Origin of the sequence: Pseudalkalibacillus sp. NRS-1564, from assembly GCF_050467905.1 — a bacterium.
GTDB classification, from domain to species: domain Bacteria; phylum Bacillota; class Bacilli; order Bacillales; family Guptibacillaceae; genus Guptibacillus; species Guptibacillus hwajinpoensis_B.
In genome coordinates this window covers 170,039-217,708 of the sequence record NZ_JBITPM010000018.1, presented here as the reverse complement: position 1 = coordinate 217,708, position 47,670 = coordinate 170,039, and the positions used below count along the sequence as shown (strand labels likewise).

50 protein-coding genes and 2 pseudogenes (1 of these 52 running past the window's edge) are annotated in these 47,670 nt (G+C 39.5%); 36 read left to right on the top strand and 16 right to left on the bottom strand.

Going from position 1 to position 47,670, the window contains the following annotated elements; translation table 11 throughout:
- Positions 1-519 precede the first annotated feature (519 nt).
- From ACIFPW_RS09970 to ACIFPW_RS09940, 7 genes are all read left to right on the top strand, one after another.
- Entirely contained in the window at positions 520-1,938 is a 1,419-nt protein-coding gene (locus ACIFPW_RS09970) for a cryptochrome/photolyase family protein (RefSeq protein ID WP_430243884.1), read from the top strand.
- 107 nt (positions 1,939-2,045) lie between these two features.
- Positions 2,046-3,536: a spore germination protein gene (locus ACIFPW_RS09965; protein WP_242057329.1), complete on the top strand. Its 1,491-nt coding sequence runs from the start codon at positions 2,046-2,048 to the stop codon at positions 3,534-3,536.
- Positions 3,537-3,548: 12 nt separating this feature from the next.
- Positions 3,549-4,640 (top strand): GerAB/ArcD/ProY family transporter, encoded by a 1,092-nt coding sequence (locus ACIFPW_RS09960; RefSeq protein WP_430243882.1) that lies wholly within the window; start codon positions 3,549-3,551, stop codon positions 4,638-4,640.
- Complete coding sequence (locus tag ACIFPW_RS09955; protein ID WP_430243881.1) at positions 4,637-5,698, top strand: Ger(x)C family spore germination protein; 1,062 nt, start codon at positions 4,637-4,639, stop codon at positions 5,696-5,698. The genes ACIFPW_RS09960 and ACIFPW_RS09955 overlap by 4 nt, the downstream gene beginning before the upstream one ends.
- 117 nt (positions 5,699-5,815) lie before the next feature.
- On the top strand, positions 5,816-7,324 hold the full coding sequence (gene hutH / locus ACIFPW_RS09950; protein WP_430243879.1) for a histidine ammonia-lyase: 1,509 nt from the start codon (positions 5,816-5,818) through the stop codon (positions 7,322-7,324).
- A gap of 88 nt (positions 7,325-7,412) precedes the next feature.
- Positions 7,413-7,907 carry an Lrp/AsnC family transcriptional regulator gene (locus ACIFPW_RS09945; protein ID WP_430243877.1) on the top strand — a complete coding sequence of 165 codons (495 nt, stop codon included), beginning with the start codon at positions 7,413-7,415 and terminating at the stop codon, positions 7,905-7,907.
- Positions 7,904-9,085, top strand: coding sequence for an aminotransferase (locus ACIFPW_RS09940; protein WP_430243875.1), 1,182 nt, complete (start codon positions 7,904-7,906; stop codon positions 9,083-9,085). Before ACIFPW_RS09945 ends, ACIFPW_RS09940 begins: the two co-directional genes overlap by 4 nt.
- 37 nt (positions 9,086-9,122) lie before the next feature.
- Here the strand turns inward: ACIFPW_RS09940 and ACIFPW_RS09935 are convergent, their stop codons facing one another.
- Positions 9,123-9,365: a hypothetical protein gene (locus tag ACIFPW_RS09935; RefSeq protein WP_430243874.1), complete on the bottom strand. Its 243-nt coding sequence runs from the start codon at positions 9,363-9,365 to the stop codon at positions 9,123-9,125.
- A gap of 263 nt (positions 9,366-9,628) precedes the next feature.
- On the opposite strand from ACIFPW_RS09935, the gene queD reads away from it, so the two are divergent.
- The 3 genes from queD to queC are packed head-to-tail and all read left to right on the top strand — an operon-like array spanning position 9,629 to position 11,502.
- Positions 9,629-10,105, top strand: a complete 477-nt coding sequence (gene queD / locus ACIFPW_RS09930) for a 6-carboxytetrahydropterin synthase QueD (RefSeq protein WP_430243872.1) — start codon at positions 9,629-9,631, stop codon at positions 10,103-10,105.
- Positions 10,098-10,826, top strand: coding sequence for a 7-carboxy-7-deazaguanine synthase QueE (locus tag ACIFPW_RS09925; RefSeq protein ID WP_430243870.1), 729 nt, complete (start codon positions 10,098-10,100; stop codon positions 10,824-10,826). Before queD ends, ACIFPW_RS09925 begins: the two co-directional genes overlap by 8 nt.
- A 1-nt stretch (position 10,827) precedes the next feature.
- The gene (queC, locus tag ACIFPW_RS09920) at positions 10,828-11,502 is read left to right on the top strand and encodes a 7-cyano-7-deazaguanine synthase QueC (RefSeq protein ID WP_194220329.1); all 675 of its coding nucleotides are present in this window, start codon (positions 10,828-10,830) and stop codon (positions 11,500-11,502) included.
- Positions 11,503-11,710: 208 nt separating this feature from the next.
- Here queC and ACIFPW_RS09915 read toward each other — a convergent pair.
- A pseudogene (locus tag ACIFPW_RS09915) lies at positions 11,711-12,795 on the bottom strand (citrate synthase).
- A 115-nt stretch (positions 12,796-12,910) separates the two neighbouring features.
- Between ACIFPW_RS09915 and ACIFPW_RS09910 the strand changes: the two are divergent.
- Complete coding sequence (locus ACIFPW_RS09910) at positions 12,911-13,789, top strand: LysR family transcriptional regulator (RefSeq protein WP_430243868.1); 879 nt, start codon at positions 12,911-12,913, stop codon at positions 13,787-13,789.
- A 140-nt stretch (positions 13,790-13,929) separates the two neighbouring features.
- On the opposite strand, the gene ACIFPW_RS09905 is transcribed toward ACIFPW_RS09910, so the two are convergent.
- Positions 13,930-14,331, bottom strand: coding sequence for a hypothetical protein (locus ACIFPW_RS09905; protein ID WP_430243867.1), 402 nt, complete (start codon positions 14,329-14,331; stop codon positions 13,930-13,932).
- 111 nt (positions 14,332-14,442) lie between these two features.
- Between ACIFPW_RS09905 and ACIFPW_RS09900 the strand changes: the two genes are divergently transcribed.
- Entirely contained in the window at positions 14,443-15,279 is an 837-nt protein-coding gene (locus ACIFPW_RS09900) for an SPL family radical SAM protein (protein WP_430243865.1), read from the top strand.
- Between the two features lie 54 nt (positions 15,280-15,333).
- On the opposite strand, the gene ACIFPW_RS09895 is transcribed toward ACIFPW_RS09900, so the two are convergent.
- Both ACIFPW_RS09895 and ACIFPW_RS09890 read right to left on the bottom strand, forming a co-directional pair.
- A complete protein-coding gene (locus tag ACIFPW_RS09895) occupies positions 15,334-16,497 on the bottom strand; it encodes a S1C family serine protease (protein ID WP_430243863.1) in 1,164 nt (387 codons plus the stop codon).
- Between the two features lie 22 nt (positions 16,498-16,519).
- Positions 16,520-17,677, bottom strand: a complete 1,158-nt coding sequence (locus ACIFPW_RS09890) for a zinc-ribbon domain-containing protein (RefSeq protein WP_430243861.1) — start codon at positions 17,675-17,677, stop codon at positions 16,520-16,522.
- A gap of 699 nt (positions 17,678-18,376) precedes the next feature.
- On the opposite strand from ACIFPW_RS09890, the gene ACIFPW_RS09885 reads away from it, so the two are divergent.
- The 8 genes from ACIFPW_RS09885 to coaW all read left to right on the top strand — a co-directional run bounded on the left by ACIFPW_RS09885 (position 18,377) and on the right by coaW (position 25,604).
- Positions 18,377-18,961, top strand: a complete 585-nt coding sequence (locus tag ACIFPW_RS09885; RefSeq protein ID WP_430243859.1) for a TetR/AcrR family transcriptional regulator — start codon at positions 18,377-18,379, stop codon at positions 18,959-18,961.
- 1 nt (position 18,962) lies between these two features.
- Positions 18,963-19,286 (top strand): DMT family transporter, encoded by a 324-nt coding sequence (locus ACIFPW_RS09880; RefSeq protein WP_194220337.1) that lies wholly within the window; start codon positions 18,963-18,965, stop codon positions 19,284-19,286.
- A 12-nt stretch (positions 19,287-19,298) separates the two neighbouring features.
- Entirely contained in the window at positions 19,299-19,616 is a 318-nt protein-coding gene (locus tag ACIFPW_RS09875) for a DMT family transporter (RefSeq protein WP_194220338.1), read from the top strand.
- 56 nt (positions 19,617-19,672) lie between these two features.
- Positions 19,673-19,801, top strand: coding sequence for an RAxF-45 family protein (locus tag ACIFPW_RS09870; RefSeq protein ID WP_430243857.1), 129 nt, complete (start codon positions 19,673-19,675; stop codon positions 19,799-19,801).
- Positions 19,802-19,998: 197 nt separating this feature from the next.
- The gene (abc-f, locus tag ACIFPW_RS09865) at positions 19,999-21,858 is read left to right on the top strand and encodes a ribosomal protection-like ABC-F family protein (RefSeq protein ID WP_430243906.1); all 1,860 of its coding nucleotides are present in this window, start codon (positions 19,999-20,001) and stop codon (positions 21,856-21,858) included.
- Positions 21,855-22,661, top strand: a complete 807-nt coding sequence (locus ACIFPW_RS09860) for an aminoglycoside N(3)-acetyltransferase (RefSeq protein ID WP_430243856.1) — start codon at positions 21,855-21,857, stop codon at positions 22,659-22,661. The genes abc-f (ACIFPW_RS09865) and ACIFPW_RS09860 overlap by 4 nt, the downstream gene beginning before the upstream one ends.
- 152 nt (positions 22,662-22,813) lie before the next feature.
- A complete protein-coding gene (locus tag ACIFPW_RS09855) occupies positions 22,814-24,655 on the top strand; it encodes a PAS domain S-box protein (RefSeq protein WP_430243854.1) in 1,842 nt (613 codons plus the stop codon).
- A gap of 142 nt (positions 24,656-24,797) precedes the next feature.
- Positions 24,798-25,604 (top strand): type II pantothenate kinase, encoded by an 807-nt coding sequence (gene coaW, locus ACIFPW_RS09850; RefSeq protein WP_430243852.1) that lies wholly within the window; start codon positions 24,798-24,800, stop codon positions 25,602-25,604.
- Between the two features lie 59 nt (positions 25,605-25,663).
- Here coaW and ACIFPW_RS09845 read toward each other — a convergent pair whose 3' ends face one another.
- Entirely contained in the window at positions 25,664-26,743 is a 1,080-nt protein-coding gene (locus tag ACIFPW_RS09845) for a GGDEF domain-containing protein (protein WP_430243903.1), read from the bottom strand.
- Positions 26,744-27,013: 270 nt separating this feature from the next.
- Between ACIFPW_RS09845 and ACIFPW_RS09840 the strand changes: the two genes are divergently transcribed.
- Entirely contained in the window at positions 27,014-27,514 is a 501-nt protein-coding gene (locus tag ACIFPW_RS09840; RefSeq protein ID WP_430243851.1) for a carboxymuconolactone decarboxylase family protein, read from the top strand.
- 111 nt (positions 27,515-27,625) lie between these two features.
- Here ACIFPW_RS09840 and ACIFPW_RS09835 read toward each other — a convergent pair whose 3' ends face one another.
- The gene (locus tag ACIFPW_RS09835; protein ID WP_430243849.1) at positions 27,626-29,377 is read right to left on the bottom strand and encodes an N-acetylmuramoyl-L-alanine amidase; all 1,752 of its coding nucleotides are present in this window, start codon (positions 29,375-29,377) and stop codon (positions 27,626-27,628) included.
- Between the two features lie 553 nt (positions 29,378-29,930).
- Between ACIFPW_RS09835 and abc-f (ACIFPW_RS09830) the strand changes: the two genes are divergently transcribed.
- A complete protein-coding gene (gene abc-f, locus ACIFPW_RS09830) occupies positions 29,931-31,613 on the top strand; it encodes a ribosomal protection-like ABC-F family protein (protein WP_430243848.1) in 1,683 nt (560 codons plus the stop codon).
- Here the strand turns inward: abc-f (ACIFPW_RS09830) and ACIFPW_RS09825 are convergent.
- Positions 31,610-31,792 (bottom strand): hypothetical protein, encoded by a 183-nt coding sequence (locus ACIFPW_RS09825; protein WP_098442379.1) that lies wholly within the window; start codon positions 31,790-31,792, stop codon positions 31,610-31,612. The two genes, abc-f (ACIFPW_RS09830) and ACIFPW_RS09825, sit on opposite strands and share 4 nt — an antisense overlap.
- 132 nt (positions 31,793-31,924) lie before the next feature.
- Here ACIFPW_RS09825 and ACIFPW_RS09820 point away from each other — a divergent pair, with 132 nt between their 5' ends.
- Both ACIFPW_RS09820 and ACIFPW_RS09815 read left to right on the top strand, forming a co-directional pair.
- Positions 31,925-32,656, top strand: coding sequence for an MOSC domain-containing protein (locus ACIFPW_RS09820; RefSeq protein ID WP_430243901.1), 732 nt, complete (start codon positions 31,925-31,927; stop codon positions 32,654-32,656).
- A gap of 262 nt (positions 32,657-32,918) precedes the next feature.
- Positions 32,919-34,611 (top strand): annotated as a pseudogene (locus ACIFPW_RS09815) (M3 family oligoendopeptidase).
- A 69-nt stretch (positions 34,612-34,680) separates the two neighbouring features.
- Here the strand turns inward: ACIFPW_RS09815 and ACIFPW_RS09810 are convergent.
- The gene (locus tag ACIFPW_RS09810; RefSeq protein WP_194220351.1) at positions 34,681-34,962 is read right to left on the bottom strand and encodes a hypothetical protein; all 282 of its coding nucleotides are present in this window, start codon (positions 34,960-34,962) and stop codon (positions 34,681-34,683) included.
- A gap of 170 nt (positions 34,963-35,132) precedes the next feature.
- On the opposite strand from ACIFPW_RS09810, the gene ACIFPW_RS09805 reads away from it, so the two are divergent.
- A complete protein-coding gene (locus tag ACIFPW_RS09805) occupies positions 35,133-35,621 on the top strand; it encodes an NUDIX domain-containing protein (protein WP_430243846.1) in 489 nt (162 codons plus the stop codon).
- A gap of 11 nt (positions 35,622-35,632) precedes the next feature.
- Positions 35,633-36,082, top strand: a complete 450-nt coding sequence (locus tag ACIFPW_RS09800) for a GNAT family N-acetyltransferase (protein ID WP_430243844.1) — start codon at positions 35,633-35,635, stop codon at positions 36,080-36,082.
- A gap of 65 nt (positions 36,083-36,147) precedes the next feature.
- Here the strand turns inward: ACIFPW_RS09800 and ACIFPW_RS09795 are convergent, their stop codons facing one another.
- A complete protein-coding gene (locus ACIFPW_RS09795; protein WP_430243898.1) occupies positions 36,148-36,744 on the bottom strand; it encodes a DedA family protein in 597 nt (198 codons plus the stop codon).
- A 214-nt stretch (positions 36,745-36,958) separates the two neighbouring features.
- On the opposite strand from ACIFPW_RS09795, the gene ACIFPW_RS09790 reads away from it, so the two are divergent.
- The 3 genes from ACIFPW_RS09790 to ACIFPW_RS09780 all read left to right on the top strand — a co-directional run bounded on the left by ACIFPW_RS09790 (position 36,959) and on the right by ACIFPW_RS09780 (position 38,544).
- Entirely contained in the window at positions 36,959-37,738 is a 780-nt protein-coding gene (locus ACIFPW_RS09790) for a hypothetical protein (protein ID WP_430243842.1), read from the top strand.
- A gap of 86 nt (positions 37,739-37,824) precedes the next feature.
- Positions 37,825-38,322 carry an N-acetyltransferase family protein gene (locus tag ACIFPW_RS09785; RefSeq protein WP_430243841.1) on the top strand — a complete coding sequence of 166 codons (498 nt, stop codon included), beginning with the start codon at positions 37,825-37,827 and terminating at the stop codon, positions 38,320-38,322.
- 66 nt (positions 38,323-38,388) lie between these two features.
- Positions 38,389-38,544 (top strand): hypothetical protein, encoded by a 156-nt coding sequence (locus ACIFPW_RS09780; RefSeq protein ID WP_430243839.1) that lies wholly within the window; start codon positions 38,389-38,391, stop codon positions 38,542-38,544.
- A gap of 70 nt (positions 38,545-38,614) precedes the next feature.
- On the opposite strand, the gene ACIFPW_RS09775 is transcribed toward ACIFPW_RS09780, so the two are convergent.
- Positions 38,615-39,250, bottom strand: coding sequence for an FMN-dependent NADH-azoreductase (locus ACIFPW_RS09775; protein WP_283152915.1), 636 nt, complete (start codon positions 39,248-39,250; stop codon positions 38,615-38,617).
- A gap of 112 nt (positions 39,251-39,362) precedes the next feature.
- Here ACIFPW_RS09775 and ACIFPW_RS09770 point away from each other — a divergent pair, with 112 nt between their 5' ends.
- From ACIFPW_RS09770 to ACIFPW_RS09755, 4 genes are all read left to right on the top strand, one after another.
- Positions 39,363-39,938 (top strand): DNA-3-methyladenine glycosylase I, encoded by a 576-nt coding sequence (locus ACIFPW_RS09770; protein ID WP_430243837.1) that lies wholly within the window; start codon positions 39,363-39,365, stop codon positions 39,936-39,938.
- Complete coding sequence (locus tag ACIFPW_RS09765; protein ID WP_430243836.1) at positions 39,938-40,315, top strand: DUF4937 domain-containing protein; 378 nt, start codon at positions 39,938-39,940, stop codon at positions 40,313-40,315. Before ACIFPW_RS09770 ends, ACIFPW_RS09765 begins: the two co-directional genes overlap by 1 nt.
- On the top strand, positions 40,312-40,914 hold the full coding sequence (locus ACIFPW_RS09760; protein ID WP_430243834.1) for an SGNH/GDSL hydrolase family protein: 603 nt from the start codon (positions 40,312-40,314) through the stop codon (positions 40,912-40,914). Before ACIFPW_RS09765 ends, ACIFPW_RS09760 begins: the two co-directional genes overlap by 4 nt.
- 65 nt (positions 40,915-40,979) lie before the next feature.
- Positions 40,980-42,209, top strand: a complete 1,230-nt coding sequence (locus ACIFPW_RS09755) for an MFS transporter (RefSeq protein WP_430243832.1) — start codon at positions 40,980-40,982, stop codon at positions 42,207-42,209.
- Here ACIFPW_RS09755 and ACIFPW_RS09750 read toward each other — a convergent pair.
- From ACIFPW_RS09750 to ACIFPW_RS09740, 3 genes are all read right to left on the bottom strand, one after another.
- A complete protein-coding gene (locus tag ACIFPW_RS09750) occupies positions 42,126-42,950 on the bottom strand; it encodes an AraC family transcriptional regulator (RefSeq protein ID WP_430243830.1) in 825 nt (274 codons plus the stop codon). The genes ACIFPW_RS09755 and ACIFPW_RS09750 overlap by 84 nt on opposite strands.
- A gap of 21 nt (positions 42,951-42,971) precedes the next feature.
- Complete coding sequence (locus ACIFPW_RS09745; protein WP_430243828.1) at positions 42,972-43,589, bottom strand: NUDIX hydrolase; 618 nt, start codon at positions 43,587-43,589, stop codon at positions 42,972-42,974.
- Positions 43,590-43,666: 77 nt separating this feature from the next.
- Entirely contained in the window at positions 43,667-44,044 is a 378-nt protein-coding gene (locus ACIFPW_RS09740) for a thiol-disulfide oxidoreductase DCC family protein (RefSeq protein ID WP_430243826.1), read from the bottom strand.
- Positions 44,045-44,192: 148 nt separating this feature from the next.
- Here ACIFPW_RS09740 and fabG point away from each other — a divergent pair, with 148 nt between their 5' ends.
- From fabG to ACIFPW_RS09725, 3 genes are all read left to right on the top strand, one after another.
- Positions 44,193-44,954 carry a 3-oxoacyl-ACP reductase FabG gene (gene fabG / locus ACIFPW_RS09735; protein WP_430243824.1) on the top strand — a complete coding sequence of 254 codons (762 nt, stop codon included), beginning with the start codon at positions 44,193-44,195 and terminating at the stop codon, positions 44,952-44,954.
- Between the two features lie 111 nt (positions 44,955-45,065).
- Positions 45,066-46,787, top strand: a complete 1,722-nt coding sequence (locus ACIFPW_RS09730) for a pyruvate oxidase (protein ID WP_430243822.1) — start codon at positions 45,066-45,068, stop codon at positions 46,785-46,787.
- 71 nt (positions 46,788-46,858) lie between these two features.
- Positions 46,859-47,245, top strand: a complete 387-nt coding sequence (locus ACIFPW_RS09725) for a gamma-glutamylcyclotransferase family protein (RefSeq protein ID WP_226616336.1) — start codon at positions 46,859-46,861, stop codon at positions 47,243-47,245.
- Positions 47,246-47,311: 66 nt separating this feature from the next.
- On the opposite strand, the gene ACIFPW_RS09720 is transcribed toward ACIFPW_RS09725, so the two are convergent.
- Positions 47,312-47,482: a hypothetical protein gene (locus ACIFPW_RS09720; RefSeq protein WP_430243820.1), complete on the bottom strand. Its 171-nt coding sequence runs from the start codon at positions 47,480-47,482 to the stop codon at positions 47,312-47,314.
- Positions 47,457-47,670: the 3' end of a hypothetical protein gene (locus tag ACIFPW_RS09715; RefSeq protein ID WP_430243818.1), read on the bottom strand. Its footprint extends 236 nt past the window's final position; the window shows 214 of its 450 coding nt (coding positions 237-450); the start codon falls outside the window, past its right edge; its stop codon occupies positions 47,457-47,459. Before ACIFPW_RS09715 ends, ACIFPW_RS09720 begins: the two co-directional genes overlap by 26 nt.

Here is a 47,670-nt window from a genome sequence, read left to right as displayed (position 1 = left end):
TGCAAGAGTAGGACGTCGCTGGGCAATGAAGAGAAGCGAGAGACCTGAGGGTTTCTCGCTTTTTTATATGTTTTTTTACGTTCGCGGAATTAATCTCAAATGCGCGGAATTATTACGGAAAAGCGCGGGAAAAATCCGGATTTCGCGGAATTATATAAAATATCGCGGAATTAATGGGTAATGATAAGCTTCTTGGTATTATAAAATTGATAGAGATTTCTTAAAAGATCAGGTGAATTGTATAAAATAATGCTTTAAAATCGAGGGGAAGAACTAGAATCTACTATTAATGGAGTGAACCCTTTTGGAACAGCTTCTTTTCAATCTTAATCATTGTAATAACAATTTGGTTAATGATTAAAGTGTTACATATCGCGTTTAAGAGATTCGAATAAATTATTCATTTGTCTTATAGGTAGACCACTTATTTAGCTACAATATCGTTAGTTGGCATCTATAGCACATTCAAACTGTATGCCTCCCTTTCTTCGAACTAAAATGATAGTAGAGGTGAATGTGATGAGTGAAATCGTTATCGTTTGGTTTAGACGGGATTTTCGTTTAAACGACCAAACTGCTCTTGAAAAGGCTATCGCCTATTGTGAAGAAAATGATGCTAACTGGGTAGGGATTTTCCAGCTTGATCCCCATTTTACGAATACAATCGATCTCCACCATGATTATTTCTTTCGGACGGTGGCTGAATTTCAAGAACGCTGTAAAAATGAGAAACTTCCCTTTCAAATTAGCTACGGAACTCCAAAAGACGTATTTGATAAGGTAACGGCTCGTTTAAATGTAACGGCCATTTTCTTTAATGAAGATGAAGCAGGTTACGGAGCGAGGCGCGATCATGAAGTGAGTAACTTGCTGAAAGAGAAGGGCATTAAAGTATTTTCTTATAAAGATTACTACCTTCATGGTTCTAAAGAAGTTAGGAAACATGATGATACGATGTATAAGGTATTTACGCCCTATTATAAGCAATGGCGGACGCTAAGAAAGCCACCAGTCATTCAAAATGATTTTAAGAAGGTTAAGAAGTATGCTCATTCGTTAGATCATACACTTGATCCCGAATCTGAAGCCGAATTTGAAATCATTTTAAATAAGTGTGAAGCAAATTGGCAAGCGATTGGTGAAAAGAGTGCAAATCAACGGGCGAAGCGTTTTGTGAAAGAAAGAATCAAGGATTATGATAATCATCGAGATGTTCCTTCATTTGTGGGGACGAGTAAGTTATCACCGTATTTAAAGACAGGTAATCTCTCTGTCCGAACCCTTTTTCATATGGTAGCGGAATATGATCATAAAGGGGCAGAAACGTTTATTCAGGAACTTTCTTGGCGTGATTTTTATGGAATGGTTCATTCAGAGTTTCCTGAATTTCGAGATCGTGAATTTCAGTCCAAATATCGAAGCATTCCGTGGAATGACAATGAAGAAAAATTCCAGAAGTGGAAAGAGGGTAAAACAGGCTTTCCAATCGTTGATGCTGGAATGAGGCAACTAAATCAGGAAGGATGGATGCATAATCGACTTCGTATGATTACGGCTTCATTTCTTACAAAAGATTACCTTATCGATTGGAGACTTGGTGAGCGTTACTTTGAGGAAAAGCTGATTGATTATGATGAGTCTTCCAATACTGGAGGATGGCAGTGGGCTTCTTCGACTGGTACAGATGCTGTCCCTTATTTTCGCATCTTCAATCCGACGACTCAGGCAGAACGATTTGATCCGGATGGTGTTTATATTAAGAAATACGTTGAAGAGTTAAAAGGTGTGCCTAAGAAGTATATCCATCAACCATCAAAAATGACTGAAGAAGAGCAAAAGGAAAATAACTGTGTCATTGGGGAAGATTACCCACTTCCAACTGTGGATCATAAAGTACAGCGCCAAAAGGTGCTAAGTGTTTATAAAGAAAGAACGTGATAAAAAGGTCAGGTGCTATATACGCGCCTGATCTTTTTTTGATGGATAAGAGGACAAGAAATGCGCATGCTAATTGGAAGAGAATGCTAAGTGCGGAGCTGATTCATGTGAAATGGTTTAAGAAAGGCGCTTCTGAAAAGCCATCTACGTTAGAGGAAATGATAAAAGACCTTAAACAATCGATCGATTTTGTTGCATATGAAAATAAAGCGAGCGATCAGCCTTATCGGTTAATCTATTTTGCATCGCTTGTTGATTCTGAACAGCTCCACCGTGACATATTGCCAGTAATTAAAGAATGTAAGTCAAAATCACTTGAAGACTTAAAAGGTATTCTTCCAATCGAAAATATTGAGATTTCATCAGAGCTATCAGTCATCCAAGAACGGTTGTTAGAAGGTTATCTTGCCATCCAACTTTCACGAGGTCAAAAGGTTCTCCTTGTAAACATTAGTCTTCGCAAATCAAGAGATTTATCTGCTCCTGAAATTGAATTTAGTGTGATGGGACCGAAAGAAGGTCTAGTCGAAGATCTTCATACAAATATGAATTTAATTCGTAGAAGAATCCCGCATCCCAGGTTGAGAATGAAAGAGATTACCGTTGGAACGATAAGTAAAACGAAGGTTGTCGTTGCCTTTATTGAGGGTGTGGCTAGTGAACAGAATATTAATACCGTTATGCAGCGTCTCGAAGATCTCGATTTTGATATTATTTCTGACTCTTCCTTTATTGGTCAGATGTTAGAAGACAATTCTCTGTCTGTTTTTCCGCAAATGATTGATACGGAACGAACGGATCGTATTACAGGACATATGAATTTTGGTGCATTTGCGATCTTAACAGAAGGCTCTTCTAATGCTCTAATTGGTCCAATTAATTTTGGGCAATTGTTAGTTTCCTTTGAAGATTACTATCTTGGATGGAATATTGCTTCCTTTTTTCGTGTCGTCCGCATGATTGCCATTCTAGCGTCGATTATCGCTACTCCTTTGTACGTTGCAGTTTTAACGTATCATTATGAATTATTTCCTTCTAAGTTATTAGCAACGTTAATTTCATCAAGAAGTGACATCCCTTTCTCTCCTGTTATTGAAGTGTTTTTTCTTGAAGTGACAATCGATTTGTTACGAGAGGCGGGGGCAAGGATGCCGACGAAGGTTGGGCAAACACTCGGTATTGTAGGAGGTATTGTTATTGGAACGGCTGCTGTTGAGGCTTCTTTAACTAGTAATATTCTGTTGATTTTGGTTGCCTTATCAGCTCTTGCTTCTTTTACAACACCAGTTTATCGCATGACTAATACGATTCGTTTTTTACGCTATCCTTTAATTGTGTTCGCACAATTTCTTGGCTTAATCGGAGTAGCGCTGTTTGGACTATTTATTCTAACGCATATGATCAGGTTAACATCATTTGGAAACCCATATCTCGCGCCGCTTTATCCTCCGAGGGTAAAAGATTGGTACGATTCTTTCTTTCGTTTACCTTATGTCATGCAAAAAAACAGATTTCAATTTTTTCGAGGGAAACAGACGAAGCGATTTGAGGATAAGAAAAAACGCCAAAAGCATCATTTGGATTTCGATGAGCAGTAGAGGGTGAGTTGCATGGAACAGAGCAAGCGAAATGATCTTCTTATATCTCCCTTCCTGATCATGTTTATTATTCACAGTAATCAGGTGGGAGTTGGAATACTAGGCTTTCCTCGCTATATCGCGGCCTATGCAGGAAATGATGCCTGGATTGTCGTTATAATTACAGGTGTTATTTTTCACGTGTTTATATGGATGATGTATCGTGTTCTTAGTGATGGTTCTTATGACATTATTGATCTTCATCATAAGTGGTTCGGAAAGTGGATAGGAGCGTTTTTTAACATTGCACTAATGATGTATTTATTGCTAGGGACGATTGTTATTCTTCGTACGTTTATAGAAGTCATTCAGGCCTGGATGTTTCCTGAATTAGCCACTTGGATACCTGTCGGAATGTATTTGTTGTTAACGTATTATGTGCTTGCTGGAGGTTTTCGAACTGTAGCAGGCATCTGTTTCTTTGGAGTGGTTATTCCAGTGTGGCTAGTATTTACGGCAACGGCTCCATTGAAATTTTCTACATTTAGCAACATATTCCCTATCTTGGATCATTCGTTGCAGGAATTTGCTCTTGGAACAAGGCAGATGACGCTAAGCTATGTTGGCATAGACATCTTATTACTTGCTTATCCATTCTTAAAAAATCCGAAGAGCTCTCGTATATGGGCACACATGGGCGTTTTATTAACGACATTGATTTACACGATGGTTATGGTAATTTCTCTTGCATTTTATAGCGAGGGGCAACTTCAGCAGTCTATTTGGTCTACACTAATTGCATGGAAGGTTGTCGAGTTGCCATTTGTAGAGCGATTTGAGTATCTTGGGATAACATTCTGGTGCTTCGTTGTTTTTCCTAATATTTGCTTAACGATGTGGGGGGCAAGTCGAGTTGGAAAAAAGGTGTTTCATATAAAACAAAAGTACTTTGTTCTGGTTTTGATTGCATTTGTTTTTACAGCATGTGTGATGGTTACGAATCGTGATCAGGTGGACTATCTGAATACGATAACTTCTATTATAGGAACCTACGTTTATTACTTTTATATTCCATTTATTTTCTTATACAGCATGATTTGGAGGAGAGTGAAGAGGCGAACATGAAATATTTCAGCTTAATAGTTCTTTGTATGCTTCTGACAGGTTGTGTAGCAGAGGAAATAATTGATGAAGTGCCTATCCTATTTATCGTTGGCTATGACAAGGGAGAAGAAGGAAAAATCAAAGGAACGATATCTCTCCAAACGTTTGATCCAAATCAAGAAGTTGAGACAAGATCATTTGAAGCGGAGGCATATACGAGTAAAGGACTTCGCAATCAATTAAGCGGTTTACCTAAGCCCATTTCGATAGGGAAGATGGCGGTATTGTTATTTAGTGAAGATATGGCTGAAGAGGGAATTATAGATGTGCTAGATAGTTTTCTAAGAGACCCAGCAGCTGGTCGTCTCATTTACGTTGGTGTAGTAGAAGGAAGTGCAGGCGAACTCATAAAAAATGAATTTCAATATTTACAGGGAATCGGCCCATTTCTACAGAATCTAATTAAACAATCGATTGAGTATGGAAATATGCCCCAAAATAATATTCACTTGTTTGATTACAAATATTATGGCGATGGGATGGATCCAGTTGTTCCTATACTTAAGAAAGAAGAGACTGAAGTGAAAATAACTGGTCTCGCTTTGTTTGAAGATGAAAAGATGGTTGGGAAACTGAACTTGGATGAAATGTTTATGTTCGCATTAATTAATAAAAGTTACAGCGCTGGTTTATATGAGTTGGAGCTTCCAGATGGAGAATATGCAAACCTACAAAAGATCAAATCAAAAGTGAAATATAAGGTGAAAAATGGGAATACCAATCCTTCAGTAAACATAACAATTAAGTTAAATGGAAATGTTGTAGAGTACACAGGGGATAAGTTGAGTAAAGAGACAAAAGAAGAAATTGCAGAGACGCTTGAACGTAACGTGCAAGCTCAAGGTAATGAGATGGTTAAGAAATTTCAAGAATTAGGAATAGATCCTTTCTCAATCGGTGATCATGCTCGTAGTCAGACTAGAGATTTTGATTTTAAAAAATGGTATGACCGTTATCCTGATGTTCCTGTAACGATTGATGTTAAAGTGAATATTGGAGAATCAGGAATCATTGATTGAGGAAAGGTGTGAAGGGCTCATGAGCAATTACACACAATATAGGAATAAAAAAACTCGTTTTAAAACGAGTTTTTTATGTACCTTTACTTAGATAATATGGTAGAGGAGTGGTAGTAAATGATTTTACTCGATGGTTATCAGTTATCATTAAATGATCTTAGAAAACTTTTATATAACGGTGCGCGTGCTAGTTGTTCGAAAGAGAGTCTAAAGCGTGTTGATCAAAACAGAAAAGCAGTGGAAACGATTGTTGCAAACGGGGAGACAGTGTACGGTATTACAACAGGATTTGGCAAGTTAAGTGATGTTCATATTCAAATTTCAGATGTTGATCAGCTTCAGTTGAACCTTATTTATTCCCATGCATGTGGTATCGGTGAACCCTTTCCCCCCCTTGTATCAAAAGCTATGCTTTTGCTGCGAGCGAATGCTTTACTGAAAGGATTTTCAGGGATTAGGCGTGAAGTGATTGAAAGACTATTGCTATATGCCAACGAAGAAATTCTACCCGTTGTACCGCAGCAAGGATCACTTGGAGCAAGCGGTGACCTGGCCCCTTTAGCTCATCTTGTTCTTCCGTTATTAGGTGAAGGAGAGGTATTCTACCGGGGAAAGCGAGAGAACGCGACTGTTCCAATGAAAGAGAAAGGAATCGAACCGATTAAATTAACCGCTAAGGAAGGTCTTGCGCTTATTAATGGAACACAGGCGATGACGGCGATGGGCGCTGTCACTTATCTTGAAGCAGAAAAACTCGCCTACGAAGCGGATGGGATCTCATCTCTTACATTAGAAGCCTTGAGAGCTATTACAGACGCCTTCGATGAGGACATTCATTTGGTCAGAGGTTACCCTGAACAAGTGGATGTGGCTAGAAGGTTAAGAAAGCTATTAAAAGGGAGTCAGTTAACAACGAGGCAAGGAGAGATAAGGGTTCAGGATGCTTATTCCCTCAGATGTATTCCTCAAGTACATGGTGCCTCCTGGCAAGCCCTTGCTTATGTAAAAGAAAAACTTGAAATTGAAATGAACGCCGCCACGGACAACCCACTTATTTTTGATGGGGGAGCGAAAGTACTATCTGGAGGAAATTTTCATGGACAGCCCATTGCCCTTGCAATGGATTTTCTTTCGATTGCGATGGCTGAATTTGGGAGTATTGCAGAACGTCGTATTGAACGTCTCGTGAACCCGCAATTGAATGATCTTCCTGCATTCTTAAGTCCCAAACCAGGGTTACAATCAGGGGCAATGATTATGCAATACGCAGCAGCATCACTTGTCTCAGAAAACAAAACCCTTGCCCATCCGGCTTCAGTTGATTCCATTCCATCCTCAGCCAATCAGGAGGATCATGTTAGTATGGGAACGATTGGCTCTCGACACGCTGCCCAAATTACAACAAATGTGAGAAGAATTCTAGCGATTGAAGCGATTTGTGCAATGCAAGGAATTACCTATCGAGATTCCACGAAGCTTGCACCAGAAACGAAAAAAATATATGAGGCAGGAAGAGGCATTGTTCGAGAAATAGACTGCGATCGCATTTTTTCATATGATATCGAACGATTGACCGATTGGTTAAAGGAAAATGGGGATATCGAGAAAATTGTGGTAGGTGTGTAGGAACATCCTTCCGTGCAAATAACAAAATGAAATAAAAGTAGAAGAATGATATAGTAGATGAAATAGATGGAAAGCAGGGGGCAATACAGTGAATGAAAAAGAAATCGAAATCCTAGAAATTTTAGAGGATAATGCACGCGTACCAATGGATGTTTTAGCTGATATGGTTGAATTATCAGTTGAAGAAGTAGAGAAAATCATTAAGAAACTTGAAGAACAGGATATTATTTTAAGCTATTCATCCGTCATTAATTGGGATAAAACTTCTGGCAAAGACGGTGTTGCAGCCATGATTGATGTGAAGGTAACCCCAAAAAGAGATGTTGGCTTTGATGAGATTGCTGAGCGTATTTATCGTTTTCCGGAAGTGAAAGCGGTGTACTTAATGTCAGGAGCGTTTGATTTGTCTGTTCAGATCGAAGGGAAAACGATGAAGGAAGTTGCTTTCTTTGTTTCTAACAAGCTTTCAACACTTGATTCAGTTTTATCGACAACAACGCATTTCTTACTTAAAAAATATAAACACGACGGTGTGATTTTTGAACCGGAACAGAAGGATAAGCGGATTGTGGTGTCACCATGAAGGAAGTTCAACAGCAGTATATTTCTAAAACAGCTTCTCAATTAAAACCTTCAGGTATCCGAAAATTCTTTGATCTTGCTTCCCAAATGGATAATGTTATTTCACTTGGTGTTAGTGAGCCAGATTTTGTTACACCGTGGAATGTATGTGAAGCGGGCTACGCTTCACTTGAAAGCGGCTATACAGCTTATACGGCAAATGCAGGTCTGCTAGAGTTAAGGGAAGAAATTTCGTCTTACTTAGATGAACAATTTTCACTGAGCTATTCAGCTGAATCACAAATCATATTAACTGTTGGAGCAAGTCAGGCGATTGATCTGGCTTTTCGAGCAGTGATTGATCCGGGTGATGAGGTTATTATTGTCGAGCCAGGTTTTGTTGCATATTCACCAGCTGTAACGCTCGCAGGTGGGACACCTGTCTCTTTGGAAACAAAGGCAGAGGACGAGTTTAAAATAACGCGTGAGTCGCTTGAAAAAGTGATTACGAAGCGAACAAAAGCGATCCTTCTGTGTTTCCCGAGTAATCCTACTGGTGCCACAATGTCTGAAGCAGAATTGAAGAACGTAACGGACACCATTGAAGAACATGACCTACTCGTACTTTCGGATGAGATCTATGCGGAATTAACGTATGATGAAACGCATTATAGCATTGCCCGAGCTGATGGCATGAAAGAGCGTACAATTCTTATTTCAGGTTTCTCGAAGGCATTTGCTATGACAGGCTGGAGACTTGGTTACGTGACTGGTCCTGAAGAAATCATTGCGGCGATGTTGAAAATTCATCAGTATACAATGATGTGTGCGCCGACAATCGCTCAGCACGGGGCACTCGAAGCTTTGAAAAGTGGAAGAGACGATCTTGAGAGAATGAAGAAAAGCTATCGTCAGCGAAGAAACTTTCTTGTTAAAGCATTTAACAACATCGGACTTTCCTGTCATATGCCAGGTGGTGCATTCTACGCATTTCCATCCGTACAGGCAACTGGTATGACATCAGATGAATTTGCTGAAAAGTTATTAGAAGAAGAGCAAGTCGCTGTTGTGCCAGGGCATGTTTTTGGTGCTGGTGGAGAAGGCTATGTTCGCTGTTCTTACGCAACGTCAATCGATTCTTTGCAGGAAGCTGTTAAGCGAATCGAACGGTTTGTTAACCGTCACAACTCAAAAGGATAATTAGGAACGCCGTCCTCAGTGAGGACGGCGTTATGTATTAATAGGAAGTTGGATCCTCTTTGCTTGTTGAAATACTTGAAGACGTTTGTTTGGAAAGTAACTGTCTGAGCAATTCATTCTGCTCTTGATCAGCAGCGTTCTTTCTTTTCATATAGCTCATCGCTTTAAATAGGAATACGATCGTTAATACCACGATAAATAAAATAATGACCATATATAGAAAACCAAATAATTCAAAAAGCATGCCAAATCCATCCATGCCACCACTATTAGACATCATCAAAACAACTCCTCATCTGAAGTTGATTTTACCACTATTTTCTAAACTTTAAACGCGGTATTTTCCTTCAATAGAAGAGCTTTAGCATACGTCTCCTTTTCTAATATGACGTGTTATGATATTATTATAAAGTTGGAGAGTTCGTAATTCCCTCCTCTCGTAAAACAAAACTAGGGACCGTGAAAAGTGTAGCCCAGTTCTCTGAATGGAGATGGGGTTTTTCATGCGTCTCCCTTACTGAATAAAGAAGGGGGCTTTTTTTTATGTCTTTTATGATTCTAAAGAAAGTTGAAGTACTTGGAGAAGATATTCAGAAAAGCGAATTAAAGTATCATCATAAACGAGTAGCGGTAACAAAAGAATTTACATTTGATGCTGCGCATCATTTGCACTGCTACGAAGGTAAGTGCAAAAGCATGCATGGCCATACGTATAAAGTCGTCATCACAATCAGTGGATTTGTAAATGAGATTGGCATTTCAGTTGATTTTGGTGAGATCAAAACCCTATTTAAAGAAGTGATTGATTCGAAGTTGGATCATCATTATTTAAATGAAGTGCTTCCGAACATGAACACGACCGCTGAAAATATGATTGTTTGGATGTGGGAGCAGTTAGATCAAGCTCTGACTGAGCGCAATATGAAAGATCTTGGTCAGCGCATTGAAGAACTAGTTCTCTATGAAACACCAACAAGCTACGCAACGCTAAAGCGGGAATGGATGGAAGAAAATGAGTAAATGGGTGCTACCGGAACAATCCGAATATATGAAGTGGGAACTACCGATGGTGGAGGTATTTGAGACAGTAGAAGGAGAGGGAACGCGCGCTGGTTTTCCAACAGTATTTGTACGCGTCTTTCACTGTAACTTGCGCTGTAGCTGGTGTGACACGCCTTATAGCTATGCACCGGATAAAGCAGAATACACAGGTTCAATTGCCTCGATTATCGATCAAATCAAACAATATAATAGCCGTCACATCTGTTTTACAGGAGGGGAGCCGTTAATTCATCGTGAGAAATCAATGGCGCTTATTCAAGCGATGGTAGATCTTCCGCATATTGAAGACATTCATATCGAAACGAACGGAGCGATTGATCTTACGCCATATGAAGCGGTTCGAAAAGACGATGAAGCCTGGCAGGAGAAAGTTCGTTTTGTGATGGACTATAAGCTGCCTGATTCTGGTGAACAGCATCGCATGCTTCATGAGAACTTTGATCTTCTTGATACACAAGATGAAATTAAGTTCGTGATCGGCTCTGATGAAGATTTCACAGTAGCGACTGAAGTTGTCTCACAAAATCATCATAAAGGTCAGGTATTGTATAGTCCAGTGTGGGAAACGATGCCTCCACACAAACTTGTTGAAAAAATTCTAGAAGCAGGACTAAGCAAAGTGAAGCTAAGTATGCAGCTTCATAAGATTATTTGGGATCCTAATAGAAGAGGTGTGTAACGTGAATAAAAAAGCAGTGATTGTATTGAGCGGTGGTTTAGATAGTACAACATGCATGGGAATCGCGAAGGAAAAAGGCTATGAGCTTTATCCGATTACATTCCACTACGGCCAAAAGCATAACCGAGAAGTAGAGCAGGCGAAGAAAGTAGCGGAATATTACAATGCGCCCGATCATCGCATTGTGAACATTAGTTTTCTAAATCAAATTGGGGGCAGTGCCCTTACAGATGATTCCATTGATGTACCAACAGATATGGATGAAGATGAAATTCCAGTTACTTACGTACCAGCTCGTAATATGATCTTTCTTTCTCTTGCCTCTGCTTACGCAGAAGTGATTGGAGCTGAAGCGATCTACATCGGTGTATCTGCCGTTGACTATAGTGGATACCCGGATTGCCGACCAGAGTTTATTGAAAGTATGAATGAAACGGTTAATCTAGCTACAAAAGCTGGAGCAACAGGTAGTGAAATGAAGATTGATACGCCGTTAATTAACTTGACGAAAGCAGATACGGTTAGTGAAGGCTTACGTTTAAGCGTTCCTTATGAACTAACGACATCTTGCTACAATGGTGAAGAAGAAGCATGTGGCGAGTGTGATAGCTGTCGTCTGCGTCTGAAAGGCTTTGAAGAAGCTGGAGCGGTAGATCCGATACCTTATAAAGTGTAATAAAAAGCTGCCGGAGGATACTCCGACAGCTTTTTTTGTTTTGGACAATAAAAATGAGAATTGGCCAATAAAATGGGATTTTGGCTCATATATTTCAGTTTTGGCCAATATACTCAGAATTTGGCCAATAAACTTCCAACGGAGGAGTGGTTCGACATATAGCGGGGGTGACAGGCACCCGCGCCGACCGCCGAATCCGCACCCCTGCTTACTCAGGAATTTCCCCGCTATAAACAGAAGATGGGCGGATGATTCGGTTATTGTCATTTTGCTCGTACACGTGTGCGATCCAACCTGCCGTTCTGGCTGCTGTAAATGTTGGGGTAAACAGTTCTGTTGGTAGCTCGATCGCTCTTAAGATGGCTGCTGCATAGTACTCCACATTCGCATAAAGTTTTCGGTCAGGTTTGTACTCCTGGAGAAGGCGTACGGCCGTGTCTTCTACTTCGTGTGCAAGTTTAAACTCAGCATCGTCATAGAAGTCTGAAGTAATCTCGCTTAAAGCGGCGGCACGGGGGTCACGCGTTTTATAAACCCGATGTCCAAAGCCCATTAGCTTCTCACGATTTTCAAGTTTACGTCGCAATACTTTCTCAGCATCGCCGTCGCGCTTAATTTCTTCTAATAAATCAATAACCCCAGTTGGCGCTCCGCCATGAAGAGGTCCTTTCATAGCGCCAATAGCCCCTGTAATAGCTGATGCGAGATCACTTTCAGTTGATGAAATCACCCTAGCAGTAAAGGTAGAGGCGTTTAATCCATGCTCCATCGTTAAAATGAAGTAGGCAGTTAACGCTTTAATGTGATTTTCCTGAGGACGTTCTCCTGTCAACATATATAAATAGTTCCCAACGTGAGACAACGTTACGTCTGGATCGATTTGGGATAATCCATTTTGAGTGCGGTAGCGATAGGCAATAATAGTGGGAACGATACTCAGTAGGTGAATTCCCTGTTCCTGTGTCGCTGGGAACTGATATGAGTGATCTCCCATGGAAGATAAGACCGTTCGAATAACGCTCATCATCTCCATTTTTTAGGTAAACGATTTATGATTTCCTTCTGGTTTGGTGATAAGTGTCTTGCTTCACCAAGTGCGGAGGTGAAAGCAGTTAGCTGTTGTTCAGTAGGAAATGAACCATTCCATAGGAAGTAGGCAGCTTCTTCGAATGATTTTTCTTTCGCAATTTCTTTTGCCCAGTGTCCTCGATAGACAAGCAAACCGTTCTCTCCGTCTACAAGGCTGATATTGGAATCAGCCGCAATGATTCCTTCTAATCCGGCATGAATCATAAACTCAACTCCATTTCATTCGTCTTGTATCTAGTGTATCGATTCGATATGATTATGACTAATAAATAATTACTGAATAATTAATAGAGAAACGCTATCAATAAGGGGGGTAAGAATGAATCTAAACTGGTTGAAAACATTTGTCACAGCTGCTTCGTATGAAAATTTCAGGGAAACATCTGAAAAACTCTATCTTGCTCAACCTACTGTTACGGTTCACATTCAACAACTCGAAAAGCAGATTGGCAGTAAGCTATTTATGAAGAGCGGTAGAAGAGTGGTGCTCTCCGAAGCAGGAAGACAATTTCTTCCGCATGCCAAAGAGTTAGTTGAACAGTATGAGACTAGCTTACGTCATATGAACGGGTGGAGGCAGGGGTGCCATCGAAAGTTGACGATTGCTGTATCTCCTTTAATTGCTGCTACGGTTCTACCTAATGTCCTTCAGCAATTTATGAAAGCTTATCCATCGATTGAGGTAGTTGTAAAAGTAAGTGAGTCTAATGAAATTGGAGAGATGATCACCAAGAATGATGCAGATTTCGGTCTTTCAAGAATGAAATCTTTGCAGGCATATGTGAAAAATGAACAAATTGGAGCCGATCCAATTGTTTTAGTTGTGCCACACGATGGGGGAGATGCGGAAACAAGTCTGCCTTTAACTTTAAGTGAGTTTTGTTTGAGATCAACGTTACTCACACACAATCATCCTGATTATTGGGAAGATCTTTTAGTTGAACTACGTTCTAAATATGACGGTGTTCGAACGATGGTTGTATCCCAAGTACACATTACAAAGCGATTTATTGAGGAAGGGCTTGGGTTCTCTTTTTTACCATGGTCATCTGTTCGGCGTGAGGTATTTGAAGGGAGAATTCTTCAAGTCGATACTGAGGAAATCAAACTGTCTGAGGTTCACACATACATGGTCTATCAACATCTTTCGGAGGAAACAGAAATATTTAAACAATTTATTGAGAAAAGCATGAATTAAGCCCGATCAGCGTCCTGATCGGGCTATCCTCTTATTTTCCGAGTGTGAAATAAGAGTGTGGGATGGTTGCGTGTCATAGATCCTAACGGCTAGCTTACACGCATGAGTAGTATGTGCGAAGTAAAATAAAGTATACACATTTAGTAAGTAGTTAGTCCCCAAACTTTCCACCCCTTTTCTTCTTTAGAAGCAAAGAGGTGCATGCGCACGGGGAGTTGAGAAGATTTCTTTGTGACGAGTACATCAATAAGGTAAGTGTGATTTGCGACTTTTTTTTCGCAGGTTTTAACGGCTGGCGCGTAATAGGGTGACTTCTTTTTTAAAGGGGACATGCTAATGATTTGCCATGAATTTGTATCGGGAGTATTGGCCATTAAGCCTGAAAGAATCGTTGTAGCTTTCGTTGTAAGTCCTTTTGTTGATGCTGATTGATCTAGTGATGTTGGACACTTTCCTTGAATGAGCTGAATCGGACCAGCTGCATGTGCATGAATTGGTAAAAGAAGAAGTAAGAAAAGGAGACAGCTTACTGAACGTTTCATCAATGTATACCACCTTTCACCTTTACCGTGCCCGATTAAGGAAAAATTATTCGTAATAATCGAATGTACGTTCGGTTTGTGGTACACTAATCGAAGAAGGAGGGATCGCCATTGCAACCTTCAATTCAGAAGCGAACATCTCGGTCTATTTTAACAAAAGGTAGTGGATTTCTTAATGGATATAGTCACACTCTGAACCCTTACGCTGGATGTGCCTTCGGATGTTCGTATTGCTATGTAAGAAGAATGCCGATTGCCCTTTTTAGGGAAGAGGATTGGGGAGAATGGGTAGATATTAAAGAAAACGCTGTGGATCTTGTGAAAAAAGAGATTCCGAAAGCTCGGAAAAAAGGAGAAGTATCGATTTTTATGTCTTCTTCGACAGATCCTTATCAGCCTATTGAATTTAAGACTAATTTAACAAGAAGATTACTTGAAGCTATGGTAGAAGAAATGCCTGATTTTCTATTTCTTCAAACCCGCTCACCACTCGTCACTAGAGATATTGATTTGTTAAAAAAATTCGGCAAAAAGGTTCTGGTCAGTATGACAGTAGAAACAGACCTTGATTCAGTGCGCAAAATTTTTGCGCCATCAGCTCCGCCAATTGCTGCAAGATTAAAGGCGCTACAAACGTTACGAGCAAACGGTATTCCTGTACAAGCGGCAGTCGCACCACTTCTCCCGTGTTCTGAACATTTCCCTAAGAAGTTAGCTGAAGTAACGGATCGCCTCACGCTTGATGACTTTTTCATGGGTGATGGGAGCGGTGGTAAAAGAACAGAGCAGCTTGGCATTCGCAAGCTCTTTGAAGATGCGGGTCTAGAAGATTGGTATCAACGTAAAGCCTATTTGAAAATAAAGAAGCGATTACAGGCCTTTTTTCCTGATAGCGCCATTTATATTTCTCAAGAAGGTTTTTCACCTCCGGAAGAGGGATCGTATTAATATAAAACAACAAATAGGCTAGAGAATGTATCTCTAGCCTATTTGTTGTCTAACTTATTTTAATTTTTCAGCCTTACCACTTAAAATTTTCAATTGGTCATTTTCATAACCAACCTGGTAAGTGACGTTATAAAGAGAAGTAGTTGTCTTCTTATCCTCGGTTCGTTCTTGTGCTTTAATAGTAGCTGTTACCTTTACTTGATCATTCGTTTGATTTAAACTTCCGGTCATATTTGAAACTTCCACGTCAAGGGTATGGATATAGCCACTTCGAAAATCTTCATACAGCATTTCACTCTGCCAGCGACTGCCAAGTAAGGAGTAGCCAGTGACATAGTCTTGAGTAGATAAGCTTTCATAGAAATATCCAATAAGATAGGTAGCATTATTTTTAAAATCTTCTCCTGTGAGTCCTTGTGGTGTTGATACTTCTTCCTTACTTTTATCATCTACCGTTATTTCCACTGGGTCTTCAGACCAATTTTTAATTTGCTCAATAACGTTGGGAAGTGGAATGCTAAAGCCAATTGCCCCTGAGTCTGTTCCTGCAGAATTAATGGCGATAGCCTCTCCTGTATTTGCATCAATAAGGGGACCTCCGCTGTTCCCTTTTGTAATGGGGGCAGAGATTTGATAGATATGCTCATAGCGATAGGGCTCTAAGATGAATTCTCGATCGAGACCACTGACAATCCCTGTTGTAACGGTGTTCTGAAGTCCGAGTGGGCTACCAAGAGCAATGATATCGTCCCCAACTTCCGCCATGCGCTTTTCTGCAACAGGTAGTGGATCATTTCCCTCTAGTCCTGGAACGCGAATCACCGCAACATCTATCGTATCACCCATACCAATGATTTGAGCTTCGAATTGTTTAGCATCAGAGGTTTTAACGATAATCTTTTGAGCGCCTTCGACAACATGAGCGTTCGTAATGACGTCTCCGTTCGCATTGTAGAGGAAGCCTGATCCAGAAGAAGTGCCATCTTTTAAGGCGACTTCAATTTGCACAACGCTTTTTTGTGTCTCATGAATGACGGATTTTAAGTCTGAAGCATTCTTTTGGTTCTCTGGAGCATTTGTTTTCTCTCCTAGAGAAGATGTTGCTTCAACGGTTGTATTCGAATAGTAATCATGTAAAAAATAAAAACCTGCGCCGCCCCCAATCAGAATAAAGAGGGAGCTTGCAAGGGATAGTAGCAAAGCCAATTTCTTAGACATCCGTCTTGAATACTCCTTTCTGCTAATCCAAGTACCATGTGAAATGATCAATCTCGACTGTGAATTGATCAAGATCCTTCACGTCTTCACCTACATCGTAGATCATAAAGTCAAATTTACCTGTATCGTCAGGATAAAGTTTGTCGGGGTTAATATAAACCTCCCCTTTATCAAACTCTTTTCCATCTCCGTCCAATACTTTATAAGAAGCCCCGATCGAATTGACGGGAACAGTGGCTTTGCTTGTGACCGTACCTGTTACTTTTAATTCATTGTAATCTGTCACCTTTGTTTCTAATTCATTGAGCTCAATCGCGCTTGTACGATTCATTTCTTCTTCTTTTGCTGCAGCAACCATAGCATGTTCAATTCGCTTTTGTTGCTCCTCCTCAAACGAATTTCGTCTCTTTTCAATTACGGTTTGGAGGTTTGATAGCTTTTCGTTACCTTTATTGATTTCTAAGCCTTGTTCTACTGAGTTTAATGCTTCCGTAAAGTGGTTCTCTTCCAAATAACCATTTGCTTCATTAATTGAAAAGTCGACAATTTGATTTCGAATTTGTCCGGCTATGTCTTGGGCTTCATCCACTTGTAAACTTTCAGCCCTTGTTAACACAGGTTTCAATTCATCAATGGATTCTTTCCCTTTCATATCATACTTTAATTCGGCAACCATCACAGTTGTCCGAACCGTTCCGATGTCTTCTTGTAAAGTAGAGAAAAGATCACCTTTATAGGATGCTGAGGTTTGCTCAGCTTCTTTAATCAAATCTAAGGCTTTACTGTAGTTATCTTTTTTTCTTGCGGTTTCCGCCTGTTTTAAAGTCTCTTCAACGTTTAATGCGATCGTTACAATATTTTCGTTTTTTTTGGCAGCGGGGAAACGAGGTCGGTTTTGTTGAGCCTCGTTAAATTCTTTTTGTGCTGCTTCGAGCTTGCCGTTTTTAGCTAATTCCTCTCCCTTTTCAAAAGAGCGAATCGCTGCCTTTGACGTTGATTCTTCATAAAAATAATATCCGGCAAGTGTGCTAGAAAGAAGAAAAAACACCATCACTGGTAACCAACGCCACAGAATGGATAGGCTATGCTTAGATTTATTTTGAGTGACTAGTTCTTTTCCACAAGAGAAGCAAAATTGCTCATCATCGCCTCTTTTTTTTCCACAATGTGGACAGTACATCCTTATTCCACCTGCTTTCAATCTCAATTGCTAGTTATATTTTGACACATTTCCCTTGTAAGGGAAATATTTTTCAGTAGGTTGTTGGGGAATTGAAATATAAAGCAATTTTCGCTCAAATCGAGTAAGAGCTTACTTATAAAATAGCCTATAAAGAGGGGGAGGGATTGATTCAAAAGACATATTTCTTCTTGTTATGATTAAAAGTGAATAGATTGTACTAGTTCAAAGGACATCAAATCATGAAAAAGAAGTTACTTCGTTCGATTGTACCGGTATTGAAGGACCTGTTCACACCTATACCCCTTTGATAAGATGATCCTAAGACCCCCTTTCAAATATTCCGTTACCAGGAAGACCGGCATTTGCCGGTCCTTTTTTTTTGCCCCGATAAATGTGTAGCATTCATTTTCACTATAATCGATCAATGACAAATCACTCTCTTGTTTGTAGATAATCCTAGAATAAGCATGAAATGAAATAAATCTTCTTTTTTTGAAACCTCATGAGGTAGTTGCTCGTCTAATTAGTTGAAAACCCTTATTCCCTTAGATGTAGCCACTACGATATTTACCTAGTGGCTGCTTTTTTTGTGATCGTTGCATAAGATAGGAATTGTTGATATAATAACTAACGAGTGGTAGGCAAATGCCTGCGTTTTTTATTTGTTAACAACTAACGATCGGTAGGTAATGTTATATGAAAAAAGAATCGACTCAGGATCGAATTAAAGAGGTGGCCCTCATTCTATTTGCACGTAATGGATTTGAAGGGACTTCCCTTTCGGATATTGCTAAAGGAGTAGGCGTAAAAAAACCCTCCTTATATGCGCATTATAAAAGTAAAGAAGATTTATTTTTAGGTGTGATTCATAAAGTATCAGTTGATTACAATGCGTTTTTTGTAAAGACGGCTGAACGATTAAGCAATCAATCACCTGAGAAACAATTATATGACCTTCTTCGTGAAAATACAGAGTATTTACGGAATGATGAAATGGGACTTATTTTCAAAAGAATGATGCTATTTCCACCAGAGTCGTTACGGAAGGAAATCGCTCAAATGTTTGAAAAAACGGAGAATGTGATGAAGAGAGTGATTAAGTCTATTCTCGAGCAGATGCTCCCAAATGAGGAATGGGAACGAGTTTTTGATGCTTATTTATGTTTACTTGACGGTATGTTTGAACAAATTTTCTACTATTCACCTGAGGAACATAATAAACGGTTAGAAAATTCTTGGACTCTATTTATTAAAGGCGTTCATAGTAGGGAGGAGAAATAAGATGGCATGGATCTATCTTGTGATCGGTGGTCTGATGGAAGTATTATGGGCTATTGGATTAAAATATTCAGATGGCTTTACGAAACCACTTATAAGCTTGTTAACGATCGTTGGTATTGCAACAAGCTTTTACTTTTTCGCTAGAGCATTAAAATATTTACCTGTAGGTACAGCATACGCCATATTTACAGGATTAGGCGCAGCAGGGACAGCTGTGATTGGAATGATGTTCTTAAATGAATCGATTAGTTTCATAAAACTATTTTTTATCTTATTGCTTATTTCTTCTATTATCGGTTTGAAGTTAAATGCAAAGGAAGCTTAGGAGGGAAGCAAAATGGCATGGATTGCATTGTTAATCGCTGGTCTAGGTGAAGTTGGCGGTGTTATTAGCTTGAAGTTATCAGAAGGATTTACAAAATTAAAGCCTTCTATTTTTACAATTCTTTTCGGAAGCATGAGCTTTTTTATGTTGTCTTTATCATTAAAAGCTCTACCGGTAGGCACAGCCTATGCGATATGGACTGGCATAGGATCAGCGGGCAGTGTATTGATCGGTATGTATTGGTTTAAAGAACCCAAAAATAGAATGCAATTAGTGTTAATATCTTGTGTTGTCATTTCTGTCATTGGTCTTCGCGTAGCAGAAGGTTGATTTTGTCAGAGCATTCAGATAGAATGAAAGTATTAATTTAAGGAGGTGAGGAAGGGATGTCTAACGCTTTTGTACGTACGGAATTTATGGATTATGTATCAATTTGCCGTGCGATTTTTCATGAAGTAGCTGCCGAGGGGACAGGTGTGTCCAAAAACAGCAACTTCATAAGAAACAAAGCGTAAGGCTCTCTTACCCTGCTTCAGGCGGAATGTATAAAATTACTGGAAAGAGAGCGGCAAATTTGTCGCTCTTTTTTATTTGCTTTAAGTATCTTAAGGTTTTAGTAGACTTAAAGTGAAATGATGCCAGATTCAACCACAGGTGAGGTGTATCCTTATCTGTGGTTTTTTGTATGCTTATCTGAATGAAAGGACTGATTATAATGATCGTTACAGCACAATCAATTAGTAAGATGCTTGGTGGAACTCTTATTTTTGAAGATATATCTTTTGAGATAAATGCGAAGGAACGTGTAGGTATTGTTGGAAGGAATGGTTGTGGAAAGACGACTCTTTTTCAATTGTTAGCAGGTGTTGAGCAGGTAGATGATGGAATGATTTATTATAAAAAAGGGGCAGAGATCGGATACTTAGCCCAAATTCCAAATTATCCAGGGGTACTGGTAGAAGATGTCTTAAGAAAAGCTTTTAGTGATCTTGTAGAAATGCAAGAACGAATGAATGTACTTGAATCTCAAATGGCGAATGGGCAAGAAACCGAACGTGAACTTAAAGAATATGGGCAATTACTTGAGAGTTTTACTCGTAGGGGAGGATATGAAATAGATTCATCTATTCAAAGTGTCGCGAATGGACTTGGTATTCAGCATTTGTTGAATGCATCATTCGATCGTTTGAGTGGAGGAGAAAAGACAAAAATAAGTCTGGGGTTACTGTTATTAAAAGAACCAGATTTCCTCTTACTTGATGAACCAACAAATCACCTTGATGTGGAAGCGGTTGAGTGGCTTGAAAGCTTTTTAAAGCAATATAGTGGAACGGTCTTAATGATCTCACACGATCGGTATTTTCTTGATGAAGTGGTTACGAAAATAATGGATCTTGAAGATGGTGAGTTAACCGTCTATCACGGATCTTATAGTGAGTTTGTAAAGAAAAAAGAAGAGTTGTTGCTCACAGAGTTTGCTGCCTATCAGGAACAGCAAAAGAAGATCAAAAAAATGAGAGAAGCGATCAAACGTTTAAGAGAATGGGCTAATCAAGCTAATCCTCCGAATGCCGCCCTTCATAAGCGTGCAAGAAATATGGAACGTGCTCTAGAGCGTATGGACAAATTGAGACGTCCGGTTTTAGATCGGAAGAAAATTAGCCTGGACTTTGACGTGAAGCAGCGCAGTGGAGAAGATGTTCTCACTTTCGAAAATGTTACAGCGGGTTATAAACAAAACGTATTATTTACTGAAGTTGATTTGCACGTAAGGTACGGTGAGCGGGTCGCTATTGTTGGGAGAAACGGAAGTGGAAAGACAACACTTCTAAATGTTCTGCTCGGAAATGTAGATCCTTCAATTGGACAAGTAAAGGTAGGCGGAAGTGTGAAAATCGGTTACCTTTCTCAACATGTCCTAGAAGATCGTGTAGAAGAACGTGTCATTGATGTCTACCGTGAATCAGCCAAAGTATCAGAAGGAGACGCTAGACATGAATTAGCTCGATTTTTATTTTACGGATATGACGTTTTTGCTAAGATTTCTTCCTTGAGTGGTGGCGAGAAGATGCGTTTACGTCTTGCTGAATTGATGAGTAAGGATCTAAATTTATTAGTTCTTGATGAGCCAACAAATCATCTTGATATTGACTCCAGAGAGGTATTAGAGGATGCGATTGAGCGCTTCCCTGGGACGATCGTTTGTGTCTCGCATGATCGTTATTTTCTGAATAAGTGTTTTCCAGTGACATATTGGATTGAAAATCGACACCTTTACCAGCATTTGTATAGTTATTCAGAAGCTAAGATAAAGCACGAGGAAATGATTGATAGTTGGAGGTCAAGGAAGAGTATAGTCCCGTCACCTCCCATTCAGAAGGTGGAAAATAAAACGAAATCGAATTCAATAGAATGTGAGCTTGAGGAAATTGAGTCCCTGATTGATCAAATCGATCAGAAGCTTAATGAAATGAAGGAACTTACAGAGCTTCAAGCCTTATTTGATGAAAAAGAGAAGCTGAGCATCAAACGAGAATCATACTATGACATCTTACTGGAGGAAGAATCATGACAGAGAGAAATGTAATGAATAAGGTATATTTCCCCCTTACAATCGATAGTCTTGAAAAAGATTTGAGAGAGCTTGGGGTAAAGGACGGAATGACATTAATCGTTCATACATCTTTAAGCTCTTTAGGATGGGTATGCGGGGGTGCAGAAGCTCTTATATTAGCATTGATAAGAGCTGTTGGAGAAGAAGGAACGATTGTCATGCTAGCGCAGTCAGCGAGTAATTCAGAGCCAGCAGACTGGATGAATCCGCCAGTTCCAGAAGAGTGGTGGCCTATTATTCGAGAGAATATGCCAGCATTTTGCTGTGCTACCACTCCTACGCGTGGCATGGGAGTGGTAGCGGAGTTGTTTAGAACATTCCCAGGTGTCGTGCGCAGTTATCATCCGATGTACTCGTTTGCTGCCTGGGGCAAACATAAATATTTCATTACAAATGACCATTCAATCAAGAGTGGCTTTGGAGAGGAATCACCTCTTGGAAAGATATATAAGCTTGATGGAAAAATTCTTTTGCTTGGAGTAGGTCATGATAGTAACACTTCATTTCACCTTTCTGAACACGCTTCAACCAAGAAGGAACGCTCAGAAAAGTCTGCATCATTAATCGAAAATGGTGAGCGAGTATGGAAAACATATACAGAGATTGATTATGATTCAGATTGCTTTGATCAAATTGGGTTTCAATTTGAAAAGAAAGAACACTTTAGAAGAATGAAGATAGGTGCTGCCATATGCAAACTTTTTAATCAACGAGATCTCGTTGATTTTGGACGTAGGTGGTACGAAGAACGTTCTAATTGAACAAAGGAGGAGAAGATAACGTCATTTGTTATCTTCTTTTTTTGAATTAAAGAATAGTTGCAGGAAAACGGCTATTTTTAAAGAAGATATGTAAGTATTCATATCCCTCAAAAGACCCGCTGCACGAATATCATATTTTAGAAGGAGAAGCTATGAATCATAACGAGAATACAGCTATCTATAGACGTTTGGGCCCTCCTCCTGAGAATGCAACTAAGGAACAGAGGGATGATAAATTAGCAGGATTAGTTAAGTACTACGAAAGTTCTACTACAGCACTAGTGGTTCAAAAAGAAGAAAAGTGGCTTTATTTAAATGATGCGGCCGTTCATCTTCTCGGGTTTGATCACTTTAGTGAACTCGAAGGTAAGTCAATTTGGGAGACGGTTCATCCAGAAAATAGAGAGGTTGTTTCAAAGCGGATCGAAGCTTCTATTAATGGTGTTAACCCTGGAGTTCTCGTTCAAAGATGGTTGAAAAAGGACGGGTCCTATATCTCTGTTGAAGTTACTGGGATTCCTGTGGAGAATTTTCTTGGGCAAACGACAGCGATTATTAAAAAGGTTGATTATGATCGTGCCAATGTACAAAATACTCTTGAAAACTATCAACTCATTACAGAGAATATGAATGAAATTATAAGCTTACTTGATCCGAAAGGAAATCTACTATACGTTTCACCTTCATATAGAGCATACGCAAGAGAAGGAATTGAAGATGAAATTGGACGTAGTTCAATTCGATATGTGCATGAAGAAGACAAGGAACGTGTAAGAAAAGAATTTTTTAAATTAGTCAAATATCGACAGCCCCTTATCATTCAATACCGCATGCAGCGTAAGGATGGAATATATCGTTACATTGAATCACAGGGGACATGTATTTCTAATGAAAATGAGCGATCTTATGTTGTCGTTTCAAGAGATGTTACGGAGAGGCATGAGGCCGAAATGCTGCTTCATTGGAATGAAAAAAAGCATCGTATGATTCTAGAACATAGCAATGATTTAATTTGTATGATGAATAATGAAGGAACATCTGTTTATGCATCACCTTCTTATAAGGAAGTATTAGGATATGAACAGAATGAAGTTGTAGGAAAAGATATTTTGACATTTATCCATCCTGATGATTTTGAAAAGTGTCAGAGAGCCATTCAGAAATTAACTGAAACCAAACAGCCTATTACGACTATTTATCGTAAACTGCATGCTTCTGGACATGATATTATACTTGAAGCAAAAGGAATGGCCGTTATTGATGAAGAGGGAAACGTCAATCATTTCGTGTTTATTTCAAGAGATATCACTGAAAAGATTCAACTTCAACAATATCGCGAAAATATTGAGAAGCTTGCATTGATAGGAGATGTAGCAGCAGGATTTGCCCATGAAATTCGGAATCCTCTTACTTCCATAAAGGGGTTTGTAAAGCTTCTAGCAAGGCAGGAGGAAAGTGATCGTACGTATCACCAAATCATTGAAGATGAGCTTACCAATATCGAAGAAGTTGTGAATGGCTTTATTTCTCTTGGTAAGCCTGAGGCTTCTGAGGTAGCTGAAGTAAGTTTGCTGAAGCTAATAAAAAACGCGATTACAGTCCTTACGCCACAAGCTTCATCAAAAAACATAAGAATTAATATAAGTAGTCAGCTCAAGTCAATTGTTATTCGATGTCAGAGAAACCAAATGAAACAGGTATTTATCAATATTCTTAAAAATTCGGTTGAAGCCATTGAGCAAGATGGACAAATTGATGTGATTCTTGAAGAAAATCAGAATGGGGTCATCATTGAGATTCATGATAATGGCATGGGAATTGACGAAGAACGTCTCGAGCGGATCGGGGTCCCTTTCTATACCAATAAAGAAAAAGGAATTGGGCTTGGGATGACCGTTAGTAATAAAATCATAACCGAGCATAGAGGACGACTTAAAATTGAGAGTAAGCCAGGACAGGGTACAAAGGTATTAATTCAACTACCGAAAGAGTGATCCATTCATTCGTGCAAAGCCCCTCTATTCTTTCAAAGGATAGAGGGGCTTATTTTGACTCTGTCTGACTATATTTTACTTGTTTAAACGAACTGGGATAGAATAAAACTATCTCATTAAGATAGGGAAAGAAGGGGTGAGTATGGCAAACAAAATAGGCATCGATGCTGGTGGGACATTAATTAAAACTGTGCATCTTGAGAACGAAAAATACTGCTATCAGACTTTTTCAACGAGTGATATAAGTGATGTTGTGTCATGGGTGAAAAACCATAAGGAAGCAAAGTTAATGATTACTGGTGGGAAGCAAATGGCTCTTGCTAAGCTTGTGGATAATGAAGTCGAAATGGTTCCGGAATTTGAAGCGACTACATCAGGCATCCGAGCGCTAGTGGATCAAGCAAAGCTTCATTTACCTGATAACTATTTAGTAGTGAACGTTGGCACTGGTACATCAATTCATTCTGTTAATGGCCAGAGTGCTGAAAGACTTGGAGGAACTGGAGTAGGCGGTGGAATGCTCATGGGACTTGCTTACTTATTGACAGGGCGAACAGATTTTCAAGAGATTACTCGACTAGCAGAAAAAGGCGATCGAAATGGTATCGATTTAAAGGTGAAGGATATTTATGGAGATGCCTCCCCCATTGGCGGTGATTTAACTGCCAGTAATTTTGGTTTCATTGAGCGGATGAAGCAGCAAGAAGTAAAGGATGAAGATGTGCTGGCATGTTTAATTGGAATGATTTCTGAATCGATTTTAATGATGGCTATCCCACTTGCGAAAACCATTTCTACGTCAAACATTGTATTTATCGGTTCTACTTTTCAATCGAATCCATTATTTAGACAGCAGCTTGAACGTTTTGAGGAATTATTTGATATCAAAGCTTACTTTCCACATCTGGGGCAGTTCAGTGGAGCGGTCGGAGCATTATTATATCGTTAAACAGGGTTCATATAGAATCATGAGATAGGAAATGAAAAAGGGGCAGGAAGCCCCTTTTTTTAATACTCATAGACTTTCATGGTATGTCCATTTGAACAGATGCGATTTCGTCCACTTCTCTTTGCGTGATAAAGGGCTTCATCTGCTTCTCGATAAAGCTGAGCAGGAGATGGAACAGTTTCGGGAAAAGTACTTGCACCGAGTGAAGCGGTGATATGAATACTTACATCCTTATTGATTGCAAAAGAATTTTCCTCAATCATGGATCTGACCCGTTCTCCAATCTCCAAAGCCTCACTATTAGTGCAATCCCCTAATAAGATGGTAAATTCTTCTCCACCATTTCGAGATACAACATCGTTTAATCTAGCAGCACTTCTTAGTGTCTTACCAAACTGTTTTAATACGATATCTCCAGCTGCGTGGCCATATGTATCATTCACTTTTTTAAAATGATCGATATCAATGACTAGAAGTGACAATGGCTTGTTATCGTCCGTAGCTGCTTCTTGTATCGCGCGATTTAACGCTTCATCAAAGCTTCTTACGTTGTTTAACCCGGTAAGGGGATCGATAGTAGCACTCTTTTTGTATTCTTTAAACAGATGATTTATTTTTCGTAAATGCTCTGTTGTGTAAATCGCCATTACTCCTGTCACAGTGGATGTAATCCAGAAGAGAACGTTGATTTCACTAAATAAGCTTTTTATATCAAGTAGCAGGTAGACGATTAAGATACTGAAGACGAGATTGGAATAAAGGAGCATCCAAAGAGCTTTGATGAAAATCCCAATCTTCCATTCTCTAAAGATAAGGTAACCGATATAAAGAGAAGTTAGCAAACCAAGTGAAACAAAGGAAGAAAGATTTATTCCAATGATAAAGCGCGTTATTTGGATCACAATAAGAGCAATAACTCCAGGAACTGGACCTCCATATAAGGTGACTAGTAAAAGAGGGATATGTCTTAGATCGACAATGGTCGTTGCATCAACTTGAATGCTATATATCATCAGGAAAACCCCGATTATTCCTGCATACAAACCACTAAGGAATTTTCTTTTCAAAGAAGATGTTCGTGATAGATTTTCTTCTCTAAAAAATTGATAATAAATAAAAAGTAGAGCTAGTATAATCATCATATTTACAAAAAAGTCATGTATTAACTGCATTCGACTACACCTCGAATTTCTGGTGATTTCTTTCGACTTTATTTTACCATTTTCAATAAATAACCGGTTCAATATTTCCTCAAGATCTTTTACGCAATGATCGGAAAGTATCGTCGAATGAAAAAAGAAACGTTTTAAAACCAACTCATCCCACTGTGCTTCTTAGCAAAGTGGTTTTTTTGGGAAAACAAAATTATTTGTTATGATAAAGAATGGATAAAGAAGGGATGATAGAAAATGCCATGGATTAAACCAGCTAAACAGTCAGATCTAAAGGATCTTGAAATCTACAAAGATCTTGAACACCCTGTTCCTGTTTTTAATCGACTTATTGCGAAAAGTCCTGACGTTTTTTCAGCGTTTATGCCTTTAGCAGCAGCTGTTAAAGCAGGCGTATTGAATGAATTTGAAACGGAAGCAGTTGTCGTTTTTGTTTCTCATTTGAATGGTTGTGAGTTTTGTTATACGGGGCACGGAAACTTATTAAAAGAAATCAGTGGAGATGAGTCTATTCTTGCAGAGCTTGAAAGATATGAAAGCTCAAATGCTTTTAAAAGTCATATAAAAAGTATTCTAAGCTATGCCGAGAAACTTGTTACGAACCCGAAGAGTCTGGAGAAAGCGGATCTTGAGAAATTAAAAGAACATGGATACACTGAAAAAGAAATCGTTGAGATTAATCAACTTATTGCATATACGTCTTATACTAATCAGACTTCGATTGGCCTTGGGTTATAAAGAGGACTTCGCTGACTTCGGTTGGGCGTAGGCTTCGCCTACACCGTATTATTGTATATTTAAGAAATAAAAAAGGAGCCTCCAGGATAAGTGGAGGCTCCTTTTTGACGCTTACTTCGTTTTATAATAATCTAATACACCTTGATAAATGCCCTCAGCAAGTTCTTCACGATAGGATTGTGTAAGAAGAAGTTTATATTCTTCATTATTTGTTAAGAACCCAACTTCTACAAGTACACTTGCCATTCTAGATTCGCGAATAACGGAGAAACTCTGATTTTTGACACCACGATCTCTTGCTTCTGTTACTTCGATCAAACGTTTTTGGATGCTTTCTGCTAAGGCTTTGCTTTCTGCAGAGCTATATTTGTCATACCAATATGTTTCAATGCCGTGAGCAGCTTCACTTGCTGCATTAGTATGCACGCTAATAAATGCGTCGGCATTCAAATTATTAGCGATATTCGAACGTTCTCTCAGTTCTAAGAACGAATCATCTCTTCTCGTCATGACGACGTTCGCTCCAGCTGACTTAAGTTTCTTCTCTAAATAAAGAGCTACATCCAGATTGATGTCTTTTTCAAGGAGCTTCCCATTGCTTGCGCCCGGGTCATGGTCACCGTGGCCAGCATCCACAACGATCGTTAAGTTGTTTAAAGAGTTACTACTTTTGGGTATCAAGTAAGCACTGTGCACGTAAGCTACTTGTCCCTGATACTTAATTTTAGCCCAATCGCCTGAATAACCATAAATATCAACTTCAGCGTTACGTGGCAATGCACCGATTCTTGTTCCATTCATTTCTGGGGAAGTTCGAACATTCAAGCTTGAAGCTGTAACAATTCCTGTTTCTAAAACAACTTCTTCAACTTTCTCTTTCGTTTTATAAGAATCTACGATACTAGAAGGAATAGCTGCTTCTCCGCCCAATACCATCAAGGAAGAAGCGTTTTGATAAAGATAAGTTTGAACGTCTGGAATTGGTCTCGCATTATGAGCTAACACAACTGGTGCGTTAAATTTCTCCGCCAAGGAAGCGGCAGCTACAGCATCAGGATAATCTTCTTTGTCTTGTTGAACCGACGTTCCTCTAGCTAAAATATAGGAAGCGTTTGATGAGAAAAAGGCTTTATTGACTGCAATGTTTGTTAGGAAACGATCGTCACCAGCAAGACGAATCACATTCTTGCCCTGCTGTTCTAATTTTGTAATAACAGCGTCTGAGAGAACAGCATTTCCTCCGATTACGTAAACAGTCTTAATACTTGTAGGAAGCGATGGCGCTTTTGTCTCTGTTGTTAAATAGATTGGATAATTTTTTATAGCAGCTACGCTTGATGCTGATAGGGAGTCTGCTACTTGATTTCCATTTACCACAATAGCTGTAGATGACTGATCTAGCCCTGATGCTTTATTAATAGCGTTGGCCGTCTCGTAACGGTTTGATCCCTCAACTCTCGCTACTGTATATGTCCTTTTTAATTCATTTTCAATCCCCTGACTAATGGCAGTTGTTCCTCCAAGGATATAAACCTTTTTCGCGCCAAGACGAGCGAGTTCATCCGATACTTTGTCATCAAGTTTAGATGAGCCTGTTAATAATATCGGTGCTTGTTTTACTCCCGCAAGTCCTGAACTTGCTAAAGCATCAAATGGCATATCTGAACGAGTGAGGATAACAGCCTTTTCAGCTGTTGCAAGCTTACCTGGTGATACCTTCTTAGAAATTTCAAGAGCAGTATCAATTCTGTTTGCACCACTGATACGTTCGATTTCACCACTTGCAGATGTTTTTTCTGGAAAACTCATTCCTGTAAAAATTAAAATAACGGCCATAATAAACGTAAGAATTTTACTCCGCACGATGTGTATTCCCCCATATTCTATGTTTCTATTTTTCTTATGTACGCAGTGACGTCACAACAACGGACGAAATGGCCCCCCCTTCAAAATTAGTATCAAATGGAAAGTATTTCTTTACTATTTCTAATATCGGTCTGGAATATGAGACATTATAGGGTCCTTTTGTACTAAAAAAGGATAAAAATCGACTAATTTTCTAAAAGTCCTCAACAAAATTCGATTTTTTAAAGGCCATTCATTTTATAAATGGCTAAAAAAGAATTTGACATCGCTTACATAATTATTTAAAATAATGGCAACTAAAGACGAAGGGAATGGTTAAGAAGCGATGAAGAACTAATCTTATTTATTCAGATCTAATTTCAAATTGTGAAATTGATTTTCTGGAGAATAGGATTAGTCTGCCCTTTTTAATCACTTGTGCTGGCGAAAACATGCTTCTTTGTGATGCATTTTTTCGGTGGTATGGGAAATTGGAACGACAGGCCTCTCCAGGTAATGGGGAGGTTTTTTTCTCCTCAAAGCATTGAACTGAAAATTTGGGGGAGATACTGTGAACGTTATTTCGATAAGAGGATTGAAAAAAAGCTTTAATGAGAACTTGTTATTTAATCAAGTGAACCTTGATATTCATAAGGGAGAGCGCATTGGAATTGTTGGACCGAACGGTGCTGGTAAAACAACTTTAGCAAGAATAATCGTAAAAGAGATCGAGCCAGATGAAGGGAGAATTACTCTCAAAGATGATATCGGCTATCTGAAGCAGTCGGTTGACCAGACAGGGATGGTTGAGCAATATGGGCTGGAAGTCGATTCTTCTGACTTTAAAAGGGAAAAGGAGTTAGGATTACGCCCTATTCCAACTAGTGAAGGAGCGGAACATTTAAGCGGTGGGGAAAAGTTAAAACTAGCGCTCACAAAGATTTGGTCGACTCATCCGGATTTATTAATACTAGATGAACCAACAAACCACCTAGATGGAAAAGGCGTAAGTTGGTTAATTCGAGAGCTTCACTCTTTTAAGGGAGCTGTTCTTGTTATATCTCATGATCGTTATTTTCTCGATCAAGCGGTTGGCAGAATCCTTGAAGTTGAAAGTGGGATCATAAGTGATTATCAGGGAAATTACACGGCATATCGAACTGAAAAGCAAAGAAGGTACGAAGACCAGCTCCATCATTATGACGAGCAGCAAAAAGACATAAAGCGAATAGAAGGTCAGCTTGCAGGATTAACGAATTGGTCTGAAAAAGCACACGGTGAGTCAACAAAACAGGAAGGGTATAAGGAACATTACCGCATGAAAGCAAAGAAAATGGATCGTCAGGTGAAGTCGAAACAGAAGAGACTCGAGAAGGAACTGCAGAAAAATAAAGTGGAAGAACCTGATCAGGAGAAAGAAGTACGCTTTCAATTTCAGGCGAATGATACACGTGGTAAACGGGTATTAGAAGCGACTAATGTCGGAAAACGTTTTGAAGAACGATGGTTATTTCAAAAAAGTTCTTTCTACATGAAGTCTGGGGAACGAGTGGGGATTGTTGGTGAAAATGGTTGCGGGAAAACCACCTTATTGCGAATGCTGCTTGGAATGGAGGCGCTTAGCGAGGGAGAACTGTGGAGTAGTCCAACGCTTCAGATTGGCTATCTGTCACAGGATGTGCATGATCTTCCTGAAGAAAAAACGCCGCTTGAAGTTTTAAACGTAGCAACTAAGGAAGAGATCTTTCGGGCAAAATCGATTTTTGCTTCGATGGGAATGGGGAGGGATCGAATCCATGCCGCCATTAATCAACTCAGTCTTGGAGAGAGAACAAAGCTGAAACTGACGCGTATGTTGATGAACAAATATGATCTTCTGATACTCGATGAGCCTACAAACCATTTAGATTTGCCTTCACGTGAGCAATTGGAAGATACACTGGGAGAGTTTACGGGAACTCTTCTCATTGTTTCGCATGATGTTTATTTTATGGAGAAAATGTGTGATCAGCTTCTTGTATTTGAGAATCAACAGATTAAAAGGGTTGAGAGGAATTTAGCGGAATATCGAAAAAGAGTGCAAGAAAAAAGCTCTTCTGTTTCTTCAAAAAAGGAAGAAGAACAAAAGATGCTTCTTGATAACGAAATATCTGCGCTGATTAGTAAGATTAGTCTTTTATTACCTGGTGATCCTGAAATAGCTGAGATTGATCAAAAATTGGCCACTTTACTTGAGAAGAAAAGGTCTCTTTAGACGTCTTCTACTGCAAAAAAACGTTCTACCGAATATAAGTCTGCTTTCGGATGATTACGAAGAAGAACATATCCTTCACGCTGTGCCTCTTCGAAATTATCATATTCATCTTCTGAATGAAAGATCGCTCTTCGTCTTTCATTATAGAGGGTAATGGAGTAGTATTCTTTTATTTCCATTCGGATCTCTCCTTTTTTCCTTTGTTTTTACTAGTTTTATGCAAATCTCTCATTGTTTATACTAGACTTATAGAAAAAAATGAGATTCTGTCTCTTTGGTTATACTAAGGAGGCAGAAGGGAGCTGATGATCATTCAAGTTGGAACAATTAGTGAGTTGATGCGTCATCCTGTGAAGTCGATGACAGGAGAACGCGTTACTCAGACAATGGTGATGAACTACGGCCTTTATGGCGATCGAAGTCATGTGATATTAGATGAGAAAGAATCGTTTTTTACGATTACACAATTTCCACCACTCGTGCGTTACCAAGCATCATTCAGTGCGCCGGAATCATTTGATGCTTATCCAGAACCGGTCATTACTACACCAGAAGGAGAAACGTATAAGTGGTCTGATTTGACCTGGCTACGTGAAATAGAAGAAGAATCTTCAAAGCAGCTAACGAAAAAAGTTTATCATCCGGAAAATGTTCCAATAGGACCGATTGAAGAAGAGCACATTTTGATTGTGACGGATGCTTCTCTTGATACGTTATCATCTTCCTGGGGTAAAAAAACAGATGAAAGACGCTTTCGACCAAACCTTAAAATCTCTTTGTTGGAGAAAACGCCATTTGTAGAAGAAACGTGGGAAGGAAAAGTTCTACAAATCGGAAAAGAAGTGATGCTTGAAATCGTAAAACCCTGTGAGCGATGTATGATTATCACCGTTGATCCTGAGACTGGAGGAAAACATCCGGACCTCTTGAAGAAGGTTGCCAAAGAACATGGTAATTTATTTGGGATGTATGCGAAAGTGATTCAAACGGGAAAAATTAATATGAATGATGAAGTGTGGCTAGTCGATCAGAAAGAAGGATAATATTTCAATTAACGAATTGGCGTTTTTACGTTATAGATCATAATGATACGGGTACAAGCATGAATGAAGCCCCGTCCTTGGATGGGATGCTTTGTTTTCCACACAGGAGGGGTCCCATCCACGGGGTGGGGTCCCATTTTTGTGTTTTCAGATTTAAGCCTTTCATCAATGTGGACTCATGAGAAAGGTTATGACATATCCTGTCAGAAAATTCTGTGGTAAACTATGAAATGGTACATAAAAGCATCTTAAGGGGAAGTTGATGAGTACGTTTTATGTTGAAAAGTATGATTTTAAAAATCCTTCTATTCTTGAAGAAGAGTTTAAAACGCTCCTCAATCAGTCGATTCATTCTGCTGATGAATTAGAAAAATGGGTGATGAGCTTATCTTCATTAATGGATGGTGTGGCAGAAGGACTTGCCGGACACTATATTGATTTCCAGTGCCATAGCAGCAGTGAAGAAGCAAAAAAGACAATCGAGCACGATCAAGAATACATAGAACCTATGGTAAAGCGATATGAGGGGCTTTTTGATGAAAAGTTTCAGGAGTCGCCTTACAAGTCGCAGCTGAACCAAGAGTATTATAAACAATTTCTTCTTCGGAAAGAAAATGCAATGACGCTTTTTAATGAGGAAAATATTAACTTAGAAGTTGAAGAAGATCGCATTGTTAATCGTTATTTTGAGCATACAGGTAGTCTCTCATTTCATTGGGATGGCGAAGAAAAAACACTTAGCGAAATGTTTTTAATGATGCAGGATGGGGATCGCGAAGTTCGCAAAAGCGCTATGGAAGAAATCTTCACGACGCTCTTAACGAAAAAAGATGACTTACAGGAAATTATGGACGAGCTGATTCAGCTCCGTCAGAAAAAAGCTGAGAATGTGAATCTCGATAATTACAGAGATTATATGTTTAAGAAATACGAGCGGTTCGATTACACACCAGAGGATTGTAAATCTCTAGCCGAAGCAGTTCGAAAGCACGTTGTTCCTCTAAAAGAAAAGCTGCAAAAAAAAGCATCAGCAAGAGCTTGGTATTGAAGAGTATAAACCATGGGATACGAGGGCTGTTCCGAAAGATAAGCAGCCGCTTCGTCCATTTAATAAAATCGAAGAGCTAATCAAAGGCACATCTGATATTTTCGATAAGCTTTCTCCGCGCTTCTCTTATCTTTTAAACGAGATGAATGAAAAAGGTGCACTTGATCTCGAAAGTCGGAAAGGAAAGGCGCAGGGAGGTTTTTGTGAGTATCTTCCGGTTTCTGAGCTTTCCTTTATCTTTATGAATAGTACAAAGTCACAGGATGATTTTATTACGCTTCTTCATGAGATGGGTCACTGCATTCATAATGATTTTAAGCGTAATCAAATGCTATCAGCTTATCAAGATACACCTATGGAGTCAGCTGAGCTAGCAAGCATGTCGATGGAACTCTTAACGATGGACTACTGGAATCTGATGTATCAGGATGAAAAGGAATTGCTAAGAGCTAAGAAAGATCAGCTTGAAGGGTTAATCCTCTTCCTTCCTAGTGGTATCGTGGTGGATCAGTTTCAGCACTGGATGTATGAGAACCCAAATCATACGAGCAAAGAACGTAGCGAGAAATATATGGAGCTATCGCGCACATATGATTCCTCCTATGTAGATTGGACAGGGCAGGAAGAATGGATTCAGAATAACTGGCAGTTGATTCTGCATATTTTTGAAGTGCCGTTCTACTATATTGAATATGTTATTGCCCAACTTGGTGCGATCCAAATGTATCGCCAGTATAGAGAAAATCCAGAACAGGCTCTAGAGAATTACAACCGTGCCTTATCACTCGGAAGCTCTGTGTCGTTATCCGAAGTGTATGAAGCGGCAGGTATCCATTTTGATTTCTCTGAACCAATGATCAAAGGATTGATGGATTTTATTTCAGCTGAATTAGAAGAACTATTGTAATAAATAAGGAAGCCCTTCTCAAACATAGAGAAGGGCTTTTCGATATCGTCTACATTCATAAACGCTTCTTTACTTGTCATCAATCGTCCATACTTTGCAGCTTGGGCACTGGATGATTTCAAAACGATCTTTTTTCAGTTCATCCATCCACTCTTCCCAGGAGTTATGCTCAGGTGACATTTCCAGCGTTTTAACTGTTTGCAATTCGTCTCCATCGCTATTCGTACAGGTGCATTCCACAATCGCAAGCTGTGACTCTTGATAGTCATCTTCTTTCGTATTTTCAACTGACCAGTTGATTAATCGCTCATTCATTGGATTGCGTTCCTTGTAATGTGTGCGGGTTAACATGGTATCACTCCTTTTCCTAACTTGGGCGATATGACTTACGCGATCATGCCTTCTATATTGGATGTTACCCTGTTTCTTAAAAAACATTCATCATAGTATAGTAGGTTCCTAACTCAGAATGATATATACTGTCATCATAGACGAAGATAGGATTGGCTGGAGGTGAATGGATGACAACGATAAAAGCTACTTTACTATCCATGGTTATTTTACATAATAGAGAAACAGATGAAATTCTCTTACTTAATCGACCTCCTGAAGCAGGGTTTCCTGGCTATATCGGTCCAGGCGGGAAGATTGAACTCTCAGAAAGCTTTGCCGAAGGTGCTGCAAGAGAATTTTATGAAGAAACGGGGTTTATTGTTCATCCTTGCGATCTTACATATAAGGGAGTCGATGAATTTATTATTCCAGATGAAGAGTTTCGGTACATCGTGTTTAATTATGTAGCTACTTCCTACTCTGGTAGTAAGCACCCCGATCCACCAGAAGGTGAATTAATGTGGGTGAAGAGAAATTTAGTTCATACGCTTCCTATGCAAGATTGGTTTAAAGAGAGACTGCCAAAGTTCTTTGAGGAGGGAACGTTTGAAGTTTCTGTAGAATACGAGAGAGGAAGCGAGATTCCAGTTAAGGAGACGAGAAGAACGCTCGGATGAGGAGGAGTTGAATGATACAAAGAAGAGATGAGTCACGAGGTTTCATTCGAAAGAAAGTTGTGGAATATAACAAACAGAAGCTTTCATCTGCAGTTAAAACTCCGCTTGAAGAAATCGCATTCGTCATAGAAGAAGAGGATGAAGTGGTTGGCGGGATTTCCGCAACATTGTTCTGGCAGCACCTTCATATCGATTTTCTTTGGGTGACAGATGAGAAGAGAGGGGACGGTGTTGGAAGGAAGCTTCTCCAACAAGTTGAAAGACTTGCAGATGAAAAGGAATGTCGACTTATATTGCTTGATACATTCAGTTTTCAAGCACCTGGATTTTATCTAAAGGAAGGGTATGAAATTTGTGGTAAAGTAGAAAATCATCCTCAAGGTCATACCCAATATTTCTTGCAAAAAAACTTAGCTAGTGCACTAAGTGCCTCATCATTAGTCGTAAGAGAATGGGATTAGGTGTATAGGTAAACTTTGCTTGAACGATTGCTTAGTATACTTACCGCGGGCAATTTTTGTTAGAATTAGCCAATGCGTCGCCTCTTCATAATAAGTAGAAAGATGTAACAGATAAGAAAGAACCCTGCTCCGAGACTAACTGGTAACGTATAAATTCTTGCAGCAGAATGAATCTGGGACCAGTTGTCACCGAGCTGTATTCCAATATATAGGAATAGAATGGACCACGGAATCATAGCCAGGATCGTATAGAAGGTAAATCGCATGATCGACATTTTAGCAATACCTGCTGGAATAGAGATCGCGTGACGAACGACAGGAATAAAGCGAGCTGTAAAGATCACGCTCACTCCATTCCGATCGAACCAGGTTTCAGCAATGGCAAGATGCTTTTGAGAAATAAACAGGAATTTTCCATAGCGCTCTAAGAACGAACGTCCACCAAAACGGCCGAGCCAGTATAAAAAGAGCTGAGCGACTGTGCCACCGATCGTTCCAGCAATAACAGCACCAGTAAAACGAATCGTTCCTTCAGATACCATATATCCTCCATAAGCGAGTACGAGTTCACTCGGAATGATTTCAATCATTAGAGCAAGGGCGATGCCAGGGTAACCGAGCTGTAGCAGCCACTCTAAACATTGATGAATAAGGGTTTCTATAGTTAACAACTCCTTTTATGGACAAACGAATGACTTGTTTTCAAGTGTATTGTCCACATAGGATTGTTAGACCTTCGAAAATAGCTATCCTCGTAAAATAGAAGGTGCTTTCGAACAATTATAGAACCCGGAATGTAAGCAATCCGGGTAATGTTCGTTCTCAGAAGAGGATGACAATAGAGTAGAGAGGTGAAAAGTCAGGATGTTAACATCCATGAAGAAATTTCTTGCGACACTAGATCAGCCTATGCAAGCTAAAACGGGTAAAGAAAAAGTACTAACGGTTCTTTCCATTATTGGATTCATTTTATTATTATATCTTGTGGCGTTTTCCCCATTTATGTTCAGGTTGTTCTTAACGTGTCTTAGCGTCGGCGTTTCGCTATATGTTATTAAAAAAATTCATGATTTTGATGCAAAGTTAAAGGGTGAGCGGATAGAGGATACGGCTACTTCAACTACTACAGCAGATGATCAGCTTTCATTTTCACTTGAAAACACGGTTATCGAGGCAGAATCGATGGAGGAAGCTGAGAAAGAGCGTGAACTTGAGCAGATCAATAGTGATAAAACGATGCTTTTTGAAGAGCTTCTTTCTAAAGCGGATCTCGATGAAATAGAGAAAGAAAGCTATCGTAACAGAATGCAGCATAAGGAATCTGAAAGCAATCGGATCAAGCAGGAAGTGCTTCTGTTTAAAGATAAAATTCAAAAAGCAGTCATTGATAAGAAGGGACTTTTCATTAAAGAAACCCCTGATATGAAGCTGGTTGCTGAGTTAATTGGGATTGATTCTGTTGAATCTAGTTCATTTGTTGAGTTAAATGAAGAGCTTCGACTCATTTATAACGACATTCCAGAATCAAAGCGGAACACTTTAATCGAGTATGAGCTAGTGAACGATGAGTTTGAATTAACGAGACTCGGATATAAAGAACTTATGAAAGAAGTAAGAAAGCTAGAAAAGAAAACAAGGCCGGTTGTTGAGCAGTAAAACAAGGGAAAACGCGTATAATTCTTTATACGCGTTTTTCTTATGGTAAGCTGTGAAGAACAGTTATAGGAAATGAGGACAAACAAATGAAAATTAGACAAATTAGCCCAGATGATGCCGAAGCATTTGTGAAGCTAATAAAAGGTGTGGAGAGCGATTCCCCATTTATGCTCTTTGAAGACGGCGAGAGAAAGACGACAATAGCTGAGCAGCGTGAACGGATTGAAAAAATGGAGAGTGATCGTCATTCTCGTATATTCGTAGCTGAGAATTCTGGTGAATTGATCGGCTATCTAATTGCGGTGGGCGGACAGGCGAAGCGCAATCAACATAGCGTCTATCTAGTGATAGGAATTAAAGAAGAGTATCGGGGACAGGGAGTGGGATCCGAGTTATTTGTTGAATTAGAGAAGTGGGCAGTGACTCAAAGCCTACACCGCCTCGAATTAAATGTGGTCACACGAAATGAAGGTGGATTAGCTCTTTACAGGAAAGCAGGTTTTGAAGTGGAGGGCTTGAAACGTCACTCACTGTTAATAGATGGTGAATTTGTTGATGAATACTATATGTCGAAGCTGCTATAGAATTGCAACTAGATCTCATAATTAGATCGTTCTTCAACCATACTAGAAATGGAAGGAGACGATGAAATGTTTGATCATACACAACATATTCCGCTAGAGGGTATACCAGGAGAAATGAACGTGAGTGAAGTCCCCCAACAGAATGAAGAGATCGCTGAGATGAGCTTCCCTTTTGATTACAGTTTAATGATTCCGCTCGACCACTCGTTAAGGGATGAATAAAAAAGCGCAATGTGCGCTTTTTTATTTTGGGGAAATGCTATTTCAGAGGCACGAACGAATACTGTATTTCTTAGAAAGTCTTTGCAGCTTGTTTCGCTTCTTCCATCGCCTTTTTCTTGATTTCTTCAGCTTTCTCAGGCATTTGTGCCATTCCTTCAGCAATGACTGATTCAACAGAAGGGATGCCTAGGAATCCAAGTACAGCATGTAAGTACCGATCTCCGAATTCCATTTCTTTTGCTGGCCCTTCTGAATAGATGCCACCTCTCGCCTGGATGTGAAGGGCTTTCTTATCAGTTAGGAGACCAACTGGGCCTTCTTCTGTATATTTAAAAGTCTTACCAGCAATAGCCACTGTATCAATGTAAGCTTTTAATTTAGGGGGAAAGCTGAAATTCCAGAATGGCGTAACAAAGACATATTTATCTGCTGATATGAATTGATCTGTAAGGTCGTTGATTTTACTTACTTTAAGCTGTTCGTCTCCTGATAAATGATCAAATGCATTTCCCTGTTGCAGCTTGCCCCATCCGTTAAAAACGTCAGTATCAATATAAGGAAGATCAATATTATAAAGATCTAGCTTTACGACGTCATCATTCTGATGTTTTTCCTGGTAGGTTTCAAGGAAAACTTCCCCTATACTTAAACTGAAAGATTCTTTTACCGGTTTTGGATTCACGGTAATATAAAGCAATCTAGCCATCACGATCATCTCCTTTGTTATCGCCACTTAGTATGGCTAGCGTAGGAGAAAGTATTCAACTGGATTAGCGTTAAGAAATTGTAGGCAACTAGCCTTTATTGGAGGTAACATTATGAACCGTTGTGCATGGGTGAATGAAGAAGAAATTTATAAGGAGTATCATGATCATGAGTGGGGAGTTCCTGTTTATGACGATCAAAAACTTTTTGAAATGCTTATTTTAGAAGGAGCGCAGGCGGGTTTAAGTTGGATTACGATTTTGAAAAGAAGAGAGAATTATCGAGCTGCTTTTGATCAATTTATTGTTGAGAAAGTAGCGGCTTATGATGAGGATAAAATACAAGAGCTACTTAAGAATGAAGGCATTATAAGGAATAAATTAAAGGTGCGCGGAACAGTAAAGAATGCGAAAGCCTTTATGGAGATTCAAGAAGAGTTCGGAAGCTTTTCATCATACATATGGGGTTTTACGCAAGACACTCCGATCATTAACGACTGGAAATCGATAGAGGAAGTACCAGCAGAAACAGAACTTAGCAAGAAGATTAGTAAAGATATGAAAAAGCGTGGTTTTACGTTTGTAGGTCCTGTTATTATATATAGCTTCTTGCAAGCTGTTGGTTTAGTCAATGATCATACAACTGATTGCTTCAGACATCCTGATTTTAGTGAAAAGGCTCAACAGTGATGCTGATTAAAAAAATAGTTTGCAACGTGCGAGAAGGTCAGGAAGCAACTTTTTCTAGAGGGCAAGAACGCTGGATTGAATTGCGAAATGACGAAGGGTTTATAGCTCAGTACGGTGGCTGGTCAGAAGGAAACGTGGCGATTATTATTGGTTTTTGGAAAAGCACCCAATCCTACAACCGTTTTATGAATGATGATCATGATGCCATCTATCTAAAAACCAATCAACAGGGAAGTATTGAATCGATTGATGTTCAACTTGAGGAAACCGATGTGAGGGATATTGAACAATACTCAAAAAGCTGGATGTTAGAGCAGCATAGTAAGGTAAATGAGCGATGGACCATTACGACTGAGAACCTGGAGGAGCTTAGATGAAGTGGTTGTTTATCGGGGATAGTATTACGGATTCAGGCAGAAACCAGGACCCTGAAGGACTTGGTTATGGATATGTAAGAATGATTAAGGAAGAGATAATAAAGGAATTCCATGTGGAGATCATCAATAAAGGCGTGAGTGGTGATCGAATCACTGATCTTGAAAGTAGATGGAAACGGGATGTTTTAGCGTTGGAACCTGATCTGATTTCCATTTCCATTGGCATTAACGATGTGTGGAGACAATTGGATCATTCTGAGATGGAGCAGGTGTTGCCAAGTGAGTTTGAGGAGGTATATGAACGACTTTTAAATAAAGTAAATGATGGTATTGTGCAAATTGTCCTAATGGAACCAACGATTATTGAAGAGAATATCTATTCAAAAGGAAATCAGTTGCTTATGCCTTATGTTGAAATCGTTCGGAAGTTGGGAGTTAAGTTTGGCGCAATTGTTGTTCCTACTCATGGAACTTTCCTACAAGCGCTAAGGGAAAAGAAAGATACTCTCACAACGGATGGCGTTCATATGACTTCAGTAGGCAATCGTCTTATGGCTGATACATGGCTGAAATCATATAAAGACAATTTATTGCGCTAAATTGTAGCAAGATCTTATAAGATAAATCACCTCTTTCTTTTTATGATAGAGAGAGAGGTGATTTTATGTATATCAAATTAATGTTCAATCAAAACATAAGGTACTACTTGCTCGGAGGAGGGATTTCAAAGCTAGGCGATGTTCTTTCAGGTATGGCGTTTCTTTTTCTTGCTTATGAGATAACCGGATCTAAGGTATTGACGACTGGAATGGCGATTGCGGAAACGCTCCCTTATTTACTCTTTGGGTTGATAGGAGGGGTGATGTCTGATTGGGTACAGAAGAAGAGAATGCTCATTATTTTAGATTTTGTCAGGATTCCATTAATTGGATCTATTGTTTTGTTCTATTACGCAGATTTGTTAGGATATGCTTATTTACTGTTTGTTAGTTTTCTCATTCAATCGATTGGTTGCTTCTTTAACCCAGCTCATCGTGCTTTACTGCCTCTTATGACAGCAGAGAAAGAACGAACATCGGTTAATGGATTGAATGATACACTTCAAAGAGGCGTTACGGTCATAAGTCCTTTTCTTTCAATATGGATTCTTACAACGCATGGTGCTGTCCATTTTTTTACTATTGACGCCATAACTTATGGATTGAGTGCATTCTTTCTTATAAAATTACAAGTCAAAGAAACCACTTATAATGGGGAAAAATCCTTGAGCGGAGTCTGGCGCTCAATCGGATCGTTTACTAAATGGGCTGGTGAGAATATCACCTTGAAGCATTTGTTTCTAAGTACTTTTTTAATTGTCTTTCTTAATACCTGGGTTTGGGAAGTGGGGCTCTTACTCGCGCTTTCAGACATGACTTCGAGGAGTGAAGAGATTTATAGTTTGATACTAGGTTTGTTTGGTGCAGTTGTGATTGGAACGAATTTAGTTATTCCTTATATTGTAAAGGAAATGGATTTAAAAACATATATGATTGGTGCTTTCATTTGGGGAGCGGGCGTATTTTATTATGGCGTATTATACGAGTTAGAACATTTTTTTGTAGGTGCTATTCTAGTAGGAATCGGGATTCCGATAGCTGGACTTGCAAGAGTTTATCTCCTGCAAACCATCGTACCGAAAGAACAGCTTGGAAGAGGCTTTAGCACGAACGCTGTTCTACTCTATCTTGCTAATACCCTTTCATTGGCTCTATTTGGTGTATTCGCTGTACTTCTGCCAATTCAAGTTATAATGGTTGTTAGTGGAATGTTAATGATGCTCATTAGTATCGTCTATCTTGTAGGAACTACTGCGAAATTGAGAAGGAGATTTTCCATACAACTTTTTAAATAGATGATTGTAAGAAGAAAGATTCTTGAATCCTGATGAAAAAGCAATTGATAGAATTGATTCACTAGAGTGAAGAAGCTTTTCCTGACTTTTCATAATGCGATAAAGTTGCAGGAATGAATAAGGCGAAATACCAAACGCTTCTTTAAAGGAGTGAGCGAATTGATATTTCGAGAGACCTGTCAGGTTTGCGAGCTGCTCAAGCGACCAGTCTTCTTGAAATCCTTCTTTCATAGCTGTGATAGCAGTAGTAAGCGGGAACTTCGCTGAAGGGATGGAGAGCTCCTGTTGATGCAATCCTGGAGCAAGCTTAAGCATGAGGATAACAAGTTGTACCGCACTGTGCTCAAGGAAGTAAGTGCTTTCTTCGGATTGCAAACCGTTCCCCATACAATCTCGTACAAAAGAAGCCCACTGCTGAAACTGTGGATGACAATAAGGAATAGACGCAAATTCAGGACAGCGTACACTGAGGTTGAGATCTTTTGCTACTTCTTGAAAAATCGTTTCATCTAGTTCGATTAGAAATTTTTCATCCGTAACGTTAAGTTGGCGATGGGTATCGCCGGGGTTAAGAATATAGAACTGTCCTTTATCAATTGAAATATCACCACGTGGTGTTTCGTAAAGCCCTGACCCCTGGTGAGAGAATATAAACTTATAACAATTATCACTTCTCCAGCTTCGTTCTTGTAATTTGTCTTTCCTCATAAGAAGAAGGCCATTGTTAAATGGTTTAATCATTGTGATAGCTCCTTATTTCACCTAATCAAAAACAGGTGGAAGGGTAACGTTGTTATGGAGATTATAAAGCATCCCAACCTGTGATTCAGTAATTCTGCCAGTCGACAAAGGGGGAAGCTCGTCTTGAGCGAAAAAACCACTGTCACTTGTTTCGATACTTTCGGCCGCATCTCCACCGACTAGCTCACACTCAATCATCACCTTATAAATATGATAAGGCGATGGTGGGTGAGGGTGTTTTTTGTGATCGAGCACGGCAAGAAGTCGCCGTGCTTCTACAATGTAGCCTGATTCTTCTTGAACTTCTTTTACCGCTACTTCTCCTGGCGTAAAGCCTACATCACCCCAGCCGCCGGGAAGGGACCACTTGCCATCAGCTTTTTCTTTAACGAAAAGCAATTTACCTTCATGAAAAACAGCTGCACGAACGTCTACTTTAGGCGTTTGATAGCCAGTTTCATTCGTGAAAAGTTCGCTAATTGTTTTCATATCATAGTCCGTGTAGGTTTCCAAGATTTCAGCACTTAGCTGTCTCAGTTCAATATATCTTTCATAATCATAGTTATCCTGCGTATAAGTTAGCCCTGCTTGAGCAATGGATTGAATTTGTTTCGCCCAGGTAAGCCATTTTTCTTCCATATCAAAGCATCCTTCCAAACTAATTCTCTGATAAATAGTATTCTAGAAAAAAGTATAAACGCCTGCTTTTAAAAAAATTATTCAAAACGGGGCTCTGAATAACGTCCAAACCAATCATAACGGTTTTTTGAAAACCAGATATAGAATGGTGAACCAAGCTTATCAATAAAAGGTAAGTATAGTAGTAAAGAGAGAGGTACCGTTACAGGAAGTGCCATTAACAGTCGTCTTACCGTATAAAAGCCTGCATGAAGGTTCCCAGATGTCGTGAGCATATGAATTTCATCATACATTCGTTTGTGGCGAAACTGCATATAAGGATAGTCTTCTGGGTGTTTCTCAATTTCTTGGACCGGTATCCATTCGATCTTATTAAACCAATCCAGTTTGCGAAGTGATTTCTTTACATAAAAACAAAAAGGACATTCAGCATCATAGAAAACGAGATGTTTCATCGCGATAGCCTCCAATATAAATAATTCATTCTCCTACTCTTTTCACTTATTATCCTAATTTTAAACTGGATGACAATAGTTGACAGAAAATTATAGTATTATTATAGTTAAATTAGAGTTAAGAAAACGCTTACAGGAGTGAGGTTGAGTGAAACGACTTGAAGGTAGAGTGGCATACATAACTGGTGGAAGCAGAGGGATCGGTGCGAGCATTGCAGAAAAGTTTACAGATGAAGGGGCTAAGGTATACCTTGCCGATGTGAACGAAGAAGCCCTTTCCACAACTAGAAAGAAATTAGAAGGGAAAGGCTTCTCAGTTATGACAGGAGTTGTGGATGTTACACAGCGAGAGCAGGTAGAGTCAAGTATGAAAGAAGCGGCTGAAGCATACGGCTCAATTGATATTCTTGTAAACAACGCTGGAGTTATTCGAGATAATCTATTATTTAAAATGAGTGATGAGGACTGGATGACGGTCATGCAGGTACATCTTACTGGGAGTTTTTATGCTTCAAGAGCGGCACAAAAGTATATGGTTGACCAAGGATATGGTCGCATCATAAGTCTCTCCTCTACTTCTGCACTAGGTAATCGTGGACAAACGAACTATGCAGCTGCCAAAGCGGGCATTCAGGGGTTAACCAAAACGCTCTCACTCGAGCTTGGTAAATATGGCATTACGGCCAATGCTATCGCGCCAGGATTTATTGAAAGTGATATGACAAAAGCAACGGCCGAACGTCTCGGTGTTGAATTTGACCAGTTTATTGAATATAACAAAAAGCAGATTCCAGTAGCTAGAACAGGGAAACCGGAAGACATTGCGAATGCTGCACTCTTTTTTGCAGATGAAAACTCATCCTTTGTTAGTGGACAAGTTCTTTATGTTGCAGGTGGACCACGAACGTAATATCGATAAAAGCAGTCCAATTGGGCTGCTTTATTCTTTTCTCTGACGTTTCACTGATCCTATAGAGGGGTACTTTCCCATTATGGATAAGGAAACGAAGGAGGAGTCATGATGTTTGATAAAAATGCTGGCGAGATTTTACTGAATACACTCTCTGAATGGGGAGTAGATCATGTGTATGGTTTACCAGGAGATTCGATTAACCACTTTGTGGAAAATTTAAGAAATGCTCAAGACCGTATGAAGTTCATTCAGGTTAGACATGAAGAAGTTGGTGCCCTTGCAGCAGCATCGTATGCGAAAATAACAGGCAAAATAGGTGTCTGCCTTTCGATTGCGGGACCAGGAGCAGTTCATTTGATGAATGGTCTTTATGATGCAAAGGCTGACGGTGCACCGGTTCTCGTTATTGCTGGACAAGTCGCAAGCGACCAACTTGGAACGGATCAATTTCAGGAAATTAACCTTGAACGAATGTTTGATGATGTATCTGTATTTAATCGCAGGGTGGAAACTGCGGCATCGTTACCGGACTTAACTCATCAAGCTATACGAACAGCTGTTGAGAAAAAGGGCGTAGCGATCCTTACAATTCCAGATGACCTTGCAGCTGAGAAGGTAAAACAAAAGGTGGAGAACACCTCTCTCATTCGCTCGAAAGCAGTCGTTCATCCACATGACTCCAATTTAAACGAAGCAGTCGCTATGTTAAATGAAGCGAAGCGACCGGTCATTTTAGCAGGAAAAGGCTCTAAACATGCGAGAGAAGAACTGTTAAGCTTTGCAGAAAAAGCAGGGGCACCGGTTATTTTAAGTTTACCAGGTAAGGGAGCTATTCCTGACGTTCATCCTTATAACCTTGGTCAACTCGGTCAGATTGGAACGAAGCCTGCTTACGAAGCAATGGAAGAAACTGATTTACTCATCATGGTCGGTACGTCATTCCCGTATCGCGATTATTTACCAGATAAAGCAAAGGCGATCCAGGTTGATATTGACCCAACTCAAATCGGGAAACGTTACCCTGTAACGGTAGGATTAATAGGAGATGCCAAGTGGGCGTTATCTTACTTAACCGAGCATACTACCTACCAGGAAGACCGTGAATTTATTGAGAAATGTCAGGACAATATGAAAAACTGGTGGGCTCATCTTGAAAAGATTGAATCGGAACAGTCTACACCGATTAAACCACAGCAAATCATGCCACAACTTCAAAAAGTTTTGGATGATGATGCCGTCTTGTCAATCGATGTAGGGAATGTGACAGTTTGGTCAGCAAGGCATTTACGCATTACGAATCAAAAATTCATCATTTCCTCATGGATGGCGACAATGGGTTGCGGTCTTCCAGGAGCGATTGCAGGTAAGATAGCTCATCCAGATCGTCAGGCCGTAGCGATTTGCGGTGACGGTGGTTTTACGATGGTTATGCAAGATTTCTTAACAGCTGTGAAATATAAGCTACCTATGATGGTTGTCGTCTTTAACAACGAACGTCTTGGCATGATTAAATATGAACAGCAGGAAATAGGGAACATTGATTATGAAACGGAATTAAAAGACTTTAACTTTGCCGCATTTGCTGAAACAGCTGGTGGTGAAGGTTACCGCGTCGAAAAGTATGAAGAATTGCTTCCAGCTTTTGAACGAGCTGCGAAATCACCGAAGCCTGTCATTGTCGACATTGTGATTGAAGAGCAACCGCCTCTTCCAGGTAAAATCACGTATGAACAAGCAGCAAGCTATTCGAAATACATGCTCAAAAAAGCATTTGAAGAACAGGAAATTGATATGCCACCATTGAAAAAGGCATTGAAGCGAATTTTTTAATAAAGTTACTGGGGAGCCCGCTTATTGGCGGGCTTTTCGTTATAGCTATGGAGATAAAAGGAGAGAGAATCATGCATCTTGTGTTTTGTTATGGAACATTACGATTAGGAGAAAGCAATCATGGTGTCATAAAAGGAGCTGCTCTAAAAGAAAGCTTCTGTTGGACAAAGGGACAGCTGTATGACACACAGGATGGTTACCCTGCTTTAGTTCAAAGTGAGGAGCATAACGTATATGGAGAAGTCTATGAAGTCGATAATCAGTTACTAGAAAGAATTAATATTCTCGAAGGTTATCAGGAAGGGCGCGATCATAACTTGTATGATTGTGTCATACAGGAAATCGAAAGTGAGCAAGGGAGTTTCGAAGCCATTACTTATATCATGAAAAATCCAGAAAAGCGTTTTATCGAAATACCAGGTGGAGACTGGATAGCGTATCGCAAAGATAAAAGGTAACCAATCGAGACTAGCACAATGAAAGAAAGCACACCTCCAAAAATGGAGCGTGTGCTCTTTGAACAATTAGTCCGTTAGAATCATATAATCTTCAGGAATGTGAAGGGTTGTTTCATAATAAGCCTCATCTGAGTAGTGATCTGAAATGTTTTTTTCAATCATTCTGTAAGTTAAATAGGGCTGTTGAATTGGTTCTTTTACAATCGTCGCTTCAACGATTTTTTCTTTTTTTTTCACCAGTATCCGTAGTGGTGGCTAGCTCGATCCAAATTGGAGATATGTCTTCATCTACATAATTTGATTTTATGCCGTTATCAGGGTCTTTCAGTAATTGGGAAAAATCCTCTACTTGTTCGTTGTGCTCATGTAAAGACTGAAGATAAGGGGCGAGTGTATTTTCTTTCCAAGATTTCTCGTTCATTGAA

What these genes read in the sequence shown, in the direction of transcription:
- ACIFPW_RS09970 (WP_430243884.1), top strand. Translation starts at nt 520, where the DNA reads ATGAGTGAAATCGTTATCGTTTGGTTTAGACGGGATTTTCGTTTAAAC.
- ACIFPW_RS09960 (WP_430243882.1), top strand. Translation starts at nt 3,549, where the DNA reads ATGGAACAGAGCAAGCGAAATGATCTTCTTATATCTCCCTTCCTGATC.
- ACIFPW_RS09955 (WP_430243881.1), top strand. Translation starts at nt 4,637, where the DNA reads ATGAAATATTTCAGCTTAATAGTTCTTTGTATGCTTCTGACAGGTTGT.
- hutH (WP_430243879.1), top strand. Translation starts at nt 5,816, where the DNA reads ATGATTTTACTCGATGGTTATCAGTTATCATTAAATGATCTTAGAAAA.
- ACIFPW_RS09940 (WP_430243875.1), top strand. Translation starts at nt 7,904, where the DNA reads ATGAAGGAAGTTCAACAGCAGTATATTTCTAAAACAGCTTCTCAATTA.
- ACIFPW_RS09935 (WP_430243874.1), bottom strand. Translation starts at nt 9,365, where the DNA reads ATGATGTCTAATAGTGGTGGCATGGATGGATTTGGCATGCTTTTTGAA.
- queD (WP_430243872.1), top strand. Translation starts at nt 9,629, where the DNA reads ATGTCTTTTATGATTCTAAAGAAAGTTGAAGTACTTGGAGAAGATATT.
- ACIFPW_RS09925 (WP_430243870.1), top strand. Translation starts at nt 10,098, where the DNA reads ATGAGTAAATGGGTGCTACCGGAACAATCCGAATATATGAAGTGGGAA.
- ACIFPW_RS09910 (WP_430243868.1), top strand. Translation starts at nt 12,911, where the DNA reads ATGAATCTAAACTGGTTGAAAACATTTGTCACAGCTGCTTCGTATGAA.
- ACIFPW_RS09905 (WP_430243867.1), bottom strand. Translation starts at nt 14,331, where the DNA reads ATGAAACGTTCAGTAAGCTGTCTCCTTTTCTTACTTCTTCTTTTACCA.
- ACIFPW_RS09895 (WP_430243863.1), bottom strand. Translation starts at nt 16,497, where the DNA reads ATGTCTAAGAAATTGGCTTTGCTACTATCCCTTGCAAGCTCCCTCTTT.
- ACIFPW_RS09890 (WP_430243861.1), bottom strand. Translation starts at nt 17,677, where the DNA reads ATGTACTGTCCACATTGTGGAAAAAAAAGAGGCGATGATGAGCAATTT.
- ACIFPW_RS09885 (WP_430243859.1), top strand. Translation starts at nt 18,377, where the DNA reads ATGAAAAAAGAATCGACTCAGGATCGAATTAAAGAGGTGGCCCTCATT.
- ACIFPW_RS09880 (WP_194220337.1), top strand. Translation starts at nt 18,963, where the DNA reads ATGGCATGGATCTATCTTGTGATCGGTGGTCTGATGGAAGTATTATGG.
- ACIFPW_RS09875 (WP_194220338.1), top strand. Translation starts at nt 19,299, where the DNA reads ATGGCATGGATTGCATTGTTAATCGCTGGTCTAGGTGAAGTTGGCGGT.
- ACIFPW_RS09870 (WP_430243857.1), top strand. Translation starts at nt 19,673, where the DNA reads ATGTCTAACGCTTTTGTACGTACGGAATTTATGGATTATGTATCAATT.
- ACIFPW_RS09860 (WP_430243856.1), top strand. Translation starts at nt 21,855, where the DNA reads ATGACAGAGAGAAATGTAATGAATAAGGTATATTTCCCCCTTACAATC.
- ACIFPW_RS09855 (WP_430243854.1), top strand. Translation starts at nt 22,814, where the DNA reads ATGAATCATAACGAGAATACAGCTATCTATAGACGTTTGGGCCCTCCT.
- coaW (WP_430243852.1), top strand. Translation starts at nt 24,798, where the DNA reads ATGGCAAACAAAATAGGCATCGATGCTGGTGGGACATTAATTAAAACT.
- ACIFPW_RS09845 (WP_430243903.1), bottom strand. Translation starts at nt 26,743, where the DNA reads ATGATTATACTAGCTCTACTTTTTATTTATTATCAATTTTTTAGAGAA.
- ACIFPW_RS09840 (WP_430243851.1), top strand. Translation starts at nt 27,014, where the DNA reads ATGCCATGGATTAAACCAGCTAAACAGTCAGATCTAAAGGATCTTGAA.
- ACIFPW_RS09825 (WP_098442379.1), bottom strand. Translation starts at nt 31,792, where the DNA reads ATGGAAATAAAAGAATACTACTCCATTACCCTCTATAATGAAAGACGA.
- ACIFPW_RS09810 (WP_194220351.1), bottom strand. Translation starts at nt 34,962, where the DNA reads ATGTTAACCCGCACACATTACAAGGAACGCAATCCAATGAATGAGCGA.
- ACIFPW_RS09805 (WP_430243846.1), top strand. Translation starts at nt 35,133, where the DNA reads ATGACAACGATAAAAGCTACTTTACTATCCATGGTTATTTTACATAAT.
- ACIFPW_RS09800 (WP_430243844.1), top strand. Translation starts at nt 35,633, where the DNA reads ATGATACAAAGAAGAGATGAGTCACGAGGTTTCATTCGAAAGAAAGTT.
- ACIFPW_RS09790 (WP_430243842.1), top strand. Translation starts at nt 36,959, where the DNA reads ATGAAGAAATTTCTTGCGACACTAGATCAGCCTATGCAAGCTAAAACG.
- ACIFPW_RS09785 (WP_430243841.1), top strand. Translation starts at nt 37,825, where the DNA reads ATGAAAATTAGACAAATTAGCCCAGATGATGCCGAAGCATTTGTGAAG.
- ACIFPW_RS09780 (WP_430243839.1), top strand. Translation starts at nt 38,389, where the DNA reads ATGTTTGATCATACACAACATATTCCGCTAGAGGGTATACCAGGAGAA.
- ACIFPW_RS09775 (WP_283152915.1), bottom strand. Translation starts at nt 39,250, where the DNA reads ATGGCTAGATTGCTTTATATTACCGTGAATCCAAAACCGGTAAAAGAA.
- ACIFPW_RS09770 (WP_430243837.1), top strand. Translation starts at nt 39,363, where the DNA reads ATGAACCGTTGTGCATGGGTGAATGAAGAAGAAATTTATAAGGAGTAT.
- ACIFPW_RS09765 (WP_430243836.1), top strand. Translation starts at nt 39,938, where the DNA reads ATGCTGATTAAAAAAATAGTTTGCAACGTGCGAGAAGGTCAGGAAGCA.
- ACIFPW_RS09760 (WP_430243834.1), top strand. Translation starts at nt 40,312, where the DNA reads ATGAAGTGGTTGTTTATCGGGGATAGTATTACGGATTCAGGCAGAAAC.
- ACIFPW_RS09755 (WP_430243832.1), top strand. Translation starts at nt 40,980, where the DNA reads ATGTATATCAAATTAATGTTCAATCAAAACATAAGGTACTACTTGCTC.
- ACIFPW_RS09750 (WP_430243830.1), bottom strand. Translation starts at nt 42,950, where the DNA reads ATGATTAAACCATTTAACAATGGCCTTCTTCTTATGAGGAAAGACAAA.
- ACIFPW_RS09745 (WP_430243828.1), bottom strand. Translation starts at nt 43,589, where the DNA reads ATGGAAGAAAAATGGCTTACCTGGGCGAAACAAATTCAATCCATTGCT.
- ACIFPW_RS09740 (WP_430243826.1), bottom strand. Translation starts at nt 44,044, where the DNA reads ATGAAACATCTCGTTTTCTATGATGCTGAATGTCCTTTTTGTTTTTAT.
- ACIFPW_RS09730 (WP_430243822.1), top strand. Translation starts at nt 45,066, where the DNA reads ATGTTTGATAAAAATGCTGGCGAGATTTTACTGAATACACTCTCTGAA.
- ACIFPW_RS09725 (WP_226616336.1), top strand. Translation starts at nt 46,859, where the DNA reads ATGCATCTTGTGTTTTGTTATGGAACATTACGATTAGGAGAAAGCAAT.